The 56,060-nt window shown below is 49.6% G+C and carries 52 protein-coding genes; 43 read left to right on the top strand and 9 right to left on the bottom strand.

Annotation, left to right across the window (positions count from 1 at the left end):
* Positions 1-280: 280 nt before the first annotated feature.
* The 26 genes from trxB to AB1757_16575 all read left to right on the top strand — a co-directional run bounded on the left by trxB (position 281) and on the right by AB1757_16575 (position 26,391).
* The gene (trxB, locus tag AB1757_16700) at positions 281-1,288 is read left to right on the top strand and encodes a thioredoxin-disulfide reductase (GenBank protein MEW6128681.1); all 1,008 of its coding nucleotides are present in this window, start codon (positions 281-283) and stop codon (positions 1,286-1,288) included.
* Between the two features lie 50 nt (positions 1,289-1,338).
* The gene (locus AB1757_16695) at positions 1,339-1,923 is read left to right on the top strand and encodes a Uma2 family endonuclease (GenBank protein MEW6128680.1); all 585 of its coding nucleotides are present in this window, start codon (positions 1,339-1,341) and stop codon (positions 1,921-1,923) included.
* On the top strand, positions 1,920-2,459 hold the full coding sequence (locus AB1757_16690) for a DUF4149 domain-containing protein (protein MEW6128679.1): 540 nt from the start codon (positions 1,920-1,922) through the stop codon (positions 2,457-2,459). Before AB1757_16695 ends, AB1757_16690 begins: the two co-directional genes overlap by 4 nt.
* Positions 2,460-2,505: 46 nt before the next feature.
* On the top strand, positions 2,506-2,892 hold the full coding sequence (locus tag AB1757_16685; protein ID MEW6128678.1) for a hypothetical protein: 387 nt from the start codon (positions 2,506-2,508) through the stop codon (positions 2,890-2,892).
* A 12-nt stretch (positions 2,893-2,904) separates the two neighbouring features.
* Complete coding sequence (locus AB1757_16680; GenBank protein ID MEW6128677.1) at positions 2,905-4,362, top strand: amino acid permease; 1,458 nt, start codon at positions 2,905-2,907, stop codon at positions 4,360-4,362.
* Between the two features lie 124 nt (positions 4,363-4,486).
* Entirely contained in the window at positions 4,487-4,936 is a 450-nt protein-coding gene (locus AB1757_16675; GenBank protein ID MEW6128676.1) for an S-adenosylmethionine decarboxylase, read from the top strand.
* A gap of 61 nt (positions 4,937-4,997) precedes the next feature.
* Positions 4,998-5,942: a hypothetical protein gene (locus tag AB1757_16670; protein MEW6128675.1), complete on the top strand. Its 945-nt coding sequence runs from the start codon at positions 4,998-5,000 to the stop codon at positions 5,940-5,942.
* 127 nt (positions 5,943-6,069) lie between these two features.
* Entirely contained in the window at positions 6,070-7,998 is a 1,929-nt protein-coding gene (locus tag AB1757_16665; protein ID MEW6128674.1) for a DUF4178 domain-containing protein, read from the top strand.
* A 26-nt stretch (positions 7,999-8,024) separates the two neighbouring features.
* Complete coding sequence (locus tag AB1757_16660; GenBank protein MEW6128673.1) at positions 8,025-9,047, top strand: methyltransferase; 1,023 nt, start codon at positions 8,025-8,027, stop codon at positions 9,045-9,047.
* A 59-nt stretch (positions 9,048-9,106) separates the two neighbouring features.
* Positions 9,107-9,286, top strand: coding sequence for a hypothetical protein (locus AB1757_16655; protein ID MEW6128672.1), 180 nt, complete (start codon positions 9,107-9,109; stop codon positions 9,284-9,286).
* Positions 9,287-9,295: 9 nt separating this feature from the next.
* Entirely contained in the window at positions 9,296-9,580 is a 285-nt protein-coding gene (locus AB1757_16650; GenBank protein ID MEW6128671.1) for a DUF350 domain-containing protein, read from the top strand.
* A 184-nt stretch (positions 9,581-9,764) separates the two neighbouring features.
* A complete protein-coding gene (locus AB1757_16645) occupies positions 9,765-11,273 on the top strand; it encodes a polyamine aminopropyltransferase (protein MEW6128670.1) in 1,509 nt (502 codons plus the stop codon).
* A gap of 49 nt (positions 11,274-11,322) precedes the next feature.
* Positions 11,323-11,892 (top strand): hypothetical protein, encoded by a 570-nt coding sequence (locus AB1757_16640; GenBank protein MEW6128669.1) that lies wholly within the window; start codon positions 11,323-11,325, stop codon positions 11,890-11,892.
* 146 nt (positions 11,893-12,038) lie between these two features.
* Positions 12,039-13,601 (top strand): FAD-dependent oxidoreductase, encoded by a 1,563-nt coding sequence (locus tag AB1757_16635; protein ID MEW6128668.1) that lies wholly within the window; start codon positions 12,039-12,041, stop codon positions 13,599-13,601.
* A 57-nt stretch (positions 13,602-13,658) separates the two neighbouring features.
* On the top strand, positions 13,659-14,765 hold the full coding sequence (locus AB1757_16630; protein MEW6128667.1) for a hypothetical protein: 1,107 nt from the start codon (positions 13,659-13,661) through the stop codon (positions 14,763-14,765).
* 137 nt (positions 14,766-14,902) lie between these two features.
* Positions 14,903-16,240 carry a S41 family peptidase gene (locus AB1757_16625; protein ID MEW6128666.1) on the top strand — a complete coding sequence of 446 codons (1,338 nt, stop codon included), beginning with the start codon at positions 14,903-14,905 and terminating at the stop codon, positions 16,238-16,240.
* A 540-nt stretch (positions 16,241-16,780) separates the two neighbouring features.
* On the top strand, positions 16,781-18,706 hold the full coding sequence (locus tag AB1757_16620) for a DUF3857 domain-containing protein (GenBank protein MEW6128665.1): 1,926 nt from the start codon (positions 16,781-16,783) through the stop codon (positions 18,704-18,706).
* 34 nt (positions 18,707-18,740) lie between these two features.
* Complete coding sequence (locus AB1757_16615; protein ID MEW6128664.1) at positions 18,741-19,148, top strand: hypothetical protein; 408 nt, start codon at positions 18,741-18,743, stop codon at positions 19,146-19,148.
* Between the two features lie 133 nt (positions 19,149-19,281).
* A complete protein-coding gene (locus AB1757_16610; GenBank protein MEW6128663.1) occupies positions 19,282-19,653 on the top strand; it encodes a hypothetical protein in 372 nt (123 codons plus the stop codon).
* A 19-nt stretch (positions 19,654-19,672) separates the two neighbouring features.
* The gene (locus tag AB1757_16605) at positions 19,673-21,787 is read left to right on the top strand and encodes a DUF3857 and transglutaminase domain-containing protein (GenBank protein MEW6128662.1); all 2,115 of its coding nucleotides are present in this window, start codon (positions 19,673-19,675) and stop codon (positions 21,785-21,787) included.
* 9 nt (positions 21,788-21,796) lie between these two features.
* Positions 21,797-22,246: a hypothetical protein gene (locus AB1757_16600; protein ID MEW6128661.1), complete on the top strand. Its 450-nt coding sequence runs from the start codon at positions 21,797-21,799 to the stop codon at positions 22,244-22,246.
* A complete protein-coding gene (locus AB1757_16595) occupies positions 22,239-22,463 on the top strand; it encodes a hypothetical protein (GenBank protein ID MEW6128660.1) in 225 nt (74 codons plus the stop codon). The genes AB1757_16600 and AB1757_16595 overlap by 8 nt, the downstream gene beginning before the upstream one ends.
* 251 nt (positions 22,464-22,714) lie before the next feature.
* Positions 22,715-22,951 (top strand): hypothetical protein, encoded by a 237-nt coding sequence (locus AB1757_16590; GenBank protein MEW6128659.1) that lies wholly within the window; start codon positions 22,715-22,717, stop codon positions 22,949-22,951.
* A 23-nt stretch (positions 22,952-22,974) separates the two neighbouring features.
* Positions 22,975-23,532 (top strand): hypothetical protein, encoded by a 558-nt coding sequence (locus AB1757_16585; protein MEW6128658.1) that lies wholly within the window; start codon positions 22,975-22,977, stop codon positions 23,530-23,532.
* 3 nt (positions 23,533-23,535) lie between these two features.
* On the top strand, positions 23,536-26,106 hold the full coding sequence (locus AB1757_16580; protein ID MEW6128657.1) for an SNF2-related protein: 2,571 nt from the start codon (positions 23,536-23,538) through the stop codon (positions 26,104-26,106).
* Positions 26,107-26,133: 27 nt separating this feature from the next.
* Positions 26,134-26,391, top strand: a complete 258-nt coding sequence (locus AB1757_16575) for a hypothetical protein (GenBank protein MEW6128656.1) — start codon at positions 26,134-26,136, stop codon at positions 26,389-26,391.
* Positions 26,392-26,647: 256 nt separating this feature from the next.
* Here the strand turns inward: AB1757_16575 and AB1757_16570 are convergent, their stop codons facing one another.
* Entirely contained in the window at positions 26,648-27,091 is a 444-nt protein-coding gene (locus AB1757_16570; protein ID MEW6128655.1) for a PIN domain-containing protein, read from the bottom strand.
* Positions 27,091-27,354, bottom strand: a complete 264-nt coding sequence (locus AB1757_16565) for a hypothetical protein (GenBank protein MEW6128654.1) — start codon at positions 27,352-27,354, stop codon at positions 27,091-27,093. Before AB1757_16565 ends, AB1757_16570 begins: the two co-directional genes overlap by 1 nt.
* A 196-nt stretch (positions 27,355-27,550) precedes the next feature.
* Between AB1757_16565 and AB1757_16560 the strand changes: the two genes are divergently transcribed.
* Positions 27,551-28,069, top strand: coding sequence for a DinB family protein (locus AB1757_16560; protein MEW6128653.1), 519 nt, complete (start codon positions 27,551-27,553; stop codon positions 28,067-28,069).
* Positions 28,070-28,335: 266 nt separating this feature from the next.
* On the opposite strand, the gene AB1757_16555 is transcribed toward AB1757_16560, so the two are convergent.
* Complete coding sequence (locus AB1757_16555; protein ID MEW6128652.1) at positions 28,336-29,781, bottom strand: S8 family serine peptidase; 1,446 nt, start codon at positions 29,779-29,781, stop codon at positions 28,336-28,338.
* A gap of 686 nt (positions 29,782-30,467) precedes the next feature.
* Between AB1757_16555 and AB1757_16550 the strand changes: the two genes are divergently transcribed.
* From AB1757_16550 to AB1757_16525, 6 genes are all read left to right on the top strand, one after another.
* Entirely contained in the window at positions 30,468-30,965 is a 498-nt protein-coding gene (locus AB1757_16550; protein ID MEW6128651.1) for a nuclear transport factor 2 family protein, read from the top strand.
* Positions 30,966-31,076: 111 nt separating this feature from the next.
* Positions 31,077-31,334, top strand: coding sequence for a hypothetical protein (locus AB1757_16545; GenBank protein MEW6128650.1), 258 nt, complete (start codon positions 31,077-31,079; stop codon positions 31,332-31,334).
* 396 nt (positions 31,335-31,730) lie between these two features.
* A complete protein-coding gene (locus AB1757_16540; GenBank protein ID MEW6128649.1) occupies positions 31,731-33,170 on the top strand; it encodes a cytochrome c in 1,440 nt (479 codons plus the stop codon).
* Between the two features lie 187 nt (positions 33,171-33,357).
* Positions 33,358-33,828, top strand: coding sequence for a cytochrome c (locus AB1757_16535; GenBank protein MEW6128648.1), 471 nt, complete (start codon positions 33,358-33,360; stop codon positions 33,826-33,828).
* Positions 33,829-33,918: 90 nt separating this feature from the next.
* Positions 33,919-35,892: a thiamine pyrophosphate-binding protein gene (locus AB1757_16530; protein ID MEW6128647.1), complete on the top strand. Its 1,974-nt coding sequence runs from the start codon at positions 33,919-33,921 to the stop codon at positions 35,890-35,892.
* Between the two features lie 12 nt (positions 35,893-35,904).
* A complete protein-coding gene (locus tag AB1757_16525) occupies positions 35,905-36,453 on the top strand; it encodes a hypothetical protein (GenBank protein MEW6128646.1) in 549 nt (182 codons plus the stop codon).
* A 33-nt stretch (positions 36,454-36,486) separates the two neighbouring features.
* Here the strand turns inward: AB1757_16525 and AB1757_16520 are convergent, their stop codons facing one another.
* The 4 genes from AB1757_16520 to AB1757_16505 all read right to left on the bottom strand — a co-directional run bounded on the left by AB1757_16520 (position 36,487) and on the right by AB1757_16505 (position 45,347).
* Positions 36,487-38,064, bottom strand: coding sequence for a reverse transcriptase family protein (locus tag AB1757_16520; GenBank protein ID MEW6128645.1), 1,578 nt, complete (start codon positions 38,062-38,064; stop codon positions 36,487-36,489).
* Positions 38,065-38,742: 678 nt separating this feature from the next.
* Positions 38,743-40,380, bottom strand: coding sequence for an SWIM zinc finger family protein (locus AB1757_16515; protein MEW6128644.1), 1,638 nt, complete (start codon positions 40,378-40,380; stop codon positions 38,743-38,745).
* Entirely contained in the window at positions 40,370-43,717 is a 3,348-nt protein-coding gene (locus AB1757_16510) for a WGR domain-containing protein (protein ID MEW6128643.1), read from the bottom strand. Before AB1757_16510 ends, AB1757_16515 begins: the two co-directional genes overlap by 11 nt.
* Positions 43,718-43,871: 154 nt before the next feature.
* Positions 43,872-45,347 carry a WGR domain-containing protein gene (locus AB1757_16505; protein ID MEW6128642.1) on the bottom strand — a complete coding sequence of 492 codons (1,476 nt, stop codon included), beginning with the start codon at positions 45,345-45,347 and terminating at the stop codon, positions 43,872-43,874.
* Positions 45,348-45,885: 538 nt separating this feature from the next.
* Between AB1757_16505 and AB1757_16500 the strand changes: the two genes are divergently transcribed.
* From AB1757_16500 to AB1757_16465, 8 genes are all read left to right on the top strand, one after another.
* Positions 45,886-46,380: a single-stranded DNA-binding protein gene (locus AB1757_16500; protein ID MEW6128641.1), complete on the top strand. Its 495-nt coding sequence runs from the start codon at positions 45,886-45,888 to the stop codon at positions 46,378-46,380.
* A gap of 269 nt (positions 46,381-46,649) precedes the next feature.
* Positions 46,650-47,033, top strand: coding sequence for a VOC family protein (locus AB1757_16495; GenBank protein ID MEW6128640.1), 384 nt, complete (start codon positions 46,650-46,652; stop codon positions 47,031-47,033).
* A gap of 67 nt (positions 47,034-47,100) precedes the next feature.
* A complete protein-coding gene (locus AB1757_16490; protein MEW6128639.1) occupies positions 47,101-47,565 on the top strand; it encodes a VOC family protein in 465 nt (154 codons plus the stop codon).
* 54 nt (positions 47,566-47,619) lie between these two features.
* A complete protein-coding gene (locus tag AB1757_16485; GenBank protein ID MEW6128638.1) occupies positions 47,620-48,072 on the top strand; it encodes an SRPBCC domain-containing protein in 453 nt (150 codons plus the stop codon).
* An 83-nt stretch (positions 48,073-48,155) separates the two neighbouring features.
* Positions 48,156-48,758 (top strand): dihydrofolate reductase family protein, encoded by a 603-nt coding sequence (locus AB1757_16480; protein ID MEW6128637.1) that lies wholly within the window; start codon positions 48,156-48,158, stop codon positions 48,756-48,758.
* 119 nt (positions 48,759-48,877) lie between these two features.
* Positions 48,878-49,282 carry a DoxX family protein gene (locus AB1757_16475; protein MEW6128636.1) on the top strand — a complete coding sequence of 135 codons (405 nt, stop codon included), beginning with the start codon at positions 48,878-48,880 and terminating at the stop codon, positions 49,280-49,282.
* Between the two features lie 43 nt (positions 49,283-49,325).
* On the top strand, positions 49,326-49,820 hold the full coding sequence (locus tag AB1757_16470) for a pyridoxamine 5'-phosphate oxidase family protein (GenBank protein ID MEW6128635.1): 495 nt from the start codon (positions 49,326-49,328) through the stop codon (positions 49,818-49,820).
* A 23-nt stretch (positions 49,821-49,843) separates the two neighbouring features.
* On the top strand, positions 49,844-50,362 hold the full coding sequence (locus AB1757_16465; GenBank protein MEW6128634.1) for a DinB family protein: 519 nt from the start codon (positions 49,844-49,846) through the stop codon (positions 50,360-50,362).
* A 51-nt stretch (positions 50,363-50,413) separates the two neighbouring features.
* On the opposite strand, the gene AB1757_16460 is transcribed toward AB1757_16465, so the two are convergent.
* Entirely contained in the window at positions 50,414-51,265 is an 852-nt protein-coding gene (locus AB1757_16460; GenBank protein MEW6128633.1) for a fumarylacetoacetate hydrolase family protein, read from the bottom strand.
* Positions 51,266-51,372: 107 nt separating this feature from the next.
* Between AB1757_16460 and AB1757_16455 the strand changes: the two genes are divergently transcribed.
* Positions 51,373-52,161, top strand: coding sequence for an SDR family NAD(P)-dependent oxidoreductase (locus AB1757_16455; protein MEW6128632.1), 789 nt, complete (start codon positions 51,373-51,375; stop codon positions 52,159-52,161).
* Positions 52,162-52,243: 82 nt separating this feature from the next.
* Here AB1757_16455 and AB1757_16450 read toward each other — a convergent pair whose 3' ends face one another.
* The gene (locus AB1757_16450) at positions 52,244-53,407 is read right to left on the bottom strand and encodes an FAD-binding oxidoreductase (protein MEW6128631.1); all 1,164 of its coding nucleotides are present in this window, start codon (positions 53,405-53,407) and stop codon (positions 52,244-52,246) included.
* A gap of 106 nt (positions 53,408-53,513) precedes the next feature.
* On the opposite strand from AB1757_16450, the gene AB1757_16445 reads away from it, so the two are divergent.
* A complete protein-coding gene (locus AB1757_16445; protein ID MEW6128630.1) occupies positions 53,514-55,817 on the top strand; it encodes a TonB-dependent receptor in 2,304 nt (767 codons plus the stop codon).
* The last annotated feature ends 243 nt before the right edge of the window (positions 55,818-56,060 follow it).

Below are 56,060 nucleotides of genomic sequence, written 5' to 3'. Positions count from 1 at the left end.
GGTCAATTGGTGTATCATAGATGGCATCAGGGATGTCCTCCGTAATTGAATTTGGCAAAATGATTTTATCAACTACGGTTCAAAACATCCCTTTCAACTTTTTCAACTCAATACTCAGGTTAAGTAAAGGAGGTCAGTAGCCGGTGGTTGGTAGACGGTAGCCGGTAGTCGGTTAAAAAATTATGATGATTAAAATAGTTCGTAAAAATTCTTTTCATCATACCAACCACCGACCACTGACTACCGGCTACTGACTATGGACTAATCGGAGAGAAAGAGAATGGCAAAACAGAGAATTTATAAAGAGGTTGTGATTATCGGTTCGGGTCCTGCGGGACTCACTGCCGCAATTTATAGTGGACGCGCGAATTTAAACCCCTTGGTTATCGAGGGACCGCAACCCGGCGGGCAACTGATGATTACCACGGATGTTGAAAATTATCCGGGCTTTGCAAAAGGCATTATGGGTCCAGCCTTGATGCAGGAATTTCGCGACCAGGCGGCGCGCTTTGGCACAGCCTTTTTAACCACCTGGGTCAACGAAGTAGAGTTGAGCAAACGCCCGTTCATCTTGAATACGGACGACCAGGTTATCGAAGCTGAAACCTTGATTATCGCTTCCGGCGCATCGGCGAAATGGTTGGGCATACCCGGCGAAGCGCCCGTCCCGCATGGACTCGGTGGCGCAGGCGTATCGGCTTGTGCAACCTGTGACGGCTTTTTCTTTCGCGGAAAACCTTTGGTGGTCGTCGGCGGCGGCGATACGGCAATGGAAGAAGCGACGTTTTTAACCAAGTTCGCCACCAAAGTGACGGTCGTTCATCGCCGCGATGCTTTGCGCGCGTCAAAAATCATGCAGGAGAAAGCTTTTGCTAACGAGAAAATCGAGTTCCTCTGGGATACGGCTGTCGAAGAGATTCTCGGCACCCCGCAAAGCGGCGTCTCCGGTGTGCGCATCAAAAATTTGAAGACCGGCGCAGAGAGCATTTTTCCCTGCGAAGGCGTTTTCATCGCCATCGGGCATCAACCCAACACACAGATTTTCAAAGGCTGGCTGGAGATGGACGAGGTCGGTTATATCAAAACTCAGGGGCGCACCACGGCGACCAATATTGCCGGCGTGTTTGCCTGTGGTGATGCGCAGGACGCTTACTATCGTCAGGCGATTACTGCAGCCGGGACGGGTTGCATGGCGGCGATTGATGCTGAGCGCTTCCTGGATTTTCTGCCCGTCGAAGAGAAAGCCCGCATCCACAATGCAATGGAAATCGCCGAATCCGGCGCGTAGCGGAACCGGGTGTGACTTGATGCTAAAAAATTAGCAGGAAGGTTAAGCTTATGGCATCGAATCCGAAACCCTTTATCACGCCTGAAGAGTATCTCGAACTCGAAAGCCGAGCCGAGCACAAGAGCGAGTATTATCAAGGCGAGATATTTGTGATGGCTGGGGCAAGCCCGCGTCACAACCTATTAACCGCTAATATTGTCGGAGAACTTCGAGCGAAACTGAAAGGCAAACCCTGTGCGGTGGTTTCTGCGGATTTGCTCGTAAGAACCGCGAAGACCGGATTGCACACCTATCCCGATGTCGTTGTGGTTTGCGGCAAGCCTGCCCTGGATGAAAAAGAGAAACGCCTTCTGCTCAACCCCACGGTGATTGTCGAAGTGCTTTCCAAATCAACCAAAGATTACGATAGAGGCGGAAAATTTGAAGCCTACCGTGAAATCGAATCGTTCAGCGAATATGTTCTGGTTGCCCAAGACCGCTTTCACGTCGAGCATTTTGCCAGACAAGCGGATGGCAGTTGGTTGATGCGGGAAACCGATAACCTGGAATCCAAAATCAAACTTTCGACGCTGGATTGCGAACTCGAACTCAACGAGATTTATTACAACTTCGATTTTTTTGCAGGTGAAGAATGAGCGCCACAACGACTCATCGTCAAGACGCAGAAGCGGCTACAGGAGCCGGTTTTACGGCTAAGTCGCAAATTCTGGCATTCGTCGAGTTTTTGCTTTTAGGCGGTTGGCTCGGCGCTATGTGCTTTTTCAGTTTCGCGGTTGCGCCAAGCGCCTTTGCGGTTTTGCCTTCGCGTCATCTCGCAGGACAGATGGTTGCCAGCACCATTACTAAAGTTGAATGGCTGGGGCTGATCATCGGCTTTCTGTTGTTGCTTATGCAGTTTTTGAAAACCCGGAAAAGCAAACTCAATATCGCGTTGCTTGCCGGAATGCTTGCGGCTACTGCAGGCTTGCGGTTCTGGGTGTCGCCGACCATGAATAAACTCCGCGACAAGATGGGCGGCATTATTGATGAAGTCTCGCCGACCGACCCGTTGCGCGTTCAGTTCAATGATTTGCATCAATACTCCGTGACCCTGATGAGCCTTGCGATTTTATGCGGACTGGCGCTCATGTTTTTCACCGTGCGGTCATGGTTTAGACAAGTGACCAGGTAAAGAACCGCCAGGACGCCAGAATCGCCGGGAATATTAAAAAGATTTTATGAATCATTTGGCGATTTCGGCGTCCTGGCAGTTGGTTCACAAAACTGATAACCAACATCGCATGAATTCATCCGCCACCTCATCAACTGTTCACCCCGTCACCGCTTCATCTACGAACTGCCCGCTCTGTTTTGAAGCGATTGATGTAGACCAACCGCTCGCTCGACTTTCAAGTGAATGGCGCGAGGTACTTGAGGTTCGCGAACGCTGGCGCGACGTTGCGGAGGGATTTCATAAATTACAAACTTTTGAAGCCGTAGCCGAGGCGCTGTCGCTCGCACCTGAACTCGTTGAAAAGATTTTACAATTCCTCTGTCTGGAAATCTGCGGTTGTCGCAGAGTCATCTGCCCCGCTTGCCTTGACGATTACCGCAACGCGCTTTAATCTGCACGCACCATGCAAACAATCGAAAATCGAGACACCGCGACCGAAAGCCGCCCTTCGCTGATTCGCGCCCTCGGACTGCTGAGCGCCATCGCTGTGGTCGTCGGCTCAACCATCGGTTCGGGAATTTTCCGCTCACCTGCGGGTATCGCGGCGCGTGTTCCTGACCAGAGTTTATATCTCTGGCTGTGGACTATCGGCGGCGCGTTTACCTTGTGCGGCGCACTCACCTATGCCGAACTCGCCAGCGCCTTCCCGCATACCGGCGGCGTTTATGTTTACCTGCGCGAAGGTTTCGGCAAACTCGCGGCGTTTTTATTCGGCTGGTCGCAACTCATCATCATTCGCGCTTCGGCGCTTGGCGCACTTGCTGTCGTGGTCGCGGAATATTTTCTCAGGCTTCTCGGACAGGCGATTACTGTTGAGGTAAATGGTGTCGCTGAAACCGCGCCCGCGGTTCGCTATATTGCTGCTGGGGTGATTATCATCGCGACGATTTTGAATGTCGTCGGCGTGCGTTTCGGAGCGTTGGTGCAGAATTTCACCACGGTTGCGAAATACGGCGCGCTTGCCGCTCTGGTGCTCGCGGCATTTTTAATCGGCGCGCGACACCCTGTACCGGAAACCATCGAAGCGATTCCCGCTGCAACCGGCAATATTTCTTTCGCTTTGATTGGCAGCGCCTTCATTTCGATTTTATGGGTTTATGACGGATGGGCTGATGTGACTTATGTGAGCGGCGAAGTCAAACGCCCGGAACGCAATCTGCCGCTTGCCATCATTATCGGCACGCTGGCGGTGATTGCGATTTATATGCTGGCGAATTTCGCCTATTTTCATCTGCTCGACATTCGCCAGGTCGCCGGCTCGCGACTGGTTGCCGCCGACACTGCTTCGATGATTATCGGTCAAGCCGGGGTGACCTTGATTTCGATTGCCGTAATGATTTCGGCATTCGGAACCTTGAACGGCTCGGTACTTACGGGTCCGCGCACCATTTTTGCGATGGCAGATGATAAATTGTTTTTCAAACAACTGGCAGCCGTTCACCCGCGATTCAAAACGCCGCATATCTCTATCATTTTACTTTCGGGATTGGCGGTGCTGTACGTGCTGCTAATCGGCAATTTTCAACAACTCTCGGATATTTTTGTGTTGGGGGTGTGGCCGTTTTATGTCGGCGGGGTGGCTGCCGTGTATCCGTTGCGTAAGAAATTGCCTGACATTGCGCGCCCTTATAAAACGCTGGGTTATCCATTGACGCCCGCGCTGTTCATTATTGCGGTAATGTTTTTGTTGGGTAATGCGGTGCTTGACGATTTGAAATATTACGGTCTGGTTTCGAGCGCCGAAAAATTAGAATCGCCGAGCGGCGCATTGATTGTGTTCGGATTGATTTTACTGGGCGTGCCGGTCTTTTATTTGTGGCAGAAATTTAATGTGAAAGATGCAGTTGCTGTGAATGAATGATGCTGTGATAAGGGCTGAGGGACGCGGCAGAATTCGAGGGCTTGCTATAACCCATAAGCCTTGAACTTTTATCCTAAGCGGTATGCGTGATATTCTCTTGCCGAAATCTATTGAGCAAAACCTTATGAATGTTGGCGCAGAATGGATAGTTGATGCGTTTGGATGTTCATCTGCATCCTTGAGCGATTTGCCGACTTTGCAATCGGTGTGCGAACGTATCATCACAGAACTGGATTTACACGTTGTCGGAAAACCGCTCTGGCAACAGTTTCCCGCGCCGGGTGGCATCACGGGATTGTTCCTGCTCACCGAATCGCACCTTGCTTGTCACACTTATCCTGAATCTGGTATGGCGACCTTTAATCTGTATTGTTGCAAAGTGCGACCCGATTGGCGCTGGCAGGAGCGTTTGTCAGAAATGCTCGACGCCAAACGTGTAACCGTGCGGTTCGTCGAACGCGGCGCAGTTGAAGAAGAAGAGGGAAAAGAGAGAAGGGGAGAAAGGGAGAAGGGGAGAAAGGGAGAAGGGGAGATGGAGAAAGTTACAGCCTCGAAAATTCAGTTTCATCCTTAAAAGTATTATGCAAAGGGCAAACTTGAGAAAGCGAAGCCGCTGACGGAATGACTACAGAAAAATGTTTTTCGAGGATGAATCAAATTTTATAACGGTTTCTCTTATTACCACTCGCTATTTGGGGCACATAGATATAGCTGAGAGATTTTTTGCCTTGCTCTCACGCTATGGCGATATCTATGTACCGGAGAAATGGGGAACAGAAGAAAGAACCCGCAAGATTTTTTCGTTAACGGATACTTCAGAGATATTAAATGAGTGGGTTATCTCTAAGAACAAATTTAAATATCTAGTCTTCCGAAGGAAATATCCAGTGGAAGTTCAAATGTGTATAAGGATTGAACATTTCGCTCGAGCTACATTTAATGGGTTTGATGCATATATTCGCGATAAATATATAGATTCAGAGGACAAGGTAAACACACTACTAAATTTCATTGAAGAGCTTTGCTCGGTATTTACAATCGACTATGGATACATATCCCATATAAAGCAAAAGAGACGACAATCTTTTGTCTTAACTCCAGCGGAAAGACTAGCTGGAATTTATTGGGTGAACCTTTTTGGAAAACCATATATTGATTTTTTTGGACGGGGAAAATTGCTCAATTCGCCCTGTTATGAGGTGCGTGAGATTAAAGAAGGCTTAATTATATTGAAAACTGCTCGCACCCCACTTTCTCCTGAGATTTTGGATGATGATAGCGTCGCTATTCATTTGAAGAGTTATTTAAACAATAATGCTTTTGCGGGTCCCAATTTCCCTGATCAACCATGTGAGGTTCCTGAATTTGACTTTAGTGAAGTACGTTGGGCAGAAGATACGATTGCAAATGAGTCTATTGAGGATAAATCCGTTTGGCTTAAACAGGAGCTTATAGCCAAAGGGTATAAATTAATTAGCCAAGAAAATAACAAACTCATCTTTAAAGGCAACGAGAATTTTATTCATCTGGATTTAAACTCAGGGCAGGTCACTTTAAATATGTCGGGGGTATCAGATTGATTGTGTGCACGAGTTTTGGGTGCAAATTTTGTGTGAGCGGTCGAGTTGAATAGGTCAGCAAACTCTAAGCAAAGGGATTCAAGGCTTCTGTTTTCCCATTTACGTTTATAAGTGAGGTGAATGAAAGTTGGCATTTGAAGCGTCATGTCCATCGTGCGGCGGTACGGTAGCTTTCAAAACCAATTCGGCAATCGTGGTGGTGTGCGACTATTGCAATTCGGTCATCGCGCGCGGCGATAAAAATTTGCAAAACCTCGGCAAAGTCGCCGACCTTGCCGATACCGGCTCGCCTTTAGACATCGGACTCACAGGCGTCTATCAAGGCGTGCCGTTTCAACTCACGGGACGCGCGCAACTCGGACACGAAGCCGGTGGCGTGTGGGATGAGTGGTACGCTTTTTTTGCCGACGGGCGTTGGGGTTGGCTTGCCGAAGCGCAGGGCAAATTCTATATGACCTTTCAACGCCCGATTGACCCGCGCGCCATTCCGCCTTTTGAAATGTTGCAACTCGGTCATCCGGTTCCTACATTGCCAAGCCCTGTGCCGCTTGTCGTCGGTGAAAAAGGCGTCGCCACCATGCTTGGCGCAAAAGGCGAAATTCCTTACCAACTGATTCCCGGCGAACGTTATTATTTCGCAGACCTGTCGGGCGCGCGCGGTGAATTTGCGACCCTCGATTACAGCGAAATTCCTGCCCTGTTTTTTGTCGGGCGTGAAGTGCCTTATGAACAACTCGGTTTTCCCGTAACCGCGCGCGCTCCTGAACGCGAAGCCCAACGGGTCGCCGCGAAAAAATTGAACTGCCCGCAATGCGGCGGGCCGCTTGAATGTCGCGCGCCGGACATCACCGAACGCATTGCCTGCCCGAATTGCGGTTCACTACTTGATGTCAAAGATTGGAAATTTGAATATTTCAAAGCTCTCAAACCGGGGCGCGTGGTGCCCATCATTCCCATGGGCGCGGCTGGCAATTTAAGCGGCGCGCAGTTTACGGTCATTGGCTTTCTGCAACGCAGCGTCACCTTTGACAAAAAATATTATTGGGAAGAATACCTGCTCTACAATCCGCAGGTCGGTTATCGTTGGCTGGTGAGAAGCGATGAGCACTGGAATTTCGTTCAACCGGTGCCGCTTGGCGACATCCTGGATAGCGGGCGCAATGTGCGATTCGGCAATAAAAATTTTCGCATCTATCAGGATACGCCGGCGACCGTTGAATACATCGTCGGTGAATTTTATTGGAAAGTCACTTACGGCGAAAAAGTTCAAGCCGCCGATTTCATCGCGCCGCCGCTGATGCTGTCGCGGGAAATTTCTGTGAACCCTTCGCAAAAAGGCGCGATGACCGGTGAAGTCAACTGGTCGCTGGGCACTTACCTCAATCGCCAGGATGTCGAAAAAGCCTTTGGCATTTCGGGGCTTCCCAAACCTTCGACGATTGCGCCCAATCAACCGTTCCCGCATAAAAAAGTTTATAAATACTGGGGCATTTTTCTGCTGCTGATTCTGATTTTACTGATAGGCTTTGCGATTGCGATGCCGTCGCGCCAGGTTTTTGAACAATCCTTCGCGCTTGAGCCGATAAAAAGCCTCGAAGATTCACAGGTGCGATTCACCGAACCGTTTGCGCTCAAGGGCGGACAAAATGTCCGGGTGTCGGCTTTTTCGGATGTTGCCAATACCTGGGTCGATATTCAAGGCGACATCATCAACAACGACACCAACGAGAGTCAGGATTTTTCCCTGCCTGTGGAATATTATTCCGGCGTTGATGATGGCGAGGCGTGGAGCGAAGGCAATAAAAATGTGAACACCTATCTTTCGGCAATGCCTGCCGGAAATTATGTGCTGGGGTTGGATGTGCGTTGGGAAAAATTTCAACAACCGGTGACGATTACCGTCAAAGTCGAACAGAATGTGTTTAACGGTGGCTTTTTCATTATGGCGGGATTTCTGCTTTCGATTATTCCGGTGATTGTGATGATCAGGCATTTCAGTTTTTCATCCAGGCGCTGGAAAGATAGTGATTTCAGCCCCTATCAATCGTCTTCATAAAAAATAATAAGGAGACCTTGCAGCATATGAGTGAATTGACCCCGGCGCGAATTATGGAAGTTGCGATGGGCTTCTGGCCTGCGAAAGTCTTGCTTTCAGCAATCGAGTTAGGGTTGTTTACCACGCTGGCGGAAAAACCCATGACCGGAGAAGATTTGGCTGAGGCGTTGCAATTACATCCGCGCGCCAATCCGGATTTTTTTGATGCGCTGGTAGCGTTGAAATTTTTACAGCGCGATGGCGACGGCGCGACGGCGCTTTATAAAAATACCGATGAAACCGCACGGTTTCTCAATCGTAAAAGCCCAGCCTTTATGGGGGGCTTTCTTGAGATGGCAAATGAACGACTTTACCGGTTCTGGGGCGACCTCACCGAAGCTTTGAAGACCGGGCAACCGCAAAATGAGATTAAACACACGGGCGCCGGTGTGTTTGAAACTCTCTACAGTGACCCGCATCGCCTTGAACTGTTCATTGATGCGATGGCGGGAATCTCCGGCGGGAATTTTCAGGCGTTTGCCGAAAAGTTTGATTTCTCGCCTTACCAAACGCTTTGTGATATTGGCGGGTCGAGCGGACAGCTATCTATGATAGCTGCCGCGCGTCACCCGCATCTGCAATGCATCACGGTTGACCTGCCAGTCGTCACGGAAATTGCTAAACGCCGAATTGCTGCGGCTGGCTTTGCCGACCGCATCACTGCCGTGTCCGTCGATATTTTCAGCGAACCGCTGCCGAGGGCTGATGTCATCACCATGGGAATGATTTTGCATGACTGGAATCTCGAAAAAAAGCTGCAACTCATTCAAGCCGCCTATGACGCGCTGCCTGAAGGCGGGGCATTTGTGGTGATTGAAAACCTCATTGATGATGCGCGGCGGGAAAATGTTTTCGGACTGTTGATGTCGCTCAATATGTTGATTGAATTCGGCGAGGCTTTTGATTTTACCGGTGAAGATTTTTCCCGCTGGTGCAAAAGCCTAGGTTTCAGCCGAACCGAAGTTATTCCGCTTGCCGGCCCGGCAAGCGCCGGTGTGGCTTATAAGTAAAAAGTGGCTAAGCCTGACTTGAATCATTCAAATCAGGCTTGGCAAGGTGGAGATGTGTCATGCTCGGTAAATTTTATTTGTGGAGTGGTGTGCTCATACTTGGCGCGATAATTTTTATGACCGCCACGGGTAGAGAATTTGGTGGCAGTCGCCGGCAACTCAGCGAAGAAGAACGTCGCAATCCTGATCGCTATCGCTCGTATCATATCTTTCATTCGGGATACCGTTCCGGAAAATGAGGAGGAAGAATGGTTTTAGAAAATATCACAGGTTCGCTCACATCAATCGTTGCTGCAAATCAGTTCGCAATGCTCATACCGATGAGTCAATTGACCGAATTCATCGTTTCCAGTCTGGTGTTTGCTGCCATCGGATTGGTAGTGTTTGCCCTTGCCTTCTGGATTATCGTCAAGATGTCGCCGTTTTCAGTGCGTAAAGAAATCGAAGAAGACCACAACACGGCGCTATCAATCGTTATCGCCTCAGTCATCATCGGCATCGCACTGATTATCTCAGCCGCCATACACGGCTAAACCAGTAGGCAATAGGCAGCGGGCAGTAGGCAGTTAAAATGATTGTGCCTTTAAAAGTTTTTGCGTATCTCAGCGCAACGGGTCATCCCGACTGGATTATTTTCAGCATATCGATTTCTATATCAAGATGCTTGCCACTTTAACGAACAACTGCCTGCTGTCTGCTGCCTACTGCCTACTGATTATGAATCGCACGCCCATCATTTTTCTCAATGTCCTCGTCATTGCCACCTGTGGACTCATCTATGAATTACTGGCGGGAACGCTCGCCAGCTATGTCCTCGGTGATTCGGTTACGCAATTCTCCTTAATCATCGGCATTTACCTGTCGGCGCTCGGCGTCGGCGCGTGGGTCTCAGGGTTTATTGATAAAGAACTGGCGCGCAAATTTGTCGAAGTGGAAATCGCTGTGGCTCTGCTTGGCGGATTTTCCGCGCCGTTGTTGTTTTTGAGTTTTGCGCGGCTCAGTTATTTTCAAGTCGTCCTGTATTCGGTGGTGTTTGCCGTTGGCGTTCTGGTGGGACTCGAATTGCCGCTGCTGATGCGCATTCTCAAAGATGTGCTCGATTTCAAAGAACTGGTGGCGCGCGTCTTGACCTTCGATTATATCGGCGCGCTGATTGCTTCACTCCTGTTTCCGCTTTTTTTAGTTCCGCGCCTGGGACTGGTGCGCACGTCACTGTTGTTTGGCATGCTCAATGCCGTGGTCGGTTTGTGGGCAACCTGGTTACTTGAACCGTTGATGAAACGCGGCGTATTTTTCCTGCGGGTTCGCGCCGGAATAATCATTGTGCTGTTAATCATTGGGTTCATTAAAGCCAACTCGCTGACCAGTCTTGCCGAAGATGAATTGTTTCAAGATGACATCATCTATGCCAAGCAGACGCCCTATCAACGCATCATCGTCACCCGCGGGCGCGCCGGATTTCAATTGTTTTTAAACGGGCACCTGCAATTCAGTTCAGTTGATGAGTATCGCTATCATGAATCGCTGGTGCATCCGGCGATGATGTCTGTCAATGCGCCGCGCCGCGTACTGGTGATGGGGGGTGGCGATGGGTTGGCGATGCGCGAAATTTTGCGCTACCCATCGGTCGAATCCTTGACCCTGGTTGACCTGGATGCAGGCATGACCGAACTTTCAGCGCGCTTTCCGCCGCTTGCCGAACTCAATAAACATTCTTTCGCAGACCCGCGTGTGGAGGTTATCAATCGGGATGCGATGATCTGGCTCGAAGACCGGAAAGAGCTTTTCGATGTAGCGATTATTGACTTCCCTGACCCCTCAAGTTTCGCACTTGGCAAACTCTACACCACGCGGTTTTATAAATTGCTCAAGGCGAGACTGACACCCGATGCGGCAGTAGCGATTCAAACGACTTCGCCGCTGTTTGCGCGACAATCTTACTGGTGCATTATGAAAACGCTTGAAGCGGCAGGCTTTTATGTCCACCCATATCAAACCACCGTGCCATCATTCGGGGTGTGGGGCTTTGCGCTTGCAAAAACTCAGGAATTTGCGCCGCCACGCCTGGCGCCGAAAAATTTCAATTTACGATTTTTGGATGACAACGCGCTGGCGAGCCTGTTCATCTTTCCGGCAGACCTCGCCCCCGTGCCTGTCGAAATCAACCGTTTGGATAATCAAGCCCTGGTGCGGTATTACGAATCCGAATGGCGGCGATACGAATAATCACGAAGCAGATGGGAATTTCAAAATGAAGTAATTTGAGGAGACGCTTATGTTGTTACGCGCAGCATTTTTTATCTTAATTTTTTCACTCACCGGTTTGGCACAAACCAAAATCGAATACAAATTGTTAGCCACCAATAAAACCTCAACCATGCAAAAAGAGATGAACGAAGCTGCCGATGCGGGCTATCGTTTCGGCGGGGTGATGGGCGGCGAAACCTCTTTTGGCGGGTCGGAAACCGTCATCATTATGATTAAAGACCAGCGCCATCCGAACCAGTCGGGCATTCGTTATAAATTGCTGGCTACCAATAAAACTTCGACGATGCAAAAAGAATTGCAACAAGCCGGTGATGAAGGGTTCGAGTACAAAGGACAAACCGTCTTTGACACAACCTTCGGCGGCAAAGAGGTGGTGGTGATTTTAGAGCGCGACCCCGAAGCCAAAGTCGATGCCTGGGAATATAAATTACTGGCTACGAAAAAGACCGGCACTATGCAAAAAGAGTTGAGCGAAGCCGGAGGTGTGGGCTTTGAATTTGTCGGCGTGACGGTAAGCGATACGGCTTTTGGCGGCAAAGAAGTCGTCTGCATCCTGCGCCGCCCGGTGAAGAAGTGACGAACAAAATGCTAAAGAAAAAGAGAAGGGGAGAAAGGGAGAAAGGGAGAAAGGGAGAAGAAACTGCTTTTGTTTCCCCTTCTCCTCTTCTCCCTTTCTCCCTTTCTGTTTTCACTCGCCGTGAAATTCTAGCCGCGTTCTTAGGTTTGCCGGTTGCCCTTGCCGCCTGTCAATCAACTGAAAAACTATCGTTGCCGGAAGGTGAAATCATTGGCGCGTCGGACGTGGTCGGGCATCGCCTGCGTGACGGCGCGCGCGTTGAAATTGCGCCGGACAATTGGGAGCGCAAAAAAATTGTCATCGTTGGCGGCGGGGTTGCGGGGCTTGCGGCAGCGCGTCGTTTACTGCAATCGGGGGTTGAAGATTTCGTTTTACTCGAACTTGAAAAGGACGCCGGCGGCACCGCAAGAAGCGGACAATCGCCGCTTATCTCATACCCCTGGGGCGCGCATTATTTGCCTGCGCCGATGAAAGAGGACGCGGGGCTTGTGGAACTGCTGGACGAGATGGGCATTCTCGAAGGTCGCGATAAAGACGGCGAGCCGATGGTTGCCGAACAGTTTTTGTGTCGCGACCCGGAAGAGCGGTTGTTTTTCAAAGGCAAATGGTACGAAGGGCTTTACCTTCGCGCCGGGGCAAGCGCCGATGACCTCGCCGAGTTTGAGGCTTTTCAAAAAGCGGTAGGGCGATGGGTCGCCTGGCGTGACGCCAAAGGTCGTCGGGCATTCACACTGCCGATTGCCAAGTGTTCGGATGATGCGGAGGTCAACGCGCTCGATAAAATCACCTTTGGCGAATGGATGAATCAGCGTGGGTTTACTTCGCCGCGCCTGCGCTGGTTCGTCGATTATGCCTGTCGCGATGATTACGGCATGACGCTGGAGCAGACGAGCGCCTGGGCGGGACTTTTTTATTTCTGTTCGCGGGTGAAAAAGCCCGGCGATGAAGCCGCGCCGCTGATCACTTTTCCTGAAGGCAACGGACGATTCATCGCGCATCTTTTGGATAGAGCAAAAGCCCAGGTGCGATTGGGGCTTGCCGCAGTTGAACTGATTCCGACAAATGCGGGCGTTGATGTGATGGCGATGAGTTATGATGGCGAGCGCGTGCGCGGCTTTCACGCAGAGAAAGTGATTTTTGCCGCGCCGCATTTTTTAACCCGCTACCTGATTCGCGATTATCGCGACAAGCCACCGGCGCAGGTTCAGGAATTTGAATACGGCGCGTGGATGGTGGCGAATCTTTTTTTGCGCGACCGCCCGAAAGATAAAGGCTTTCAACTGGCGTGGGACAATGTGTTTTACGAAAGCCCATCGCTTGGCTACGTTGTCGCTACGCATCAACGCGGCATTGATAGAGGGGCGAGCGTGTTTACTTATTATTATCCGCTTTGCGATGACAATCCGCGTGAGGCGCGCAATCGGCTGCTCGGCACGGACCAGCGCGGTTGGGCAGATGTGACGCTCACGGATATGAGCCGCGCCCATTTTGAAATTCGCGCACTGGTTGAACGATTGGATGTGATGCGTTGGGGACACGCGATGATTCGCCCGCGCCCGAATTTTACCCGCAGCCCGCTGCTTGCCGCCGCCGCCAAGCCTTATCGCAATATTCATTTCGCGCATACGGATTTAAGCGGCGTCGCTTTATTTGAAGAAGCTTTCTATCACGGCAACCGTGCCGCTGAGGAAGTGATGAGTGATGAGTGATGAGTTGAAAAGCGAGGCGTTGATAATTATGCTGATTCGCGTTTGTGAGAGACAAAAATGAGCGTTGCAATAAAACAAACTAACTCATCACTCATCACTCATCACTCATCACTTAAACCTGTGTGGTTGTTTTCTCGCAACACTGACCTCGCGGTGTTTTTAGGAAGCGCGGTTATCTCTTTGCTTGCCTTGTGGATTGGCGCGCGCGTAGGTGTCTTGTATGACGATACACCTGACTGGGCGTGGATTCCTGCGGTCTTGCTCATCGATGTCGCGCATGTCTACTCAACCGCTTTTCGTGTTTACTTAGATAAACAGGAACTCTCGCGTCGCCCCTGGCTTTACACCATTGTTCCGGTGATTGGACTGCTTATCGGCATGGCGCTTTATTCGGAAGGCGAAGTCATATTCTGGCGGGTGCTCGCTTACCTTGCGGTCTTTCATTTCGTGCGCCAGCAATATGGTTGGGTGGCGCTCTATCGCGCCAAAGCCGGGGAACGCGACGGGCTTACGAAATGGATTGACAGCTTGGCGATTTATGCGGCAAGCGTCTATCCGCTGATTTACTGGCACGCCAATTTGCCGCGCAAATTCTGGTGGTTTCTCGCCAATGATTTTTCGGCAATACCGGCAATGATGGCTCAGATTGCCGCGCCGATTTACTGGCTCGTGATGGCGGCATATGTTGCGAAATCACTCTATTTCGCTTTGGTGAAAAAACAGTTCAATCCCGGCAAAGACATTGTTGTCGTCACCACTGCGGTTTGCTGGTACGTCGGCATCGTCGCTTACAATTCCGATTACGCATTTACAGTAACCAACGTCATCATTCACGGCGTGCCTTATTTGGCATTGATTTATTGGTATGGCAAAACCCGGCTGGCGCAGGTTGGCAGACCAGGCGTGTTTCGTATCTTTGCCTATTCGCCTGCCTTGTTTCTTTTTATTCTCTGGGTTCTGGCTTACTTTGAAGAGTTGGTTTGGGATCGTAGTGTGTGGCATGACAAAGACTGGTTTTTCGGCGAAGGATGGGAAATCGGCGCCTTGAAAATTTTACTCGTGCCGCTTCTTGCATTACCGCAACTTACCCATTATGTTTTAGACGGTTTTGTCTGGCGTCGAAAATACAACCCGGACTTTGCTTCCTTCGCATCAAAAAATTAACGCTTCGCAAGTCGAGATGCGGCTTGTGCTGCAAAGTCGCTGAACGGATAATCACTATCCTATCAGTTTTGGTTGGCAGAAGTGCTTGAGCGCCTATCTACTCACCCCGTGTGAGAAAAATATTTTTAGGAGAAATTATGTTTCGGAAATCTTCCTGCAATTTATTATTGATTTTCGTTTGTTGCTTCGCCGTTGGCGTTACTGACAACCGGCAACCGACATATGCTCAGAGTCTTGAGCGTATCGAGCGTGAACGGGCGCAAAGCATGCTCAACGCCGTCAAAGACGAGTTGAAAAAAAATTACTATGATACAGGCTTCGGTGGCATGGATGTGGAGGCGCGCTTCAAAGCCTCTGAAGAGAAACTCAAACAAGCCACCTCGCTTGGGCAGGCATTGGGAATTGTTGCCCAATCGCTGCTCGACCTTAATGACTCCCACACCTTTTTCATTCCGCCTTCACGTCCGGTGAAGGTTGAATATGGTTGGCAAATGCAAATGATTGGCGACAAGTGTTATGTGATTGCCGTAAAACCCGAAAGCGATGCTGCCGCCAAAGGTTTAAAACCCGGCGACCTGATCGTTTCAGTTGAAGGTTTCAAACCTTCACGCAAAGAGATGTGGAAGATGGAGTATTATTACTACACCTTAAGCCCGCGCCAGGGGCTGCGACTGGTGGTGCAAAGTCCCGGCGGCGAACCGCGCCAACTCGATGTTGCGGCAAAGATGCGACAGGGGAAGCGCATCCTTGACCTCTCCGGACGGGATGCGACTATTGATTTGAATGAACTCGACAGGGAATCTGAGGATGCTTACCGTTTACAGCGACACCGTTTCCAGAAAGTCGGAGACATCGTCATCTGGAAGATGCCGGGTTTCGATTTCGAGCCGGAACAGGCGAGTCGGTTGATTGATGAATATGCGATGCCAAGCGCCGGACTCATCCTTGATTTGCGCGGCAATCCCGGAGGTTACGTATTGACGCTGGAACGCTTAGCCAGCCATTTCTTTGACCATGAAGTAAAAATTGCCGACCTCAAAGGGCGCAAAGACTTAAAACCGATGGTTGCCAAAAAGCGCGGCGATAAACCTTTCGCAGGGCGACTCGTGGTTTTAATCGACAGCAAATCCGGGTCGGCGGCTGAACTGTTCGCGCGGTTGATGCAAATCGAAAAACGCGGCACGATCATCGGCGACCAATCTTCCGGGTCGGTTATGCGCTCTAAGGTTTATATCAGGGAGTTGGGAGTAGACAAGATTGTGCCTTTCGCGGTGAGCGTTACGGATGCGGATGTGATTATGACCGATGGCAAAAGTCTGGAACATATCGGGGTGACGCCGGATGAACGGCTCATTCCAACCGCCGAAGATTTAGCCGCAGGGCGCGACCCTGTGCTGGCGCGCGCCGCCGCCATCCTGGGCGTAAAACTTGACCCGGCAGTAGCGGGAAAGTTTTTCCCTATCGAATGGAAATAAGCGACACCGGTTTTACAAGAACCCCATAGATAACGGGTTTATTCAAATGTGCACCAAGCTATAGGATGAAACGCGGCTTGCAAATCACCAACGAGAATGAGGTTTCCTATCGTTGGCGATTTGCAAGCCGCGTTTCTTTTTCTACGCAAACCACGGATTGTTTTGATGAACAGATTTGTCGCTTGAACGGCAGTCTTGGATGAATCTTGGGAAAGTAAGGGCTTGAAAATTTACTCCTGTTGGACTTTCCGTTATCACAACTTACAAAATTTGTACTCAATGATTTCATTTGCCATCGAAAATACAACCCGGACTTTGCTTTCTTCGCATCAAAAAATTAAACCTGCAAAATTTGCATTAACCATTTGCAACTCTAAATCAAGATTTTTATAATCCCGTCGCCACACATTCCGGGTAGAAACTAACTGGGGTATGCCATTTAACCCCCCGCCCCTATTTGAGCGCCACTATATTTCTGGAGGAGATATGAAAATGTTCTCTCGCCTATTTACCCCTCTTTTTTGGGGGATGTTTTTTTTTATGTTTTTAGCCCTTGATGCCACCGCACAGGATTGGCGTCCGGTTGACCCTGCGCATCTGGCGATGAAAGAGCCGGTGGTTGAAAAAGATGCCGATGCCGAAGCCATTTTCTGGGAAGTGCGGGTCAACGATGCAGGCTATGATCTGGTGTTCAATCATTACGTTCGCATCAAAATTTTCACCGAACGCGGTAAGGAATCGGAAAGTAAAATCGATATTCCGTACATCGGCAATTTTCAGATCAAAGACATCGCCGCCCGCACCATTAAACCGGACGGGTCGATTGTCGAACTCAAAAAGGAATCGGTGTTTGACCGCACCATCATCAAAGTCAGCGGTATCAAAGTGAAAGCCAAATCCTTTGCCATGCCTACGGTTGAACCGGGCGTGATTATCGAATATCGCTGGAAAGAGGTGCGCCCGTTTCGTTCGGCAGACAATATTCGTTTGCCCTTTCAACGCGATATTCCTGTGCAATTCGTCAAGTATTTCATCAAACCTGACCCTAACCGTAATGACCTGGCAGGTATGCGCACGCTCGCGTTTCGTATGCCGCGCGTGCCCTTTACCAAAGAAAAAGATGGTTTCTATTCCATGCAGATGACCAATGTTCCGGCATTTCGCGAAGAACCTTATATGCCGCCCGAAGACCAGGTGCGTTCCTGGATGCTGATCTTCTATTCGCAAGAAGATAACCTGGACTCTGCAAAATACTGGGGCACCCTTGGCAAGCGGGTTGCCGAATATATGAAGCCGCAGATGAAGGTCAACGACGAAATTAAAAAAGCGGTGCCGCAAATCATCGGCGATGCCACAACCCCGGAAGACAAACTTGCCCGCATCCTCAATTTCGTGCGCACACAGATTAAAAACACCAGCGACGACGCCTCGGGCATGACCGATGAACAGCGTAAAAAACTCAAAAACAACAACTCGCCATCCGATACCTTGAAGCGTGGCATGGGCGACGGTTCGGATATTGATTTTCTGTTTGCGGCGCTGGCGACCGCCGCCGGTTTTGATGCGCGCCTCGCTTTGCTGCCGGATCGCGGCGATATTTTCTTTGACCCGAAACTGCCTGTGCCTTATTTCATTGAAACCGGCAACATCGCTGTGAAAGTCGGCGAGGGTTGGAAATTTTTTGACCCCAGTACGACCTATGTGCCAAACGGTATGTTGCGCTGGCAACAGGAAGGCGTGCAGGCATTGATTCTCGATACCAAAGAATGTGTGTTTGTGCCGACGCCCATGTCGCCGCCGGAGCGTTCAAAAGAGACCCGCACCGCGACCTTTAAACTCAGCGAAGACGGGACGCTCGAAGGTGATGTGCGCATGGTTTACACCGGTCACCGGGCTTATGAGCGAAAAGAGAGCAACGATGATGAGACGCCGGAAAAACGCGAAGAGGCGTTGCGCGACATGATTCAATCGCGGTTGAGCACGGCGGAGCTTTCCAACATCATCATTTCAAGTGTCACCGACCCGGTGAAACCTTTCGTTTATACTTTTCATGTCAAAGTGCCCGGTTATGCGCAACGCACCGGCAAACGCCTGTTTTTTCAACCGGCGTTTTTTGAACGCGGCATCGGCGAAAGATTTCCCAATAGCGCCCGCCAGCACGCCATCTATTTTCACTATCCGTGGATGGAAGAAGATGTGGTGACCATTGAATTGCCGCCCGGTTATGCGCTCGACAGCGCCGATCAACCGCAGGGCTTGAAGGTGGAGAATGTCGGCTCTTATGATGTCAGTATCGGCGTAACCAAAGATGGTCGCATGGTTGAATACCGGCGCAAGTTTCAGTTCGGACTGAGCGACAATATCTATTTTCAAAGTTCCAACTACCCGACTTTGAAACAGGTCTTTAATATGGTGCACGACCGCGACAATCACACGCTGACGCTCAAACAGGACGCGGCGAAATAAATTTTACCTGAATACGTAACACTTAGGAGGCTTTATGATGAGATCAATCGCTTTGGCGCTAATCCTCTTGATTCCTGATCGGCTCCCCAGCCTCATCGTCCTTGTCGGCTTCTGGATTCCTCCTGCGCTGGCTGGCTGGGTGGCGGCAGGGTTCCTTCAGCGAAGCGCCACGCGCTCCCGCGCTACCGTGACCTTTGCAATCCTGGCGGCATTGGTGCTGGGTTACGCTGCGGCGTGGTTCCTCTTCAACCTCGGTCGTATGCCGCCGTACATACCCGGAGCGTCAAACGATCCAACGTTCGCGCCGCCGCAGGCGGTTGCAGGTCTCGCGGTTGTCGCGAGTGCGCTGGTGTTGCCCGGCAGCGCGCTCGCCTGCGCTCTGGCGTTTCGCTGCCGTAAGCGGATGTCCGGAGGCGCGCCGACTTCGCCCGGGTCAGTCTAACCAATCAATGTATTGGAGCGCGCGAATCACGTCTTGCCTGAATTTCGGTTCACACCGCGCGCCTGCTGATTTCTATCGTTAGTACCTTCTGCGGTAGCGGACGAGTTCACCGTATTGAGAAAGGAGTTTAAGTATGAATGTAACCGAACATGATTTTTCAGGCGATTGGCAATGGCGTTCGCCGGATGGACGATGTGAGAACCGGATTCATCTCGAAGTGGTTGACGGAAAACTCGCCGGGTGTTGGACAATCGGCGGCGTCAATGCCCAGAGCGTTTGGGAAACCGTCGATGCGCTTTTACAGGACGTGCAACTGCAAGGCGATACTTTGTTGTTTAAACCCGGACAGACTGCGCCATCCCGAATGACTTTGCAATTCGTGAATGCAAATAAAATCACCCTGGGCGTCGATGTTTCTTCGTTACCCGCAGAAATTGATGTGAATGATGCCGATGTCCAAAAATCGTTGAACAGGCACCGGATAGATTTGACGAAAGTGAAATAAGAGAAGGGAAGCTCGTGTTATGAAAAATCATCGAACAGTGGATGCAGTATCGTTTAAACGAAATTTGTTGAGTGGTGAGCCGCAGGTTGTTGCCACCAAGACACAAAGGGCACAAAGGTTCATCAAGGGGACTAGGTCTGGCTTAGCGCCTTTCGTGTCTTTGCGGTTTACCTCTTTCAAGGCGTTGCTCGCCGGTTGCGCGTTGCTGTGGTTAATGAGCCTCAATGCCTTTGCCGATGATGCGCCGGGGTGGTTGAGACAAGCAGCATCGGTGACAACTCCCGCTTACGGCAAAAATGTTGCGGCGGTGGTTTTGCTCAACGAACGCAGTATCAAAGTTGAAGAAGACGGCAAGATGACCACGGTTGAACGCTACGCTGTGAAAATTCTCACAAGCGACGGCAGCCAGGAAGCGCGCGGCGCAGCCGTTTACATGACCGACACCGGCAAAGTCAAAGACATACGCGCCTGGGTGATTCATCCGTCGGGCGAAGTGAAAAAACTCGGCAAAGATGAAACTCTGGACCTCGCCATCGCGCAAAACGATGTCTACAACGAAGCCCGCATCAAAGCCATCAGCGCCACCGGCGAAGTCGAACCCGGCGCGATTTTCGGTTATGAGTACACCGCCGAAGAGCGTTCGGTGTTCACGCAATTCGATTGGAATTTTCAGGAAGATTTGCCGACCCTGGTGTCGCGTTTCAGTTTGAGTTTGCCTGTGGGCTGGCACGCCGAAAGCGTCATGTTCAATCATCCCAAACTCGACCCCATGACGACGGGGACGAATTACACCTGGGAATTGAAAAATCTCGGACACATCGAAGATGAACCGGCAGCGCCGAGCCCCGTCAATCTCGCGCCGCGTCTTGCCGTGAGTTACTTTCCCGCCGAAGGTAAAGCGATGCTTGGTCGCTCGTTTACTTCGTGGGCAGATGTGTCGGATTGGCTTACCAATCTGAGCATCGGGCAGGACGCCGTAAGCGAACCGCTGGCGGCAAAAGCCAAACAGCTTACGGCAAACGCCAAAACCGAATATGAAAAGATTCAACTCATCGGGCGTTTCGTGCAAAGCGTCAATTACATTTCGATTCAAACCGGGCTTGGGCGCGGCGGCGGCTATCGCCCGCACGCGGCGAGCGATGTGTTTGCCAAAGCTTACGGTGATTGCAAAGACAAAGCCAATTTGATGAAAGCCATGCTCAAAGCCATCGGTATCAATTCATTTCTGGTGAGTATCTATTCGGGCGACCCGACCTATGTGAGAGAAGAGTGGCCCTCGCCGCAACAGTTCAATCATTGCATCATCGCCGTGAACCTTACCGAAGCGACCAACGCGCCGACGGTGATTGAACATGCCAAACTCGGCAAGTTGTTAATTTTCGACCCGACCGATGACAACACTCCGGTTGGCGATTTGCCCGACCACGAACAGAACAGTTTCGCTTTAATTATTGCGGGCGCGGATGGCGCGTTGATGCGCATGCCGATTACCCCGCCCGAAGCCAATAAAATGGAGCGCACCATTGACGTAGAGCTTGGCGCGGGCGGCGAAATTACGGCGAAACTGCGTGAAGAGAGCATCGGTCAGGCATCGGTTGATGAACGGCGAAGGTTTCGCGGACTGTCGCGTCCCGATTATTTAAAGATGATTGAAAAATGGATCGTGCGCGGTGTATCGGGCGCAAGCGTCAAAAAAGCCGAGCCGACAGATAGCCCTGCGGATGGCAAATTTTTGCTCGATGTGGAATTCGCTTCGCCGCATTACGGGCAGTTGATGCAGGGCAAGTTGTTAATTTTTAAACCGGCGGTAGTGTCGCGCCGCGAGAGCATATTTTTAACCGAATCGTCGCGCAAGCATCCGGTGTTATTGAACTCTGAAGCTTATACGGAAACCGTGCGGGTGAAATTGCCCGAAGGTTTCGCGGTTGATGAACTGCCCGATGCGGTGAAGATGGAAACCGCGTTTGGGATTTATTACACGAGCTACGAAGTGAAAGACGGCACCTTGCATTTCACCCGCAAGATGATTTTGCGCGGAGCCATCATTCCGCCGGGCGAATATGCCAGGGTGAAAGAATTCTTCGCCCGCATGCGCGCCGCCGAACAAGCGCCCGTTGTACTGGCGAGGAAATGATAAGGAATTGTGCTGAAATCTTTTCCTGATTTTGATGAAAAAGGTGATTTGCCTGACACGGTTTATCAGGCAACACTTACCGAAATCATTGAGCATTTTGGCGAAGGCACATTGCAACGTCAGATTGTGGCTCGACGATTATCTCGTATTTACGAATTGGCAAAAAGCACGGGTGAATTAGCCAGATTCATTATTTTCGGCTCATTTGTAACAAATAAGCCTTCACCGAAGGATGTTGACATCTTTATGATTATGGAAGATACATTTGAATTTGATAAATTGGTTGGAGAGACAGCCATCATCTTTAACCATATGTTGGCTCAGAATTGGGAGGGGGCGAGCATTTTTTGGATTAGAAGATTGGCAGCGATTGGTGGCGAGCAAGCCGCTATCGAACATTGGCAAATTAAACGCGACGGAGGCAAGCGCGGCATTATTGAGGTGATAGGCAATGATTAAAAACGATCAAGAACTCCAGGCAACTTATGAGCGGATAAAATACTTTCAAGAACAAATTGCGCTTTTACGTAAGGTCGAATCCAATCCAATAAACTACAAACATTCCGTTGGCGGTTATCTGGCCGAGATTGACCGCATGAATTTGGAAGTTAGGGAATATCTTTGGTTGCACTCAAGCGAAGTTGATAATAACCGCAACTCGGCTATTTCCAATTAGCTTCCTTCTTATTTCTTGTGCGCCGCCGAACAAGCGCCCGTCGTGTTGGCGAAGAAATAGAGCATAGAACTATCTTGGGAGTGCGGTGACTTGTCACCGCTTTTAATTGAAATAAGTAGCATTGAAATAGCTTGGTTCAATCAAGGTGCTTATTCAAAATAAAAGCTGCGACAAGTCGCAGCACTCCAAATTTTCCGCTTGTCTTACAGGTTGCGTTAAGCCTGATGCAAAAGCTCAAAAATTTGAGGTGTTTGGCAACGATTGAAAATGATCGGGAACTGCAAGCGACCTATGAGCGGATAAAATACTATCAAGAACAAATTGCGCTTTTGCGTAAAGTCGAAAATAACCTAACGAACTACATACAATCCGTTGGCGGTTTTCTGACTGAGATAGATCGTCTGAATGTCAAGGTTGCAGAATATCATATCCTGCATTCGAGTGAGATTGATACTAACTTGGATAGCAATATAAACTCCTTAAACTAATTTCCAAGATATAGAGGTGGAATTTGGCTATTGACGCTAACTTGAGGCTGTTATTTCTAGCATCGAAAAAATTTGAGTCAGGCAAAGCAGTTCGCGGTGCGTTTTTACTAACTGACTTGAATACAAAGCCAGTTGAATTTCGATGCACTAATCCAATTCGACCAACAACGCTTCAAACAATGTTGTACGGAGATATTTTAGAACAGCATATGATGGTAGACCTTATTGGTATCCCTTTAGTAAATTCTATCAAAGAACACCCATCACTAATTTTAGTTCGAGAACAAAGTTTTCTTGGCATTAGGCCGAAAATTGATTTACCTATTATTCAGATTGCAAGTGAAGAATCTATCCCAATCTCAATGGCTGATGATGGAAGTGGAAATCAGTTGTTGCATTCTAAATCAGGCAGGTTCGAGCCTGTTGTTTTAATGACACATAATAAATTCACAAACGACCGAGAACATGCCAAAACAATCTTAAACGAAATTATTGAAACTCATAATTTACTTGAACCATTTAATCGGATTGAGACAGCATTGGAACAAGTACACGGACAAAAAATTGGTGAGGAGAAATAAAGAATGGGATTGTTTGTACAAATCGGTCAAAAGATTGGTAAGACGGTCCTTCCGATTAAGCAAACTAGAGTTATAAATTTACCTATCCCTCAACATGCAGAACCAGAGTTATGCAAATTTCCTAAACCTGCTTTTGAGAAAATACAGATTTTCCGAATATCTAAAGGCATTATTCAAGAACCTCAAATAACGACCAACCTCCTATTCTCATTATCTGATATTAATTGGAACTCAGACTTTAAGCCACTTATATCTGGCATCTTTAGATTTCAAGGAGTTGGATTTAATGAGACAAGAATTAGTGCCAACCTTGTAGATATGTTTTCACTGCTTGAATCCAAAACTTGGGTTTCGGAAAATTTATTTGTTTTGCTAGAGGGCGGTTCTGTAAATGGGAAAAAGTATGGTGAACAAGGTAAGACACAGACTCAATCTGCGCTCTTCAAAGATTTTCAATCCTCCGCGCATCGAAGTGAATTCAAAAAGGCATATACAAGGGTCAAAACACGCAATGCACTATCTACTCACGCTACCTATGCTCTTAGCGTTTGGGATTTAATTTATCCCATCTTATTACCTCCACTCACTTTTGATTTTGTACCTCAATTTGACATATTGGAAAAACTCAGACCGTATCAAAAAACTGGTATATCATTTTTGGTTGAGAATCAATCAGCATTGCTCGCAGATGAAATGGGGACTGGCAAGACAGTAATGAGTGCTGTAGCTTTGAGATTGCTCTTTAGACTAGGTAAAGTTAGCAAAGCGCTTATTATTTGCCCGGTGAATATTCTTAGGGTTTGGCAAGATCATTTACTTGATTGGGCTAGTGAACTTGAGCTAACAGTTGTGAGAGGTTCAAAGGAAACTAGAAAACTTGATTGGCAATACCCCGCCCATGTCTACTTAACTACATACGAAACTGTTGCTTCAGATTTCTTAACCGTTGTAAAAAAAAAGGATTCTTTCAACTGTCCAAAATGTGGCAAGAGGCTTTTTTTTAAAGAAAAAATAACGGTACAAAGTGATTCTTTCCCTCAGTTTGAGTGTCCATCCTGCAAAACTATTCTTGACAATATACCTTTGAAGAATTCTTTAGTTGATTCGGATATTTTTACTCGTTTTGATATTGTCATCATTGATGAAGCTCAATATATCAAGAACTCAAACAGCGATAGAAGCCGAGCGGTAAAATTGGTAAAACCTAAATTCAGATGGGCATTAACTGGGACGCCTGTTGAGAATAAACTTGATGATCTTGTCTCTATATTTGAATTTGTTAAGCCTAACTACCTTCGTAAAGAAGGACTGACTCCAAGCTTAGCTACAAAATATATCAAGCCTTATTTCTTACGTCGGTTAAAAGAAGATGTTCTAAAGGAACTTCCCCCGAAAATCAAACAGGATATCTGGCTAGAATTGGATGAATCTCAAAAGGTTGAATACCAGGAGGCATTACGAGGCGGAGTAAGTGAACTTGAATCATTAGGGGATAAAGTTTCTAAAGTACATGTCTTTAAGCTGCTCACACAGTTAAAACAGATTTGCAATTTTGCTAAAGACCGAAATACGAGTTCTAAAACTAAAGCACTAATAGAGCTTGTTGAGGAAATAAAGGATAATGGTCAAAAACTTTTAGTTTTTTCTCAATATGTTGATTATGGTATCAGCAAACTGGAGACGCTTCTAAAACCATTTGGAGTGGCGGTACTCAAAGGCGGTTTGAGCGATCAAGCAAAGAGAATAGCTATTGATAAGTTCAAAAGTGATTCAGAAATTACCGTTTTTTTATCAACAATCAAAACGGGAGGCGTTGGACTGACACTCACGGAAGCGAGCTACGTTATACATTTTGATCACTGGTGGAATCCCGCCTTAATGTGGCAAGCAGAAGATAGGGTTCATCGGCATGGGAAAGAACATTGGGTTGATAAAGAGGGGAAAAAGCAGGGAGTTAATATCTATAGCTTTTGGATGCAAGAGACTATTGAGGAGAGGATACATGAGAAGTTAAGAGAAAAGGGGCTGTTATTCGATGAAGTAGTTAACGGACTTTCGGAAGAGATTATTAATGAAATGATTTCAACTGACGAGTGGCTCGATATGCTCGGTGTAAAGACGAATAAGGATAAAAGGGTGAAGAAAAATAACCAAGCAACTGAATCGTCACAAACAATAACTAGTATTCTCGAAAGCCTTTTTACGGTGAATCCAATCCAATTTGAAGAAGTAGTAAAATCTGTTTTTACTAAGATCGGATTTACAAATGTCAGGACGACTAAGCGAAGCCACGATGGTGGGATTGATATTATAGGATATAGACGTTCGGTTGGTGGCACTGAAAAGACTATAGCCCAATGTAAAAGAACGAGTCGCGTGGGTGTTGAAGTAGCGAGAGAATTATTAGGAGTAATTGCCGCAGACCATTCCATTGCTAAAGGATTTCTCGTTACATCTGGTACCGTATCGCCTGAGTGTAGAGCTTTTTGTGAGAAGGATGGAAGACTTTCTATTATTGAAGGACTAACTTTAGCTACTTATATTTTACAATTCGGGGTTATAGTCACGGAGTAAATGGCTAGGTAAAAGGTAAGAGCAGTTATGATTGCAACCTCAGAACTTGAGTTGGAAGTTGAACCGCTTCTTGAAGAACGCGCCAAAGCCGATGGCTGCGATGTGCAGAGCTATGTGAAACAACTCGTCAAAAATGATACTTTTCGCCAGCAAACCTTTGATGAAATTCTCGCTCCGATTCGCAAGACCTTTCAAGAAAGCGGAATGTCCGAAGATGAACTGATGATGCTGTTTGAAGAGGCGCGTGACGAAGTCTATCAGGAGCGAAGAGCAAAAGAGCGATGAACAGGTAGAAAAATATCTCCTCATTTATTCTGCATCGTAGGGAAAAGGAAGGGAGTAGATGTTGTGATGAATAAAACTGCGATTATTGATTTTTTCAAACATATGGAATGGGCGGATGCGGTGGTGTGGAAAGCAGTGCTGGCATCCCAAACGTGTCGGTGTAAGATAATGGCTAAATTGTCGAGGTGAAATTCTTAAACAACCTACCTAAATGACCCCCGTTGAAATAACCAAATCTAATAACCAACTGGACAAATTATTTTACAGCGTCCGGCTCAATTAGTGTGATGTTTGAGTAGCGAATGAAATCGCTTGTGTTAAAGGTGATGAGTTGCGAAATGCCGTGTGTGAGCATCACCGCAACCAGTCTGGCGTCATGAACTTGTTTGCCGCTCACCGAGTATTGCAAAATCAGTTTCCGCCAATGTGGGAAAATAGCAGGCGAATCTTCAAGGAACAAAAACAGATTGAGCAGGCGTTCAATCTCTTGTTCAGTTTGTTGCGATGTCCAATCGAAACCATTAGCCAATTTCGGACGGGTGGCAACAGCCCAAAACTCTATCAGGTTTTGTGCGGTGATAAAGACCTGGTCGCCACGTTTTAAAAGTATTTCAATGGCGTTGACCGCAATTGGATGCTGCGGCGAAGCCGAATCGCAAAAGCGTAACAGCAGATTGGTGTCCAGCAGATAATCGTTCATCAATCGTAAATGTTTTCGCGGCGCAAGGCTTCATCGGGCAAGTTGGCTTGATTGTGATGGCTCTCTGCCCATCGGCGAAATGCGGCGGCGCGTTCTTCGGGTGTGCGCGATTCCCAGGCGGCTTTCGATGATGATACCGGCCGCAACACAATCGTTTCACCTGTGGTTTCAAGTGAAAACTCCTGATACTTTGCGGCATCGCCGAGGAGTTCAGAGGGCAAATACAAATCACCGTTTTCGTTGGTTTTGACAATTGAATTCATCAGCGTTTCTGTCCATTCAAATTCGCCGAAATTTTCGCATCAAGGCCGGTTTTCAGCAAGCGGTAAATACTTTGACTTATTCGTGATTGGTCAATCAACCCTGAATGAAACGCAGTTCCTTGAGATCACAAAATAAACCTCGACAACTATAAGTCTATCGTCAGAGAATTGGTTAAAAATTAGACAGGAGTTTGTGATGAATAAAACTGCGATTATCGATTTTTTCAAACATATGGAATGGGCGGATGCGGTGGTGTGGAAAGCGGTACTGGCTTCCGACGTTGCAAAGACTGACCGGAAGGCGCGCGATTACCTTTATCACCTGCATATGGTGCATCGGGCTTTCCTGCGCGTCTGGCGCGCAGAGCCGCGCGATACGCCTTATCCCACCTTTGAAGATGCTACGTCGCTCAGAGAATGGGCGGTGAGCTATTACCCGGAAGCTTACGCGCAACTCGAAGCGCTGAGCGATGCACAACTGGCTGCGCCGATGAATGTGCCGTGGGCGGATTTGGTTGAAAAACGTCTCGGTCGCCCGCCCGATAAGACCACGATTGGCGAAACCGCTATGCAGGTCGTCCTGCATTCGATGTATCATCGCGGACAAGTCAATGCGCGATTGCGCGCGCTTGGCGCAGAGCCGCCGATGACCGATTACATCGCCTGGATTTGGCTCGGACGCCCGGCGGCGGATTGGTCAGCGGTTAAGTCGTAGCGCCACCTTTTTGAAACCCTGCCTTCAACAACGACAAATCGCCTGTCGGTTGCGAGCGTCACGATGAATCACTATAGCGGTTTGCAATACGATTTACTGAGGTTGAACAAGCGGTCTGTGCCGCTCGCTCAACCGAGGCTGAGTAAACTCTTTTGCAAACCGCTGTAGACTTTGCCGGATGTCAATTCCATCGCTTGAGTGAATGAAAAAGCAGGCGGGCTGCCTCAAGAGCATATGCCCGCCTGCCATATCAACTGAGCGAGTGGTTATTGAACTGCGCGTAAGGTATTCAGGCGACCATAACCGAATATGGGGTCGCGTCCCTTGTAGCCGAGATCGTCACTGCTGCTCAGCAAGCGTTGACGAATCTGCACCGGCCATTGATAGGATTTCGGGATGGTGAGTCGTCCGGCGATGAGCGCCGCCGCGCCCGAAACATGCGGCGTTGACATACTGGTTCCGCGAATCCACAGATACCATCCAGGACTGCTTGCGCAAGGATTAGCCATAGTTATCGAATGACAACTGCAAGGCGCCAGTATGTACTGAGTGGGTGTGCTTCCTGATGCGGGCAATCCGCCTCCCGGCGCGGTCAGCGTCTCGCCGGTTACGCCGTAATTTGAAAAGTGAGCCAGCGCATCGGTGCTCGTGGTTGCGCCGACAGAGATTCCCGGAATCTGCAAAGTCATCGCCAATTGCGAGGGAATATGAATGTATTTATTTCCGGGCCAGGTATCCAGGTTGAGCGCATCGTTGCCGGCGCTGGTGACCAACAGACAGCCTTTCTCTTTCTGGGCATACTGAATCGCTTTGCCCAAGGCATCATAAAGCGCCTGAAATTCAGGGTCAGCCATCTCAGTCTTGGAGACAAATGCGCCCAGGCTCATGTTAATGACATCGGCATTGACGTTGGCGGCGTACATAATGCCGCTGAGGACGGAACTCCAGGTGCCACTCCCTGTGCAATCCAACACCTTGACCGCAATCAGTTGAACATTCGGAGCCACCCCTGCGGTTCCCAGGCTATTGGTTGCAATGGTTCCGGCGACGTGTGAGCCGTGGTAGTTACGATCCTCCCAGTTCGGGCAATCCGCACACACCGGAAACTGATCATTGGCGCATTCGCCAGGCTCTGTGATAAACGAGGTGCTGAGGTCAGTTCGCACTTTGCCAATCAAATCCTGATGATGGGCGCAAATGCCTGAATCCAGCACCGCTACCTTGATCGCCGGGTTGCCCTCGGTAATCGCCCAGGCATCAACCGTCTTGGAGATGTAAAGATTCCATTGATCGGGTAAGAAAAAAGCGTCATATGGCGAGGCTTCCAACTTGGCGACCTGGGCGCTCACGGTTCCGTTGGTTTCGTCTTTGGGAAGCCAGTTGATGGCAAAATCCTTACTGGCTTTAACCCCCGGATTACGTCGCATGGTTGCAGCAAATTCGGGAATCGGCGACGTGACCAGCAATGCGCCGATCTCCGATAAATTGTTCAGGACAACACCCCCTGCGCGAGTCACTGCTGCAAGTGCTCTGGCATTACTCATGGTGTTTCGATCATAGGTAAGGATATAGTGCGATACCGCCGTTTGTTCATCGGCTGCGGTTATTGCTGTTGATTTTGCGCTGGCTTGCGGCGCGAGGATTTGCGGAAAAGACAGGGCAAACAGCAGAAAAGCCCATAGGACAGATAAGATAAACGTTCTCCTTTTCATAAATTTGTCACTCCTTAGGAAGGTTTTGGGGAGCGATTTCCGCTTACGCTTATTCGCTGATCTCTGATTTCGGCTTTATTGGTGATTGTTGCAAACCGCAGTGAATAATTCCCACTGAAAACCGCCCCGGATTCACTGCTCCACTTGGGTAAGTACAATGCAAGGTATGTACCTTGTCGCCTGGCATTTGCCAAACCGCTTCAATCGCTTTTTCGGTTAAATGTTTTTGCGTATGGCGTAAAAATTACAAGAATTTTGCCGTTTAAACCGCATTTAAACGGCGCGCAACTTCATTCCGGCAAGATTCCTTTTCATCAGATAATCGACGTCAAAGGTTAAAAACACCAATTGATTTGCAGACCGTGGATAATTCCCCTATATGGGGAAATTATCCGCAGAAATTGTCAACAATGCAGCAGGCTCAAGAGATGAATAGACCGGCACTTTCCAGCCGTTCGGTAGGAAGCGCGTTCACACGAGAAGATAAATTGCTCCCGGCGTGTTGCCGGATAAGCGCCGCTTTATAAAACTCCTTAAACTTAAAGCTTCGGGCTGCCGTATGACGATGGCGATACCCAAGGACAGAAATTTCATGCTAAAGCGAATGAGCGTTCGGCAACTTGAGGTTAGCCGTAACTCGGAAATTTCGAGCGCAATTTTCATTCATCATCTATAGGAGAAAATTAGTGAAAAGCATTCTTCAACCGGTGTGGGTCATAATTGTTTTGGCAGTTTCAGCTTCAGGGCAAACGGCAGACCCCGCCGCCACGAAAAATACCAATGGTTCAGCCGCTTCCATAGATTTGCTTTCGACGATTACCGAACTTGATGCCAAATTATTCGAGGCGTTTAATAATCGCCATCTCGAAGTGATGCAAACGATGTTTGCCGCCGATGTTGAGTTTTATCACGATAAGGATGGCGTATTGAATTACCGGCAACTGATTGCGGGCTTCGGCAAATTATTCGAGCAAAATAAAACCACTGGACTCAGACGAGATTTAGTAAAAGGCTCGATGGCGGTCTATCCGCTGAAAGATGTTGGCGCGATTCAAACCGGCGAGCATCGCTTTTGTCATATGGAAAACGGGCGCGAAGATTGCGGCACGTTTAAATTCCTGCACATCTGGCGGCTCAAAGATGGCGAATGGAAAATTGCGCGAGCGGTCAGTTATGCGCATTAATCGAAGCATGCTGCGCTTTGACCAGCGCTTTGATTAAACGTGATGACAAGCTACTGGTGATGTCGCGGCTGGCGACGAGTGCCGCAGGTATGCTATTGATTGGTTGAACTCATGAACTTGTGGTTGGTCGCGCTTAGCGTTTGCTTATTCAATATTCCCTTCGGTTACTGGCGTGAAAGCGTCAGAAAATTCTCTCTGCAATGGATACTGGCGATTCATTTGCCGGTGCCCTTGGTCATCGCCTTACGGATTTTTAGCGGACTCGGCTGGCGATTGATTACTTTTCCGGTGCTCATCGGCGCATACTTCCTCGGTCAATTCATTGGCGGCAAACTGCGTAAACGGTTATCCGCTCGCGAATCAAATTAAGGCACTTGATTTGCAACTCTCTAAATCGTCAGGCAAAGAATTCAATTCACAGTTGATGTCCAAAGCCAGCAATTGCGGATGCTTTGCCTCGAATGACTGTAAAAACACAATTTAGTTAATGATTGCGGCAAGCCTCTCGAATTCAGCGTAACCAGAGGCATTGGCTAAACGGGGAAAATTTACCTGTTAGTGAGCGATATTTCGCAAGACTCTGGGGAGATTCACCCGCGTTTCGTTTTTCGGTCAGCGTGTGGTGCTTGAGCAGCCTTATCCTTTATTCCGTCTTTATTTTTATTTTGTCGACAGGCAGGCGTAAGCACTGAACATAGTCTTTAACGCTGACACCTGCATCAGTGGAACGAGCTAACGGACTTAGGTCACAACCTTCAGGAGGCAGTGAAAAATAACATGAAACGCCATCTCTCTCTTTATCTAATCTGCATTGTCGCCGCCGCGGGTTTCATCTTTTCTCAACAAATCAGCAATGCCAGTTCACCCCGCGCCAAAGAAATCACCTTCACCAAAGACATCGCGCCGATCTTTAATAAAAACTGTTCGCAATGTCATCGTCCCGGTGAGGGCGCGCCGTTTTCGACGCTCACTTACAAAGAGGTTCGCCCGTGGGCGCGTGCGATTCGCGAAAAAATAACCATGAAAACCATGCCGCCCTGGCACGCCGACCCGCATTATGGCGCGTGGGCGAATGACCGCCGTTTACCGCAAGAGGATATTGATACCATCGTCGCCTGGGTCGATGGCGGCGCTAAAGAAGGCAACCCGAAACTCCTGCCGCCTGCGCCGAAATTTGAAAATGGCTGGTCAATCGGTAAACCCGATGTGATTTTGCCGATGCCCGAAACCTTCACCTTGGAAGCCTCAGGTCCCGATGAATATCAATACTTCGTGGTCGACCCGGGCTTTAAAGAAGATGTCTATGTACAGCGAGCCGAAGCGCGACCCGACAATCGCAAAATCGTGCATCACATCATCGCTTTTATTCAAACGCCAAGCTCGAACGGCAGACCACAAATCGACATCAGCAAACTGAGCAAAGAACAGATTGAAAAACTGCGCGCCCAGATGGAAAAGAATTCGCCGACCTATCGCGAAGGTTTTCTGGTGCGCACCAAACCCGATGCTCCGGTGGCGGATGACGGTTGCAGTGACCCGAAAGGCGGCAGGCTCTCACGCTCTGACCGAGGTCAGGACATGGAAAACGGGCAACTGCTTTGCGGTTATGCGCCGGGCATGAATCAAGCCATCTGGGAGCCGGGAACCGTCAAGAAAATTCCCGCCGGTTCCAAAATCGTTTTCCAGATGCATTACTCGAAAGCCGCAGGCTCGGTGCAAAAAGACCGCTCCAGCGTCGGGTTGATTTTCGCTAAAAACAAACCGGAAAAACTGGTGCATACCTATGGCATTTCCAATAATGCTTTCCTGATTCCCGCAGGCGCAGATAATCACAAAGTTACAGCCTGCTGGACGGCGCAGGAAGATGTTCATCTGATTAACTTCATGCCGCATCTGCACCTGCGCGGTAAAGCCGTCGAGTACAAAGCCATCTACCCGAACGGCACCACCGAAATTCTGTTGAACATTCCGCGTTATGATTTTTCATGGCAGACGGTCTATTACTTCCAGCAACAGAAAGCGCTTCCCAAAGGCACGCGGATTATGGTGACGGGGTATTTCGATAATTCGGCGAAAAATAAATTCAACCCCGACCCGACCAAGGTCGTGCGTTATGGCGAGCCGACTTATGACGAGATGATGATTGGCTGGATGGATTATACGGTTGATAAAGAGACGGCAAATCCCGTGTCAGCCAAAAATTAAAGGGTCTTTTCAAATATCAAATCGCCATTGGCAATTGCCTTTGACAGTCTGGGTCAACTTCGGTTGAGCGGGCTTACCAGTGGACAAGAGGCAATTGCCAATGGCGCATCATTCCAGATTATTTTTGTGAGTTGTCCCAGTGCGGGTCTTTCCTCTCATTGATTCGTCCGAAAAAGGAGAAATGCAAATGCTGCGACGTTCGGTTCGTACAGTCGCTTGGTGTCTGTTTGCTTTAACCGTCCTCTGGTTCAGCGTAGGGCGACCTTGGCAAAGTTATGCGTGGCAAAGCGGCGGTAAACCGCTTACGCAAGCCGAAGCCAAAAATCTCAAAAGCCCGGTGCCCTATAGCAAATCTTCGATTAGTCGCGGGCGCATCGTGTTTATGAATTATTGTACGGGCTGTCACGGCAACGATGGCAAAGCCCAGATTGATGTGATTGCCGATGCCACCGATTTGACTCAGCCGAAACTCTGGAAAAGCGGCGCGATGGAAGGCGAAATCTTTCGCAGCATACGCGAGGGCGCGGGACTCAATATGCCGCCTTATAAAAATCAGATTCGCAAAGAAGAGGATATGTGGCATCTGGTGAATTTTATTCGCAGCCTGTGGAGCGAATCGCTCAGACCCAAATTACAAGAGGAAAAGCCCGACAATTAAAGCGACTTGCAATTGCCTATGAATCGCAGAAATACACCTTGGTGTTGAGGTGTCAGCCTCTGACCGATGCGTTCAGAAAGGACAAGTGTCATGAAAAAAACAGCCCGGCAAAATACCGGAACCGAAATTTCGGTTAATCAAAAACGCAGAAATTTTATTTTGAAATCCGCCGTCACCGCAGGAGCCGCTGCCGTTAGCCTCGGCGCGAACACCAACGTTTTAGGCAATGCGGTCACCGATATTCCATTGATTCGCATTCCAAAAGAAATTCCCGAAGCTCTCAAACAAACCCCTAAGCCGGGTTCATTTGAAGGCAATGGCATGACCGGCGCAGAAGTATTCGCCAAACTTTGCAAAGAAGAAGAACTCGCGGCGCTCTTTTGCTGTCCCGGCAATTACACGGTCATCAATGCGATTGCCGCAGCAGGCGTTCCGGCATACGGGGGACGCACGGAAGGCGCGATGTGCGCGATGGCTGACGGGTTTTCCCGTGTCACCGGCGAAGTGACTGCGACCTCCGGCACCGAAGGTCCCGGCTTTACGCATATGATTATGAACATCGCCGCCGCCAATGCCGCGCGCACCCCGCTTCTGGTGCTTGCCAGCAATATGCAACTGGCAGGCGAAGACCGCGAACAATTCATTCAGGTCGCTTATCAACAGCCGACTACCGAAGGCATGAAAAAATATGGCAAGCGCATCATCGCGCCCAATCGCGTTTATGAATACGGCGCGTATGCTTTTCGCCATTTGAAATCCGGTATCCCCGGCGTTGTGCATCTGGATTTTCCCGCCGAGGTCGCAAGAGCCAGATTTACCGACCCAGCGAATTTGACGGACTTTTACGGCAAAGCCAAATATCGCAGTGAATCGCGCGCTCATCCTTCGCCCAAAGAAGTCGAAAAAGCGGTTGATATGATTAACAAAGCCGAGCGACCTATCCTGGTTGCCGGGCAAGGCGTCTTTCAACGCAAAGCCTGGGAGGCGCTGAAAGAGGTCGCCGAAAAACATGAAATCGCGGTTGTCACATCGGGACCCACACGTGGACATTTCCCGGATGACCATCGTTTGTCTGCGGCATTGTCACCCGACGCCTTGATGAGCGCCGACCTGGTGGTTTTTGTCGGGCAGTATTGTATGCCGAGTCCCGGCGAGTATCGTTTCAATCCCGACATCAAAGCGATTCGCGTCAACCCCGTGCAGGAAGATTTGGGGCGCAACTGGCCCCTCGATTTAGGCATCGTCAGCGATGAAAAAATATTTCTTGAAGCACTCGCGAATCTGTTGCCGCGCAAGAAACGCGATGCCTGGGTAGCGGAACTGGCAGCGGCGCGGCAGGCGTTTGAAAAACAGCACCTCGATGTTTACGCGCTTGGATTGAAATACAGCAAAGAAACCAACGCCGTGCATCCGTCGGTGATGGCAAAAGAGGTTCACGATTTTCTTTACAAAGGCGACATTGACCCGAAACAGACGGTCACAGGTTCAGGTGGATGGACGAGCGGTTTATTTGCAGGTCGCTGGTTGCGCGCTTATCGTCCGGCGCAAACCGTGGTCTGCGCGTATCAATACGGCGCAATCGGACCCGACATGGCGATGATGATGGGCGCGGGCGCGGCTGTGCAACGCGGCGTCGGACCGCAAGCTGCCTGGAAAGGCGCGCCAGTGCTTTGCATCACCAGCGACGCGGGCGCAGCTTACAGCCTCTTTGAACTCGATACCGCCGCCAAGTTCAAGATTCCGACGATCACGGTGATTTATAACAATAATTCCTGGGGTATGTGGCCGAGCGCCGTCAGTTCGCCCTGCTCCATGCAGATGTACCTCTTTCAGGAAAATCTGCGTTACGATAAACTCGCGGAAGGCTTGGGGGCGCGCGGCGAATATGCGCAAACCCCTGAGCAACTGCGCGAAGCTTTAAAGCGCAGCTATCAAGCGGCTGTGAAAGAGAGCGTTTCGACAGTCATCAATGTGCAGGCGCTCAAAGAATTTACTTCGGCGAAACATTATGCGCCGGGTGTGGCGCTCAACCCCGAACCCGGTGTCGGCGCATTCGCTCATTGATGTGAGAAGAAAATGGCAGTCACAGGTGTGAAACTAAAAAAAAATAACCAGGCGAAACCAACGGTTGCCCAAAGAACACCCTCACGCTTCGAGGTCGTAACCGAAACGCTTGCCGGTTACGCGGAGCGTGGCGTGTTCCGAGGGTTCAGTCAAACCGCAACTCCCCGACAAACCAATACGGCATATAAAATTTTGTGGCATCATAACCGCGTCTTTGAACTGGTCTTTGATGCCACAAAAAATATTTTACGGTTTACTGTGCTGTTGCCGAATATGCCCGCCGATTCTGAGATGTATGCAGATTTAAAGCGGTTTGTCAGTTCGCGGCACGCTGAGGAAGTTTTAGAACATCGTCGCATTGATGCCACGAAAGCGCAGGCGCAGGTCACAAATCGCAACGCTCAAGTGTCGCTGGCGGTAAAAATCAAAGATGGTGATGATGAATATGCCGTCCGCAAACTCCTTCACCTGGCGCACGAAATTTTTCTGACGTTTTTAACCGACGGACGTTACTTTGAATACCTCGTCGAAAATTTCGACCTCGACCCCGACCATATTTGAAGCTTGATTTATCACTATTGATGAATCGTCGCTCTACCATAACTTCCACCAGTTTTTCGGTTTCGATTTTTCCGCAGGTTTGTTGATGACTTCAGGTTCACTGGTGGCGAGGCGTTCTTGTTGCACTTGCGCTTGGCGCTCAAATTTCGGCGCTTGCCAGTGGTGTTTAGCCATCAAAGCGCGAACGCGGGCTTGCAACTCCGCGCCTTTTTCCGGGTTCACCATAAAAACGAAATTGGCAAAGCCCATCATCGAAGCCAGCACATCCGATGAATTGCTCCAACGTTTGCCTGCAAGTCCGTCTTTTTCAATTTGAAAGAGCAGAGCGCGAAAACGCTTCAACTCTTTTTTCGAGACATTGGTTTTTTCATTGACCACAACACCTGTGACTTCCTGTTGCCGTGAACGTCTGAGCACACGGGTTTTATCCGGGTGAATGGTCAAGCCTTCGTGCGCGACGATGGACTCTACGCGGCGCAATACATTACAGATATTTTTTTTGCTTTCGCCCGAAGTCGAAAAAGTCAAATCGTCAGCATAGCGCGTGTACTTGAAACCGGCTCCTGTAGCCATTTTCAGGAGTCGCTTGTCCAGACGGCGACACAAAATATTGGTAATCGCGGGACTCGTCGGCGCGCCTTGTGGCAGGTGTCTTTCACCGGTTGCGATGAAGTAAGTTTTGCCGTCAAGCACAACTTCTTCAACCTGTGGTTCAGTACAAAGCAAAGCGAAAATGGTTGCGGCGGCTTCCGAATAGCCGAGCGCGCGAAACACTCCTTTGACCCGTTTATAACTGATGGAAGGGAAGAAATCTTTGAGGTCGAGGTTGATGACAACTTCTGCGCCAACATGCGGCGCGGCGTTCGATACGATTGACCGTTCGCTGCGAAAGCCATGCGCGGCGTCATGGAGTTCAACTTTTGCGAGCAGGTTTTCCAGAATCCAGTGTTGAACTTTTTTGAGGCGCGGCATCGGCGCGGAAATGAGCCGCTCACCACTTGGTTTTTTCGGCAACTTGAAACGCACATAATGCGATACGGTCGAAGTTTTTCGTGAAAACGATAAGAAGCGCAATTCATTAACCGTGATGCCGATGCTGGCGGCAATCTCTGCGGCGTCCGTTAAACGCGGCAGTCCATAGGTTGCCAGTCGCGCTTCATCGCAGGTGACGTGATTGAGACCCGCCGAGACGCCATCGCCGAGGTAAACGATTGCGCTTGCCTTTTTCGCTTGCCAGGCAGTAGCGCGTTCCTGGCGTTCACGTTCGCGGCGTTCTTTATTTTCTTTCTGTTTGCGACGCGATTCTTCGAGTCGGCGTTTGCGCGCCTCTTTCAACAAATGCGCTTCATTATGCAGCTTTCTGAATTCACCACGCAGTTTCCTAAGTTCACCTTCAAGTTCGCCACGACGACGAATCTCATCGGCGGGGTCTTCGGGCATCACGCCTTGCGCGGGCCAGAATCCCAGACGAATCATCTCTTCGAGAATCACGGCTTCACGCGAAGATTGGCGCGCCGCGGCTAAAATTTCTTCCTGTGTTCTTGGTTGTTGCATAACAGTAGTGATGAGTAATGAGTGATGAGTGATGAGTAGTTCGATGACATAATTCATTATTCATCACTCATTACTTGAAGGATGGCGAGTTGCTTGTCTTCGTAAACTTCAAAGGACTGGGCTTGCTCAACTCAAGCGGGACATCACCGGTAGTGCTCATTTCATTTACGGATTGCCAACCGCAAATAGCACTACCGGTGATAGGACCGCACAGTCGAGAGCAGACCAGTGATGCGTGAAAAAGCTAAGCGCAAGAATGGCGATCCACCATTCGGGTTGCAAGTCTCACACAACTCGCCGCACAAAAAGTCTGGCGAGTCTGGCAAGTCACCAGTCTTGCGAGCCTCATTACTGCGGACTCGCTGGACTTGGCAAGACTTGCCAGACTTGCCGGACGGAACAGGCGCAATCATTCGCAAACGATCTTCGTAAAGGTCAAAGGACTGGGCTTGCTCAACTCCAGCGGGTCTCGCCTACCGTGGCACATTTTCTTTGCAGAAAACCAACCGCAAATCGCTAGGGTAGGCGAAAGACCCGCACAGTCAAGAGCAGACCAGTGAAGCATGGAACAACTGAACGCATGGATGACGATCCATCATCCGGGTTGCAAGGTCACACTCGCGAATTACTGCGCCAATTTTCAAAGAGCAATTTTACAGTGGGCGAGAGAAGGGAATTTCACATCGTTTTTCTCTTGTCTCCTCCTCTCCCTTTCTCCCTTTCTCCCCTTCTTCTTCAGCGTCCTGCGCCCTTCATCCTCAAAGCCAGGAGGTGTTCGCAGGGTCCTTTAAAGAGCTTGTTCTGTTTATGCCAGTTGCAGGTGCATTGCGCATTCAACAGGCGCTCATCGCGATCAATGGTAAGCGATGGCGCGAAGGTTTTATCCGTATCCTGCACGCTGCCTTGCAAAACCAAATATCCGACATCATTGATATTTTTACTCGAAACGGTAACCGCATTTTGACGAATGAACCCGGTAGCCTTTTCTTCGCGTTCACTCGCAAAGCGGAGTTTATCCATCGGCAACGGCTCATTGCTCAATTCACGCACGCGATAGACGCCTTTGTTTAAATCAAAGATAGCGCGACCGGCTTGTGTGTATGCGCCAAGCGCGCCGAGTACAACCGCGCGGTCTAATTGCAAACGCGAAGCCAGCACATCGGGGCTATCGAGCCAACGCTCTTTGAGGCAATCGAAAACCCGCTGTTTGGTCAGGCTGTCAACCTCTGCGCGTGGTGCCAGTAAATCGAAATTACCGGCGCGTGACCAATCATTCACTGTCCATCCCGATAACCCCAGAGTGAATGACATATCGCCGAGGTCGGCTACGTAAAATGACGGTAAGCCCGTACCCAGCAGATGCACGGTGAATTGTTTTGCCACCGGAATCAAGCGTTCAAGCGTCAGGATTCGCCGTCTGCCCCACACGCGAATTTCCTGTTCATCGGTTCCTTCAAAAATCGAACGCGGACAACGGACTTCGATATTGAACGGCTCGAAGACCACGCGCACCGGCTCGCCCGGTTTCAGGTGATAACGCATACTGCGCGGTCCCACCTTTTCTTTGTGACGACGCAACACGAAACAGAGATTATGCACATCCATCGGATGCAGATAGAATGAGGTCATCGGCATCGCCATTGCCGAATTGACTTGCAGGAATCCGCGCACCCAACTGTCGGGCAAATCAATTTTGACTTCTTTGTATGCCTCTTCGTTGGTGGTTTGAATGTCGAACCCCGACGGGTCGATTTCAAAGCGCGTGTTTTTATAGGTGCGGATTTTCTGGAATTCATCATAAAGCGCGGCGGAATAATCAATGTTGGTAGTGCCACACGCGAATTCGCCGACGCTTTTGAATACTTCATAACTTGCGCCGAGTCGCGCATAACTCGATTCATCTTTGCTGAAACATTCAAAAAAAACTTCATCGGGGTGTACGGTGATTACCGGGTCGAGAATCACCCGCACCGCGAGGTTATGTTTCCAGGCGTACATGCGGAAACGCGATTGCGCTTCATAGTATGGTTTAAAGCGCGACAGGCTGCGGTTTCTGAGTGCGTCGAGTTCCTCTTGCAATTGTTTGATGCGCGCGCCGACTTGCGAGCGTTCATCAACCACCAGTTGCCAGTCAATCTGTTCTTGCTGTGCCGCCCATTCTTTGTATGCCGTCTTGTCCTTTTTTTGTGTGCGTAAATCGGAAACCACCACATCGTGCAAGGCGCTGATGGCTTCGCGAAATTCAAGCTGTTTGGCGAGTTCGCCGTAAAAGTAGGTCGGCTGGCGATTGGTGTCCGGCGCAAAACTCATGCGGGTTTCGCTCGCCGCATTTGCAACGGTCGTGCTGCCTTTAAAACGATAATCAAAAAGCATGGCGCACCTCCGGTTGTTTGACTTCGATTGGCAATTGAATTTGTGGAAAAGCGCGATGAATTTTCAGCATCGCTTCAAGGGTTGCGGCTTTATCGCCAATTGCCATCGTCACGGATTGCCGCGCCAGAATTTCCGCAACGATGCGTGCTGCCGTTTCGCTCTTTTGCGCCTCATTGGTCAAAAAATTCAAGATGCGATTTTTCGCGACGCGAGCTTTGTTGACGCGCGATAGTACGCTTAAAAAATAGTGACGCATTTCGTTTAAGCGTTCAGGGTGATTGGCTGCGTAACCTTCGAGATAATTGGTCGCAAAGGTCTGCAAATCGGCGCTTGGATGTTCGCTCAGTTTGAGCAGGTATTCGACGCCATCGGCTTCGGCAAAAAACCGTGTGATGAGTTTACGTCCGAATGCTTGCACCGCTGGGCGCACACTATCGCAGACGTTGATGAGAATGCCCGCTGTGAACTCTTCGGCGGTGAAATAGGTGTCGAACATTTTGAACCAGAAATCGCGCGAATCATCCCACTCGGCATCAAGAAGTTTAACGGCTTTCGCCATCTCATCCAGATGGTTTTGCGGATTCATCTGGTGTTGCAGTCGATGCAGCATCTTTGCAAAAAGCAGCCAGGACGATTGACGCACAGCGAGCACCTGGTGATTGGAAAGTTCGACGAGGTCGGAAAAATCCATGTCCTGCGCGACAGTGAAATCACAGTCGGCAAGGTATTCAAGCAACACGCCGCCGAGTTCCTGTGCCGCCTGCGATTCGGCGTGAATCAATTTCCAGGCGCTTCCGGTTGTTGATACAGCCAGCCAATGCCCGGCTAAATCTTCGCGCATGATTTTAACCAGCATCGAATGCACACCTGCGTGAACCTCTTTTTCAAATAAGGCTTTTAAGAAACGGTCTGCGAGTTTGAGTGAAAAGGTTTTGCGCTGTTCAGCGGTAAGCGGGTCGTCTACAGGCTCAATCGGTAAAATCTCATGGCGCGAGTCGGGCGGCATCGGCGGATAGCAGAGCTTGTGAATAATCGGGCGAATAGATTTGCGAATATCTTCAAGTTCGTGCATCGCGAAATTGGCGATGACACTGTCGCGCTCAAATAAATTCAACTCATCAATTTGTCCGAAAAGTTTGATGCCGATGCCGCGCAAGGTTTCAAACGATGAATTGATGAGCGAATTGATAATCGCTTCGGGCAAATGTGCGGCGGGCGTTTGGTGCGCAAGCAGTATGTTGCCGCCGAGTTCCTGAACTTCAAGCAGCGGGTGCGCGAGCAGTTGCAAAATCAACGGCATCGAAAGCGCGCGAAGTTGTACCGGGAAACCTTTCAAAATGGTATCGGCAATGTCGCGAGCTTCGTCGGTTTGCGAAGCCTCGAGGTTGCGTAGTCCGTTAATCAGTTTTTCAACCAGCGATTTCGCATTAGCCTCGGAAAATGTGACGGAACGCACCAACTGTTTGGCGAAATTGCGGGTGTCAGCATGCGGGCTGAAAACCAATGCGGCAATGAATTCATTATCATGAATTAAACGGTCGCGCGCATCATTCGCCCACCGACAGGCTTGCAATCGCGCTTCTTCTAACGCGCAGTTAGCAAGCGCGAGCAGCAGGTCGCGATGCGGCGCACCTGGATTGTAATGTTTTTGCGCGAGCGCAAATCCCAGTTTAGCCGTGCATTCATAAGGTCGCGCCAGAATCATCAAAATCGTTTCAATATCAAGTTCATCACAAAAGGTTTTACAGCTATTCAGGGCGCGCGTGGCAAATTCCAGCACCGGCGAACAATTGCTTTCGGCAATCAGGTGCAATAATCCTTCAGGTCGTTTTTCCCACAAATGCGGGTAAGCTTCTTCGCGTGTTTTCGGCGCAGCATCGCCCGGTTTGTAGGCGGATTTGCAACGCCAGGCTTTCGAGTTGCGGCGCAGATAATAGCGCGGGCTGTTGGTGTAGAGAATATGATTGAACGCCCAGTAACCGGCAAAAGCGTCCCAGTAGGTTTTAACCAAATCAGGTTTCGACGGATCGAAAATCGTGGACTCTCTCACAGAAACGGCGTCCGCATCTGAATATGCCAGCAATACACCAACCGCCATTTTCACATAATCGAGGTCGCCAGGTTGTCCGAGTCTTCTAAGCGTTCGCCAAACCCGCTTGCGCAAATAGATGCGTGTGCGCGTGCTGTAAGCGATGCGCGAAGCGGGCTTTTGAATCTCTTCACGGGCATTTTGAATGTGGTCTTCGGCGCGATAGTTGCGCGCATCGCCGACATAGACCCAGGTGGCATAACGCGAAGGTTTATCCAACGCCGTCCAGGTGGAAAAATTGGCGCGGGCTTTTTCAAAACGATAAGCAAGCAAGCCAAACACCTCTGCGTCACGACGATATTCTGCAGCTTTGAAGATATGCCGCAGCGCTTTGAAATAATTCGGCTTGAGTGGCGCAGTGCGAAGCAAATTCAACAGCGCCGGTCGCGCGATTTCATTGTCGAGCAGATAAATTGTTTCGAGAACCTGAAAGTGGCTCTGGTCGTCGGTTTCAAGGTATTCATTCAGAACTTTTTCAAAAGTTTCAGGCGTGCCTTGCCTTGCCAGATAGCTTAATTCAGATGGCAATTGATTGATTAGCTGGTTGCGAAAAGCCGCTTTGGTCGCATCATCGGAAAGTTTCAGCAGCGCTTCGCAGGCGATACGACGAACCATTTCGGGTTTGGTGCGGTTTTGGTAAAGCTGGCTAAGAGGCGCAATGGTTTGTTCATCGCCGCAAAAACCGAGTGACCAGGCGATGCAGTAATCGCGCAAGGCATCGCCTGTGCCAAGCAGTTGAACGAGGTAAGGCGCAGCCTCCCGGATTTTTAATTCACCGGCTCGCCAGATGGCGCGTTCCAGCGACCAGAAATGATTTTGTGGTTTGGGATTTTGCGAAAAGATGTTTGAGACTGCCTTTTTCTTTTTCTCAGGTTTTTTGAGCGCGTCGCCCTGTTGCAAGCGATGTAAAACAGCCTGTTTTCGCGCCTCTTCAGGATTTGTGGCAGCGGATTTTTTCGCGCCCCACACATCAACCGGCTGAGGCGAAGCGAGTGTTCCTGATGGCGCATCAGCATCCTTGTAGCCTTTTCGCAGCTTTTCTGCGACGAGATTGTCGAATACCTTTTGCGCTTCGATGAGTGAAACTGCGGTTTCGGTTTTCGTTCCCTCTTTCAAATTCGTACCGCGTCGCCCGTACCGAAAATTGACCACGAAACCATTGGCGCTGACCTCGCACAAATCTACTTCATAGACTTTGTCCGAGCGACCTTCTTGAAAGACGAGTTTCGTTTGTTTAATCAGTTTCATAGTTCAGGATTCGGGATTCAGGATTCAGGATTCAAAGCAGAAGAAACGATGAAGGTGGAATGTTAAACGATGAATAATTGCAAACCGCTTTCTGTTCATCGTTCAGCGTTCCTACTTCATACTTTCCTTTCCCTGAATCCTGATTCCTTTTTGCTTACGTCAATTTCTTAATATTGCCGAGCACGCGATAAAAGCCGCCGCGCGCTTCGCGCACTTCGTCAACGATGTAGCGCGCCCCGGCTTCGCGTATGCCTTTCGGAAACTGGCAATGCAGATTTTTATTGAAGCCTTCGCTTACCACGCGAACCCGCAATTTACCGCCTTCGCGAAAACATTCGACCACCACACCGCTGCCGCTTTCATTGGTGGTTTCAATAGTGGTTGCAGAAACTGCTTCAACCTGCGGCGCATTGATATTGATGGCGTCGGGCACGGTGCCAGATTGCGCGGCTTGGATTGCCGCTTCACTGGCATCAATGCAGGCGAGCACCCCGGCAGTGGTGACGATGTAAAGCCGTTGATTGTGATATTGCATGGAATAAGCCGAACCACACCCCGTGCCGAGTTTCCACAATCGTTCGCCCGCTTCGTTGAAACAATAAATCGCGCTTTGATTATCGCCTGCGAAAACGTATTTGCCGCCTTCTGTCGCGGCGCATGAAAAGATCACCGCATCGCAATGAAAGCGCGTTGCTGCAATGCCCATTTTGGCAAAACAGTGAATCACGCCTCTGGCGGTGCAGGCATAAACCAGCGACTCCTCTTGCCAGCCGAATAAAACAGGACCTTCGGTTTCCTGTTCCCAGATGACGCTGCCATCTTCCCAGTCGTACATGGTGACGCCCGCTGCGTGTCCGTGATAAACCCCGATTTCATCCGCGCGTACCATCCAGCCCATATCGCCGCGACTTTTTTTCGACCACTGCGATTCGTCTTCGTGATTGATGACCGTAACGTTTCCTTTATTATCGGAAACCGCCAGGACGCCATCGGCGATGTCGAGCCAGAAGATGTCAACATCGGGCGCGATCTCATAAGCGATGCGCGGCACTTTGCCCGTCAGGTCATAAACATTGCCGTCATTACAACCGGCATACAACCAGGCGTCATCGGCTACCAGACATTTCACGCCTTCGGGCAATTTGAATTTCATCTGCACCTGTCCATCGTGGGTTAAGGCAAAGATGTTGCCATCTTCATTGCCCATCCAGCAGTGCGAATCATTAATAAAAATTCCGAATGCCGCGAAGTTGGAATGAAATTTCCATAATATCGGCGCTTGTTTGATGGATGGCGTGCCGGGTGTCTTACGCCTGGCGGCGGTTTGATGGGAGGTCGTTGTAGTCGTCGCAAATTGTGCGAGCATCGCCGAGCGGCTGGTTATCGGGCGTTTTTGACGGACGCCTTGAACAGCGGCTTCGTAACCTTTCTTCAATTTTTCATTAATTTTCTTCTGGGCTTCAGCCTGGGCTTTTTCAAATGAGGGAAACGTTTTTACCTGGGTTTGTCCTGCATCGCCTATGCGACCATAACGAATAGATAGCTCTGTATGATTAACGATAACTTCATAGAATTTGTGTGAACCGCCGCCCGCTTCCGAAAGTTCCAGATAGGTTTTTTCTGCTGACATAGACCAGACTCCAATCACTCAAGAGGCAATTGGTTGGCGAGATGCAGGGAACTGCTGTTTACGCTTACCCGCCGCCATCGCTTTTGATTTGGGATTTAAAATTTATGGGAGCATATTTGACCGAAGCCGCAATCAGGATGATGAGGCTATTATATTTTTAAGCTCATACAAAGCAATAATAATTTTCAATGCCAGTAAGGTAAGTGCAGGCGCAAGCGGATGGGATTTCAAATCGAATAATAAGGCGCGCAATGCGTGTGCTAAGCGGTGTTCGAGGCATTTCATCGGTGGCTTCCTCCTTTTGTTTCTTACGTGCAACGGTCTTGTATCACGGATGAAACATTGTTGCAAGAGAAAATTTTGAGAAGTTTCTAAAAAAATCGAAGCTTTTGGGAAATTGCTGAAAATCCAGTAAGTTAAGTTGAGCGAGAAAAATTTTTGTTTCACAGATGAAAAAATGTCTTGCAACTATGTTTCACTCGTGATACAGTAGGCGACGTCAGAAAAACAAGAAGAAAACCGAAGGAGAAACACTTCAATGGCCAGTTTCAATAAAATCACCATCGTTGGTTATCTGGGACGTGACCCGGAGATTCGTTATTCACCACAAGGAACCGCCATTTGCGATTTTTCAGTTGCGACCACTGAACGGCGCAAAGACCGTGCAGGTGAATTGCAGGAAGTGACGACCTGGTTTCGCGTCAGTCTTTTTGGACGGCAGGCTGAAATTGCGCATCAGTATTTAGCCAAAGGTCGGCAGGTTTATGTCGAAGGGACGCTTTCGCAGCGCGAATGGACAGATCAAAACGGCGCGACCCGAACCAGCCTTGAAGTGCGCGGCACCGATATTCAATTCATCTCGCCGATTTCAGAAAATGAACAGCCGCAAGCTGCGGTTGCCAAAGCCGGGGTCAGTGAAAATCGGCAAACGACAGTTACCGAGCGCAAATCACAAAGCAGTGGAAACACCAGAGCGAACCCTGCGCGGCAAGCAAACCGTGTGCAGTTTAACGAAGACGAAATTCCTTTTTAAGTAGGTCCCCTGATACAGCCGCTCCCGCTTCGGCGGGTGCCCTCTGTAGAGGTAAAGCATTCGCAGGTCGTCGTACGCCCCCGAATCTTTGAGCGAAGCCCCAATCGCTCAGATGCTTTGCCTCTACACTATTTTCCCAGCTCGGATCATTTTCTGGTTCAAAAATTCTTGCGAAAGGCGATGTTTCTGAACAAGGGGTAGCAATAATGATTATTGCCGCACGATGCTTACTGCAAAGTAAGACTTTGAAAGAAACCTCCTGAACAATTATGAAAATCAAACTCAGCAGTATCTTGGTTGATGAGCAGGCAAAGGCTCTGAAATTTTATACGGAGATTCTTGGCTTCGTTAAGAAAACGGAAATCCCATTGGGAGAAGCCAGTTGGTTGACCGTGGTTTCGCCTGATGGGCATGATGATATTGAGTTGGTTCTTGAACCCAACAGCAACCCGGCTGCGAAAACCTATCAGGCAGCTATCTATCAACAGCGAATTCCGCTGACCGCATTTGCGGTTGACGACATTCAAACCGAATACCAGAGACTGAAAAATTTGGGTGTGGTATTCAGCCAGGAGCCGACCAAAATGGGCGACGTTACGATTGCCATGTTTGATGATACTTGCGGAAATTTTATTCAGCTTTATCAGGTTTAAACGATGGCAATCCTGGTTGTGCACCCCTGGATTTCTCACAATATTACAAACAAAGGAGAGCAGGTTTATGGAGCAAGCAGCAAAAGCAGTAAAACCGATTCCCGATGGTTATCGCACCATCACCCCTTATCTGATTGTTGACGATGTGGCACCGTTAATCGAATTTTTACAAAAGGTCTTTGATGCCAAGACGCTTTTTTCGATGAGCCGCCCCGATGGCAAAATCGGTCACGCCGAAATCGAAATTGGCGATTCCAAAATTATGATTGGCAGCGCAATGGCGGATTGGAAAGCCTTGCCGAGCATGATTTACCTCTACATGCCCGACACCGATGCGACATACAAACGCGCGCTTGAAGCCGGCGCGAAATCCTTGATGGAACCCGCCGATCAATTTTATGGCGACCGCAATGCCGGCGTGCAGGATAGTTCGGGAGTAACCTGGTGGATTGCCACACACGTTGAAGATGTCTCACCCGAAGAGATGAAACGGCGTCACGATGAACATTTCAGTTCCGGGCAATGCAGTTGATTTCACCGACATCGGGACAGCAAAGGATTGGAGTCAGGCATAGTGAAAGCTGATATGATAAGCAAAGAAATTCGCCATTCATTTTTTATCAATGCACCGGTCGATACCATTGCAGACGCACTGATGGAGGAGAGGCATATTCAAAACTGGTGGACGAAAGAAGCGCTCATCAAGGATGGCAAAGGCACGCTCGGTTGGAGCGGCTATGGCTGGGAAGTCGAACTTCAGATGACGCGCGGCGATGTACTGAGTCCGGTGGTGTGGAAATGTCTGAGATCGAATATGCAGAACACCAATGCCTGGGAAGGCACGACGATTACTTTTGCCCTCGTCCCGCAGGGAACCGGTACACAAATCGATTTCTCGCAGGCAGGCTATCGGGAATCGCCGTGTTATGAGGTCTGCAATCAAGGGTGGGCGTTCTTCGTTGGTATCAGTCTCAAGCAATATATCGAGATGGGGAAAGGCATTCCCTATCCGGAAATGCAGGATACGAGTAAGGCTTGATGGCGCTGCAACGCCTACCCTTCTGTTTGGGCGGTTACCGTTCAACTCAACGTGGTGAACCCCTCATCAATAGGAGGCTGAGCATGGGAAAGATCATTGTAATTACAAATTTGACCCTTGATGGCGTTATGCAAGCGCCCGGTCATCGGGACGAAGACCCGCGTGATGGCTTCCGGTACGGCGGTTGGGCGGAACCCTTTGCCGCCATGCAACAGCCCGAAGTCAGCGCCGCCTTCGCTAACCTTGGAGCGTTGCTCTTTGGTCGAGTGACCTATGAACGCTTTGCTGCATTTTGGCCGACGCAAACCGATAACCCGATTTCAGAAACGCTCAACAACCTTCTTAAATATGTGGTCTCGACTACGCTTACCGAGCCGCTCCCGTGGATGAACTCCAAACTTATTCAGGGCGATGTGGCAAAGGCGCTGGAGCAGTTTAAAAAAGAGCAAGCGAGAGACCTGATGGTATTCGGCAGCGGTGTGTTAAGCCAATCGTTAATGCAGTGGCATCTGGTGGATGAATATGTGTTGTTGATTCACCCACTGGTTCTGGGAAGCGGTCGCCATCTCTTTATTGATGGTGGAACGCCAATCAATCTCCAACTGCGTGATGTCAAGGCAACAAACAACGGGGTGGTGATTGCAACCTATTTGCCTGTTCCATCTGATGGTGAGAAAACTGCCTGACCGTTTTTTTCATACTTGAAAAATGTTTCAGTTCACAGACAACCCTCCGGCGCACATCCTGTTGAAGTTGACAGGATGTGCGCGATTTTTTTTAACCGATTATGGAGCGAGGTCAATTTATGCAATCGAGTATACAAACCCCTACAGTTTCTAAAACCGCACTTTGGGTTGGACGCATCCTGAGCGGACTGACCGTCCTGTTTTTTCTGCTTGACGGCTTGATGAAATTGATTAAGCCGGAAGAGGTCGTGAAGGCAACCGTATATCTGGGATACCCGGAAAGTTCACTACTGCTGATGGGTATTACTTTGTTGGTGAGCACCGTGCTGTATATGATTCCGCGCACCTCCATTGTGGGCGCGATTTTACTGACCGGTTATCTTGGCGGAGCAACCGCGACCCATGTGCGCGTCGGCGATTCGCTCTTTTCGATTTTGCTGCCGGTCATCTTTGGGGTGTTGGTTTGGGGCGTGCTGTTTTTGCGCGATCAACGCTTGCGCGCGCTTTTGGGTCTGGGAAATTAAATGCATCACCGGTAGTTCGCTGCAACGCTCGATCAGGCATTTTATGATTTGGGAAGAGTTCAAAAAAGCTGCGCCGGAACTTGCCAGGCTCGGCGAAACGCGGTTTGCGGCAAGCGGCATGATATTGCTGGGAACGCTCAGGAAAAACGGCTTTCCGCGTATCACTCCGGTTGAAGCGTTCATCGTTGATGGGCATCTCTATCTTGGAATGATCTGGCAATCGCGCAAGGCTTTGGATTTACTGCGCGACCCGCGTTGCACGATTCATAACACCATCAGCAAAAAAGATGGCACCGAAGGCGAATTCAAATTATATGGTCGCGCAATAGCGATTACGGATTTGGCAATGCGCAAGCGCTATTGCGACACTTTATTTGAACTCATCGGGTGGAAGCCCGATGAACCGGAGTTTCACCTGTTTTCGATTGATATTGAAAGCGCCGCCTTCAACATCGTCGAAGATGAAGCGGTCGTTGCCCGTCGTTGGACGCCGGAAAGCGGTTTGCAAATTGTCAGAAGTTGGCGGGCGAGTCAGTAAACTATTTAATTGAATAAGAGGGAATGATGACAACCGAAAATGTCGAACGTTTTCGTCGCTGGTTTGATTATGAAATGGATGCCCATCAGCAAACCATCGATTCATTGAACGGCGTTGCCGATGATTTGCGGAAATTACCGGCATTTCAAGAAGCTGTCGATTTGTTTGCCCATTTGATGTGCGCGAGAAAGTTGTGGCTCTATCGCTTTGGGGTTGCCAATGAAGCGGTGACTGAACTTTTCCCGCGAGGTGTGGCACTGGAATCATTACAATCCATCGCCGATGAAGTTCATCAGGTCTGGAAAAATTATCTTAACCAGTTGGATGATGAGGGACTCCAGCGGTCATTTGTCTATCAAGCCTTTGACGGCGGTAAATTCAAAAACACCATCGGAGACATTCTCACGCAACTCTTCGGGCATTCGTGGTATCATCGCGGGCAAATCGCTCACCTCCTTCGCGCCATCGGCGCAGAACCCGCCGCAACCGATTTTGTTTACTGGTGTCGCGAAGCGATTCCTGACGCAGCGGCTTCCAGATAAATCGCTTGCTGAACCTGCATGGTGACCTGCTCAATCTGGGTTGAGCAGGCTTCAGGCTACGGGGTTTTCCAAAGTGCCGATGCCGGTGATGTTGATGCTCACCAGGTCGCCCGATTGTAGTGTGAATTCGTCAGGCGGTACGATGCCGGTTCCGGTCAGCAGGAATACGCCTGCCGCAAAGGTCAGTTCACGAAACAGGTAAGCCGCAAGTTCTTCCGGAGCGCGTCGCATCTGCGCAGTTGAAGTCTCGCCTGTGAATATCATCTCAGCATCGCGCGCAATCGTTATCTGGATTGTGCGTATGCTTGGGTTGCCATCGTTCAAAGCGATAACCGGTCCCAGGGCGCAACATCCGTCGTAAACTTTGGCTTGTGGAAGGTAGAGTGGGTTTTCGCCTTCAATCGAGCGTGAGGACACATCATTGCCGATGGTGTATCCGACAATCGCGCCGCTTACAGCAAGCACCAGCGCCAGTTCAGGTTCAGGCACATTCCAGGCGGAATCGCGGCGGATGCGAATCGGTTGTCCTGTGCCGACAACGCGGGCAGGGGTCGCTTTTAAAAAAAGCTCAGGGCGCTCGGCATCGTAAACCAGATCGTAAAAATCGCCGCCCTGTTCGCTCTCTTCCATACGCGCAACTTTCGAGCGCAGGTAAGTCACCCCGCTCGCCCAGACTTCTTGCGAATCAAGCGGCGCAAGAATTGATGGGCTTTCGGTCAGCGGGAACTCGCGGGCGCGCGAAAGCGCATCGTAGATGGCGGCGACCGGGTCAGACAGAGAAAGCCAGGTGGAGAGATCGGTGAAGGCTCTGGCGACGGCGCTGAGGTCATAATCCTCACCATCGATTTTTAAACCCAAGCGCGCGCCCTGCGAATTGGAATAACGAAAGATATGCATGGTCATTTCGGAAATAGAAAACAAAATCGAAGCCGACAAACTATAGGTGATGCGCGAAGTCAGGCGCAAGCCAGCGCCTCGATGGGCAGGGAACTTAGAAAGGAGAGTGCCTGATGGTTGAGTTGCAAGGCAAAATAGCGTTGGTTACGGGCGCGAGTCGCGGTGTTGGCAAAGGCATTGCGCTCGAATTGATGGAGGCGGGCGCGACGGTTTATATCACCGGACGAACCGTTGAAGATATGCAATACATCAGTGACGCTAAATTGGCGCTTTGCTGTGACCATCGCGATGACGCTCAGGTGCAAGCGGCATTTCAACGAATTCTCCAGGAACAAGGACGACTCGATGTACTGGTGAACAACGTTTGGGGCGGCTACGAAAACATGATTGAAAACGGCGAGTTCACCTGGTCGCGTCCATTCTGGCAACAACCCTTATGGCGATGGGATGCGATGTTTCAAGCAGGAGTGCGTGCCGCGTATGTCGCCAGTCAGTTGGCGGCGCAGGTGATGGTGGCTGCGCGCAGCGGTGTAATCATCAATATCTCATTCTGGGCGGCGCAAAAATTTATTGGCAATGTCGCTTACGGGGTAGCGAAAGCCGCGACCGACAAAATGACTGCGGATATGGCGCACGAACTTCGCGAGCACAATGTTGCCGTTGTATCGCTTTATCCGGGACTGGTAAGAACCGAAAAGGTGATGCAGGCAGCCGCATGGCTTGACCTCAGCAATTCCGAATCGCCGCAATTTATTGGACGCGCGGTTGCAGGGCTTGTGGCTGATGCAAAACGAATGGAACGAAGCGGCAAAGTCTTGATTGCGGCAACGCTTGCCCGGGAATACGGGTTTACTGATATTGACGGAAAAAGTCCCCGACCGCTCTCTTTGCAGGAAGTATAAATAATGCAATGCAAATGTTGGCTCTCACAAATTCAAATGCCGGACTGCGTTATTCAGTTGTCGCTCTGAAAATCAATCTCAATTACACAACATTCAATTCACCCTGGCTTTCGCCATTGGCAAATCGCGTGAATGAAAATGGTGAAATATCCAAATCCTTGACCACGCCATCAATCATCAAATCGGCAAGCAGACGACCGGCAGCCGGTGAATGTTGAAAGCCATGTCCGCTGAAGCCGTTAATCATATAAAACCCTTTTACGGTCTCTGCTTCATCAATAATCGGATTGCCATCGGGCGACACTTCATAAAGCCCAGCCCACGCATGCGCGATACCCAAATCCGTTAGCACCGGCAAACGTCCGGCGGCGCTTGCATAAACCTTTTCTAAAAATTCCCAACTGACCGACAGATTAAAACTCGTCGGCTCGTCGCGGTCAGACATGCCAAACAGCACACCTGCGCCTTCGCGATGAAAATAAAAAGTCGTCGCAAAATCGATAACCATAATCCGCGAAGTCGGCGCAAGGTGGGCGCGTTCGCCAAGCGGTTCGGTGATGAAGATGTGACGGCGAAAGGGAAGCACAGGGATATCAAGCCCGACCATCTGCCCGATTTCGCGCGCAAGGGGACCTGCGGCGTTGACCACGCGAGGCGTCGCAATCGTACCTTGCGTGGTTTCAACTTCAGTGACCTTATGGTTTGTGGTTTTGATGCCGGTCACGACGGTTTCTTTGACAATGTCCACGCCTGCCGCCTGCGCCGCTTTGGCAAACCCAAGGGTTACGCCGTTCGGGTCGGCAATGCCATCCTGCGGGCAAAAGCTTGCTGCCATTAACCCATCGGTTTTCAACCCTCGTGCTAATTTTTTAGCATCATCGGGGGTGATGAGTTCAACCTCGATGCCCAGTCGCCGTTGCATCTCGATGTTTTGCCGGAAGGCGGCGACATCGTTTTCGTTGGAGAGTAAAAACAGATAACCGTGCGGGTGAAAATCAATCTCGTAACCGACCGCTTCTTTGAAATTTCGCATCAATCGGATGGATTCAATGGAGAGCTTTACATTGAGTTCACTGGAAAATTGATGGCGAAAGCCTCCGGCGTTGCGTCCCGTCGAACCCATTGCCAACCAGGGTTCACGTTCAACCAAAACGACATCTTTTACACCGCGACGCGCGAGATGAAAAGCCACACTTGCGCCCATACACCCGCCGCCGATGATGACAACCTCTGCGCTCTTTTTCATAATTATCTAACTGGCATTAAAAAGTTTTTCAGGTTACAAATCTACTCTTCGTCGAAACCCGTACCTTAAATGTACAAGAATGGGCATTGTAATTGTTGAGCCGTTAATGACAAAGATGAAAGCGATAAAATTTGTAATAACCTTAATTGGATTGATGGTTTGTCTGGTGACCGCGCCGGCGCAGACCGCTACGAAACGCGCCTTGTCGGGGATTGTGGTCAATGAAAAAAATGAATCGGTCGCAGGCGTGACGCTGATTATTAATTCCCCATCAGGCGAATTAAAAACGGTGACGGATGGGGATGGGCAATTTAATTTGCTGATTCCGCATTCGGCGTTTACGTTGCGCATCGAGGGCAAATATGTGATTGCGCAAACCCGCGAGTTCAGTGCAAACGAAACGGCGGAAAATCTCACCCTACAGATTCGTTTTTCGGTGCCGCCGGTTCACGAAAGCATAGTGATTACGGCAACCCAGTTGGAACCGGCGATTGATCGGAAAAACGATGCCATCTATAAAAACACCTTGTTTGCCAGAGACGACCAGATTTTTCATACCCTCGACGCGGGGATTAACGCAGGGCAACACGAAGGCGGCGGCAAATCCGTAGAGGTGCGCCGGTTCGGTTTCAATTTAGACCACGGCGGCGTAAGCGGCGGTCTGAAAGTTCTGGTCGATAACGTTCAGCAAAACCAGAGCACCCAAGGACACGGGCAAGGTTATCTTGGGCAACTCAAATCGCTCACCCCGGAACTGGTCGAAGATGTCGATATTTTGAACGGGCCGTTCAGCGCCGAATACGGCGATTTTTCGGGGCTTGGGGTGGTGCACATTCGATTGAAAGAAACGCTTCCGCAACAACTCACTTTGCGACTACAGGGCGGGTCGTTTGATTCCTTTAGAAATTTTTTAGCTTATAGCCCGCAACTCAAATCCGCCGATGCTATCCTGGCTTACGAACTCTCGCAAAGCGACGGACCTTTTGTGAATCCCTTGCGTTACCGGCGCGATAACCTCACAGCAAATTACACCCACCGGTTGAATATGGAGGAGAAGCTTGGCGTTAAATTTAATTTCGGGCGCAATAACTTTTATTCATCGGGACAAATTCCGCTTGATGAAGTTGCCGCCGGGCGTCTTGACCGTTTCGGGGTTATTGACCCGGATAATGGCGGCAGAATCAAAACCGCTAACGCCGGCATCTATTACCGCAGAGATTTCGCGTCGGGCGCGATATTGAAAGCCGATACTTTTATGGCGCGTTCGTTGTTTGATTTGTTTTCAAATTTCACCTTCTTTTTGAATGACGAAATCAATGGCGATGAAATTCAACAACACGATTCGCGGTTGCAGGAAGGCGCGAATGTGCAATTGTTAAAACCTTATAAACTATTCGGACAAAGCGCGCTGTTGGTGAGCGGCGCAAATTTTCATGCCAATCAAATCAATGTCGGGTTGTATAACACCGTAACCCGCAATCCGATTGCCACGGCAAGCAAAGCCCAGGCGAAGGTCACCAATGCGGCTGGTTACGCGCAAAACACCATTGATTTACTGAATGCGCGATTGAGAGTGACGGGCGGATTGCGGTATGACTATTTTCATTTCAATGTCGAAGATAAAATCGTGCCCGAATTTTCCGGCGCGCGCAGTGCCGCGCGCTTTCAACCGAAAGCCAGTTTCGCATTGACGCCATCGGCGCAAATCCCCGCGAATTTTTATTTCAATTACGGCAGAGGCATTTCCAGTCAGGATGCGCGCGGCATCGTTCAACGACCCGAAGGTGAACGGGTATCGACGACAGATTTTTATCAAGCGGGCACAGCGTATCATTTCAAACGCCTGTCGGTAAGCGGCGACCTGTTTTTGATTGATCGCTCAAATGAGCAGGTCTATATCCCCGATGATGGCAGCATCGAATTCAAAGGACCAAGTCGCGCCAGCGGCTTTGAAGTGAAGACTGCCGCGCAACTGACGCGCTACCTTGCATTCAATGCCGGAGTGACTAAAGTGATGAATGCTTACTATCGCGGCACTTCACCGCGAGTCTATGTCGATAGCGCGCCGCACGTGGTTTCCAATGCGGCGCTCACTTTAACCAACTGGCGCGGATTTAGTGGCTCTTTGCGGATGCGTTATACCAACAGCTACCGGCTGGATGGCGAAGACCCGGGCATCTTGGCATCCGGTTTAACCGTGATGGATTTGAGCCTCGCCAAACGCTTGCGCTCGTGGGTTGATGTCAACCTGTCGATAGATAACCTGACCGATAAACGCTATTTTGAAACCCAGAACTATTTTGCATCGCGTGTGCGACCGGGTGAGGCAGCGATTGCCCGCATCCATGCAACCCCCGGTTATCCGATAACTGTCACTGTGGGATTGACCTTGCGATTTTTTGGCAAATAGCTGTTTGATTGCGGCGGTTGATTGAAAGTTAAGGCGGACGAGACGGCTGATTGATTTTTTCAGCGGTGGTAAACATGACCGGCAATTATTTTTTGAAATATTTTTTTCCGTAAAAACCCAAAACAAATCCGATTTTGTGGGACTCGCGTAAATCCCTGTGTAAATCGCAAACGCAAAAAGATCTAAAAAATTAGATGGCTTTATTGCGTATTTAATCATTAACAAACTCTGAAAGGATTGGCT

It is taken from the genome of Acidobacteriota bacterium (assembly GCA_040754075.1).
In the GTDB taxonomy this organism is placed as follows: Bacteria; Acidobacteriota; Blastocatellia; order UBA7656; family UBA7656; genus JBFMDH01.
Note: the sequence above shows the minus strand (reverse complement) of the source record. Positions and strands in the feature narration are given on the sequence as shown.

Excerpts from the sequence above, each read along its gene's own strand:
- trxB (MEW6128681.1), top strand. The coding sequence starts at position 281 with ATGGCAAAACAGAGAATTTATAAAGAGGTTGTGATTATCGGTTCGGGT.
- AB1757_16695 (MEW6128680.1), top strand. The coding sequence starts at position 1,339 with ATGGCATCGAATCCGAAACCCTTTATCACGCCTGAAGAGTATCTCGAA.
- AB1757_16690 (MEW6128679.1), top strand. The coding sequence starts at position 1,920 with ATGAGCGCCACAACGACTCATCGTCAAGACGCAGAAGCGGCTACAGGA.
- AB1757_16685 (MEW6128678.1), top strand. The coding sequence starts at position 2,506 with ATGAATCATTTGGCGATTTCGGCGTCCTGGCAGTTGGTTCACAAAACT.
- AB1757_16680 (MEW6128677.1), top strand. The coding sequence starts at position 2,905 with ATGCAAACAATCGAAAATCGAGACACCGCGACCGAAAGCCGCCCTTCG.
- AB1757_16675 (MEW6128676.1), top strand. The coding sequence starts at position 4,487 with ATGAATGTTGGCGCAGAATGGATAGTTGATGCGTTTGGATGTTCATCT.
- AB1757_16670 (MEW6128675.1), top strand. The coding sequence starts at position 4,998 with ATGTTTTTCGAGGATGAATCAAATTTTATAACGGTTTCTCTTATTACC.
- AB1757_16660 (MEW6128673.1), top strand. The coding sequence starts at position 8,025 with ATGAGTGAATTGACCCCGGCGCGAATTATGGAAGTTGCGATGGGCTTC.
- AB1757_16655 (MEW6128672.1), top strand. The coding sequence starts at position 9,107 with ATGCTCGGTAAATTTTATTTGTGGAGTGGTGTGCTCATACTTGGCGCG.
- AB1757_16650 (MEW6128671.1), top strand. The coding sequence starts at position 9,296 with ATGGTTTTAGAAAATATCACAGGTTCGCTCACATCAATCGTTGCTGCA.
- AB1757_16645 (MEW6128670.1), top strand. The coding sequence starts at position 9,765 with ATGAATCGCACGCCCATCATTTTTCTCAATGTCCTCGTCATTGCCACC.
- AB1757_16640 (MEW6128669.1), top strand. The coding sequence starts at position 11,323 with ATGTTGTTACGCGCAGCATTTTTTATCTTAATTTTTTCACTCACCGGT.
- AB1757_16630 (MEW6128667.1), top strand. The coding sequence starts at position 13,659 with ATGAGCGTTGCAATAAAACAAACTAACTCATCACTCATCACTCATCAC.
- AB1757_16625 (MEW6128666.1), top strand. The coding sequence starts at position 14,903 with ATGTTTCGGAAATCTTCCTGCAATTTATTATTGATTTTCGTTTGTTGC.
- AB1757_16620 (MEW6128665.1), top strand. The coding sequence starts at position 16,781 with ATGTTTTTAGCCCTTGATGCCACCGCACAGGATTGGCGTCCGGTTGAC.
- AB1757_16615 (MEW6128664.1), top strand. The coding sequence starts at position 18,741 with ATGATGAGATCAATCGCTTTGGCGCTAATCCTCTTGATTCCTGATCGG.
- AB1757_16610 (MEW6128663.1), top strand. The coding sequence starts at position 19,282 with ATGAATGTAACCGAACATGATTTTTCAGGCGATTGGCAATGGCGTTCG.
- AB1757_16605 (MEW6128662.1), top strand. The coding sequence starts at position 19,673 with ATGAAAAATCATCGAACAGTGGATGCAGTATCGTTTAAACGAAATTTG.
- AB1757_16595 (MEW6128660.1), top strand. The coding sequence starts at position 22,239 with ATGATTAAAAACGATCAAGAACTCCAGGCAACTTATGAGCGGATAAAA.
- AB1757_16580 (MEW6128657.1), top strand. The coding sequence starts at position 23,536 with ATGGGATTGTTTGTACAAATCGGTCAAAAGATTGGTAAGACGGTCCTT.
- AB1757_16575 (MEW6128656.1), top strand. The coding sequence starts at position 26,134 with ATGATTGCAACCTCAGAACTTGAGTTGGAAGTTGAACCGCTTCTTGAA.
- AB1757_16570 (MEW6128655.1), bottom strand. The coding sequence starts at position 27,091 with ATGAACGATTATCTGCTGGACACCAATCTGCTGTTACGCTTTTGCGAT.
- AB1757_16565 (MEW6128654.1), bottom strand. The coding sequence starts at position 27,354 with ATGAATTCAATTGTCAAAACCAACGAAAACGGTGATTTGTATTTGCCC.
- AB1757_16560 (MEW6128653.1), top strand. The coding sequence starts at position 27,551 with ATGAATAAAACTGCGATTATCGATTTTTTCAAACATATGGAATGGGCG.
- AB1757_16555 (MEW6128652.1), bottom strand. The coding sequence starts at position 29,781 with ATGAAAAGGAGAACGTTTATCTTATCTGTCCTATGGGCTTTTCTGCTG.
- AB1757_16545 (MEW6128650.1), top strand. The coding sequence starts at position 31,077 with ATGAACTTGTGGTTGGTCGCGCTTAGCGTTTGCTTATTCAATATTCCC.
- AB1757_16535 (MEW6128648.1), top strand. The coding sequence starts at position 33,358 with ATGCTGCGACGTTCGGTTCGTACAGTCGCTTGGTGTCTGTTTGCTTTA.
- AB1757_16530 (MEW6128647.1), top strand. The coding sequence starts at position 33,919 with ATGAAAAAAACAGCCCGGCAAAATACCGGAACCGAAATTTCGGTTAAT.
- AB1757_16525 (MEW6128646.1), top strand. The coding sequence starts at position 35,905 with ATGGCAGTCACAGGTGTGAAACTAAAAAAAAATAACCAGGCGAAACCA.
- AB1757_16520 (MEW6128645.1), bottom strand. The coding sequence starts at position 38,064 with ATGAATTATGTCATCGAACTACTCATCACTCATCACTCATTACTCATC.
- AB1757_16515 (MEW6128644.1), bottom strand. The coding sequence starts at position 40,380 with ATGCTTTTTGATTATCGTTTTAAAGGCAGCACGACCGTTGCAAATGCG.
- AB1757_16510 (MEW6128643.1), bottom strand. The coding sequence starts at position 43,717 with ATGAAACTGATTAAACAAACGAAACTCGTCTTTCAAGAAGGTCGCTCG.
- AB1757_16505 (MEW6128642.1), bottom strand. The coding sequence starts at position 45,347 with ATGTCAGCAGAAAAAACCTATCTGGAACTTTCGGAAGCGGGCGGCGGT.
- AB1757_16500 (MEW6128641.1), top strand. The coding sequence starts at position 45,886 with ATGGCCAGTTTCAATAAAATCACCATCGTTGGTTATCTGGGACGTGAC.
- AB1757_16495 (MEW6128640.1), top strand. The coding sequence starts at position 46,650 with ATGAAAATCAAACTCAGCAGTATCTTGGTTGATGAGCAGGCAAAGGCT.
- AB1757_16490 (MEW6128639.1), top strand. The coding sequence starts at position 47,101 with ATGGAGCAAGCAGCAAAAGCAGTAAAACCGATTCCCGATGGTTATCGC.
- AB1757_16485 (MEW6128638.1), top strand. The coding sequence starts at position 47,620 with ATGATAAGCAAAGAAATTCGCCATTCATTTTTTATCAATGCACCGGTC.
- AB1757_16480 (MEW6128637.1), top strand. The coding sequence starts at position 48,156 with ATGGGAAAGATCATTGTAATTACAAATTTGACCCTTGATGGCGTTATG.
- AB1757_16475 (MEW6128636.1), top strand. The coding sequence starts at position 48,878 with ATGCAATCGAGTATACAAACCCCTACAGTTTCTAAAACCGCACTTTGG.
- AB1757_16470 (MEW6128635.1), top strand. The coding sequence starts at position 49,326 with ATGATTTGGGAAGAGTTCAAAAAAGCTGCGCCGGAACTTGCCAGGCTC.
- AB1757_16465 (MEW6128634.1), top strand. The coding sequence starts at position 49,844 with ATGATGACAACCGAAAATGTCGAACGTTTTCGTCGCTGGTTTGATTAT.
- AB1757_16460 (MEW6128633.1), bottom strand. The coding sequence starts at position 51,265 with ATGACCATGCATATCTTTCGTTATTCCAATTCGCAGGGCGCGCGCTTG.
- AB1757_16455 (MEW6128632.1), top strand. The coding sequence starts at position 51,373 with ATGGTTGAGTTGCAAGGCAAAATAGCGTTGGTTACGGGCGCGAGTCGC.
- AB1757_16450 (MEW6128631.1), bottom strand. The coding sequence starts at position 53,407 with ATGAAAAAGAGCGCAGAGGTTGTCATCATCGGCGGCGGGTGTATGGGC.
- AB1757_16445 (MEW6128630.1), top strand. The coding sequence starts at position 53,514 with ATGACAAAGATGAAAGCGATAAAATTTGTAATAACCTTAATTGGATTG.